General features: G+C 65.8%; 47 protein-coding genes and 4 pseudogenes (2 of these 51 cut by a window edge). 19 read left to right on the top strand and 32 right to left on the bottom strand.

The window, feature by feature from the left end:
* Together B7G54_RS25950 and B7G54_RS25945 are read left to right on the top strand one after the other, a co-directional pair.
* Positions 1–389: the end of an efflux RND transporter permease subunit gene (locus tag B7G54_RS25950; protein ID WP_085041665.1), read on the top strand. It extends 2,011 nt beyond the left edge of the window; only the last 389 of its 2,400 coding nucleotides appear in the window; its start codon lies off the left edge, out of view; its stop codon occupies positions 387–389.
* A 16-nt stretch (positions 390–405) separates the two neighbouring features.
* Positions 406–1,380 carry a WD40/YVTN/BNR-like repeat-containing protein gene (locus B7G54_RS25945; RefSeq protein WP_175130504.1) on the top strand — a complete coding sequence of 325 codons (975 nt, stop codon included), beginning with the start codon at positions 406–408 and terminating at the stop codon, positions 1,378–1,380.
* A gap of 108 nt (positions 1,381–1,488) precedes the next feature.
* Here B7G54_RS25945 and B7G54_RS25940 read toward each other — a convergent pair whose 3' ends face one another.
* The 9 genes from B7G54_RS25940 to B7G54_RS25900 all read right to left on the bottom strand — a co-directional run bounded on the left by B7G54_RS25940 (position 1,489) and on the right by B7G54_RS25900 (position 14,505).
* Positions 1,489–2,178 carry a response regulator transcription factor gene (locus B7G54_RS25940; RefSeq protein WP_085041664.1) on the bottom strand — a complete coding sequence of 230 codons (690 nt, stop codon included), beginning with the start codon at positions 2,176–2,178 and terminating at the stop codon, positions 1,489–1,491.
* A 555-nt stretch (positions 2,179–2,733) separates the two neighbouring features.
* Positions 2,734–4,353: a GMC family oxidoreductase gene (locus B7G54_RS25935; RefSeq protein ID WP_085041663.1), complete on the bottom strand. Its 1,620-nt coding sequence runs from the start codon at positions 4,351–4,353 to the stop codon at positions 2,734–2,736.
* Between the two features lie 222 nt (positions 4,354–4,575).
* Positions 4,576–5,526, bottom strand: a complete 951-nt coding sequence (locus tag B7G54_RS25930) for an alpha/beta hydrolase (protein WP_085041662.1) — start codon at positions 5,524–5,526, stop codon at positions 4,576–4,578.
* A 33-nt stretch (positions 5,527–5,559) separates the two neighbouring features.
* Positions 5,560–7,050, bottom strand: a complete 1,491-nt coding sequence (locus tag B7G54_RS25925) for a flavin-containing monooxygenase (protein ID WP_085041661.1) — start codon at positions 7,048–7,050, stop codon at positions 5,560–5,562.
* 475 nt (positions 7,051–7,525) lie between these two features.
* Complete coding sequence (locus B7G54_RS25920; protein WP_085041660.1) at positions 7,526–9,148, bottom strand: AMP-binding protein; 1,623 nt, start codon at positions 9,146–9,148, stop codon at positions 7,526–7,528.
* Between the two features lie 167 nt (positions 9,149–9,315).
* On the bottom strand, positions 9,316–10,299 hold the full coding sequence (locus tag B7G54_RS25915; RefSeq protein WP_085041717.1) for an alpha/beta hydrolase: 984 nt from the start codon (positions 10,297–10,299) through the stop codon (positions 9,316–9,318).
* 12 nt (positions 10,300–10,311) lie between these two features.
* Positions 10,312–11,775, bottom strand: a complete 1,464-nt coding sequence (locus tag B7G54_RS25910) for a flavin-containing monooxygenase (protein WP_085041659.1) — start codon at positions 11,773–11,775, stop codon at positions 10,312–10,314.
* Positions 11,776–11,827: 52 nt separating this feature from the next.
* Positions 11,828–12,994, bottom strand: a complete 1,167-nt coding sequence (locus B7G54_RS25905) for an iron-containing alcohol dehydrogenase (RefSeq protein WP_085041658.1) — start codon at positions 12,992–12,994, stop codon at positions 11,828–11,830.
* A 29-nt stretch (positions 12,995–13,023) separates the two neighbouring features.
* Positions 13,024–14,505, bottom strand: a complete 1,482-nt coding sequence (locus B7G54_RS25900) for an NAD-dependent succinate-semialdehyde dehydrogenase (RefSeq protein WP_085041716.1) — start codon at positions 14,503–14,505, stop codon at positions 13,024–13,026.
* A 1,072-nt stretch (positions 14,506–15,577) separates the two neighbouring features.
* Here B7G54_RS25900 and B7G54_RS25895 point away from each other — a divergent pair.
* The 4 genes from B7G54_RS25895 to B7G54_RS38275 are packed head-to-tail and all read left to right on the top strand — an operon-like array spanning position 15,578 to position 19,262.
* Positions 15,578–17,059: a double zinc ribbon domain-containing protein gene (locus B7G54_RS25895; protein ID WP_085041657.1), complete on the top strand. Its 1,482-nt coding sequence runs from the start codon at positions 15,578–15,580 to the stop codon at positions 17,057–17,059.
* Positions 17,060–17,078: 19 nt separating this feature from the next.
* Complete coding sequence (locus tag B7G54_RS25890; RefSeq protein WP_244289428.1) at positions 17,079–17,762, top strand: hypothetical protein; 684 nt, start codon at positions 17,079–17,081, stop codon at positions 17,760–17,762.
* Between the two features lie 29 nt (positions 17,763–17,791).
* The gene (locus B7G54_RS25885) at positions 17,792–18,997 is read left to right on the top strand and encodes a hypothetical protein (RefSeq protein WP_085041655.1); all 1,206 of its coding nucleotides are present in this window, start codon (positions 17,792–17,794) and stop codon (positions 18,995–18,997) included.
* 7 nt (positions 18,998–19,004) lie between these two features.
* Positions 19,005–19,262 (top strand): aldehyde dehydrogenase family protein, encoded by a 258-nt coding sequence (locus tag B7G54_RS38275; protein ID WP_244289427.1) that lies wholly within the window; start codon positions 19,005–19,007, stop codon positions 19,260–19,262.
* A 240-nt stretch (positions 19,263–19,502) separates the two neighbouring features.
* Here B7G54_RS38275 and B7G54_RS25880 read toward each other — a convergent pair whose 3' ends face one another.
* The 6 genes and pseudogenes from B7G54_RS25880 to B7G54_RS25860 all read right to left on the bottom strand — a co-directional run.
* The gene (locus B7G54_RS25880) at positions 19,503–20,639 is read right to left on the bottom strand and encodes a TIGR03364 family FAD-dependent oxidoreductase (protein ID WP_425266522.1); all 1,137 of its coding nucleotides are present in this window, start codon (positions 20,637–20,639) and stop codon (positions 19,503–19,505) included.
* Between the two features lie 291 nt (positions 20,640–20,930).
* On the bottom strand, positions 20,931–21,812 hold the full coding sequence (locus tag B7G54_RS25875) for an endo alpha-1,4 polygalactosaminidase (RefSeq protein ID WP_165765622.1): 882 nt from the start codon (positions 21,810–21,812) through the stop codon (positions 20,931–20,933).
* A gap of 355 nt (positions 21,813–22,167) precedes the next feature.
* Entirely contained in the window at positions 22,168–23,271 is a 1,104-nt protein-coding gene (locus B7G54_RS25870; RefSeq protein WP_244289426.1) for a chitinase, read from the bottom strand.
* A 157-nt stretch (positions 23,272–23,428) separates the two neighbouring features.
* Positions 23,429–23,731: a hypothetical protein gene (locus B7G54_RS38760; protein WP_133059216.1), complete on the bottom strand. Its 303-nt coding sequence runs from the start codon at positions 23,729–23,731 to the stop codon at positions 23,429–23,431.
* A 387-nt stretch (positions 23,732–24,118) separates the two neighbouring features.
* A complete protein-coding gene (locus B7G54_RS25865) occupies positions 24,119–24,793 on the bottom strand; it encodes a lytic polysaccharide monooxygenase (RefSeq protein WP_085041713.1) in 675 nt (224 codons plus the stop codon).
* 617 nt (positions 24,794–25,410) lie between these two features.
* Positions 25,411–25,740: pseudogene (locus tag B7G54_RS25860) on the bottom strand (LysR substrate-binding domain-containing protein); the annotation flags it as partial.
* Between B7G54_RS25860 and B7G54_RS25855 the strand changes: the two are divergent.
* Positions 25,735–26,106: pseudogene (locus tag B7G54_RS25855) on the top strand (bestrophin family protein); the annotation flags it as partial. The pseudogenes B7G54_RS25860 and B7G54_RS25855 overlap by 6 nt on opposite strands.
* 41 nt (positions 26,107–26,147) lie before the next feature.
* Here B7G54_RS25855 and B7G54_RS25850 read toward each other — a convergent pair.
* Positions 26,148–26,699, bottom strand: a pseudogene (locus B7G54_RS25850) (substrate binding domain-containing protein); the annotation flags it as partial.
* Here B7G54_RS25850 and B7G54_RS25845 point away from each other — a divergent pair.
* Both B7G54_RS25845 and B7G54_RS25840 read left to right on the top strand, forming a co-directional pair.
* Positions 26,682–26,822: pseudogene (locus B7G54_RS25845) on the top strand (carboxymuconolactone decarboxylase family protein); the annotation flags it as partial. The pseudogenes B7G54_RS25850 and B7G54_RS25845 overlap by 18 nt on opposite strands.
* Positions 26,823–26,826: 4 nt before the next feature.
* The gene (locus tag B7G54_RS25840) at positions 26,827–27,231 is read left to right on the top strand and encodes a cupin domain-containing protein (RefSeq protein WP_085041652.1); all 405 of its coding nucleotides are present in this window, start codon (positions 26,827–26,829) and stop codon (positions 27,229–27,231) included.
* A 192-nt stretch (positions 27,232–27,423) separates the two neighbouring features.
* Here the strand turns inward: B7G54_RS25840 and B7G54_RS25835 are convergent, their stop codons facing one another.
* From B7G54_RS25835 to B7G54_RS25775, 13 genes are all read right to left on the bottom strand, one after another.
* Positions 27,424–28,326, bottom strand: a complete 903-nt coding sequence (locus tag B7G54_RS25835; protein ID WP_085041651.1) for a GNAT family N-acetyltransferase — start codon at positions 28,324–28,326, stop codon at positions 27,424–27,426.
* 63 nt (positions 28,327–28,389) lie between these two features.
* Entirely contained in the window at positions 28,390–29,577 is a 1,188-nt protein-coding gene (locus tag B7G54_RS25830; RefSeq protein WP_085041650.1) for a M20 aminoacylase family protein, read from the bottom strand.
* 68 nt (positions 29,578–29,645) lie between these two features.
* A complete protein-coding gene (locus B7G54_RS25825) occupies positions 29,646–31,103 on the bottom strand; it encodes an aldehyde dehydrogenase family protein (protein ID WP_085041649.1) in 1,458 nt (485 codons plus the stop codon).
* The gene (locus tag B7G54_RS25820) at positions 31,100–32,377 is read right to left on the bottom strand and encodes an NAD(P)/FAD-dependent oxidoreductase (RefSeq protein ID WP_085041648.1); all 1,278 of its coding nucleotides are present in this window, start codon (positions 32,375–32,377) and stop codon (positions 31,100–31,102) included. Before B7G54_RS25820 ends, B7G54_RS25825 begins: the two co-directional genes overlap by 4 nt.
* Positions 32,378–32,510: 133 nt before the next feature.
* Positions 32,511–33,836, bottom strand: a complete 1,326-nt coding sequence (locus B7G54_RS25815; RefSeq protein WP_085041647.1) for an NAD(P)/FAD-dependent oxidoreductase — start codon at positions 33,834–33,836, stop codon at positions 32,511–32,513.
* A gap of 2 nt (positions 33,837–33,838) precedes the next feature.
* The gene (locus tag B7G54_RS25810; protein ID WP_085041646.1) at positions 33,839–34,573 is read right to left on the bottom strand and encodes a cupin domain-containing protein; all 735 of its coding nucleotides are present in this window, start codon (positions 34,571–34,573) and stop codon (positions 33,839–33,841) included.
* A 120-nt stretch (positions 34,574–34,693) separates the two neighbouring features.
* Positions 34,694–35,134 carry a helix-turn-helix domain-containing protein gene (locus tag B7G54_RS25805; protein ID WP_085041645.1) on the bottom strand — a complete coding sequence of 147 codons (441 nt, stop codon included), beginning with the start codon at positions 35,132–35,134 and terminating at the stop codon, positions 34,694–34,696.
* Positions 35,135–35,158: 24 nt separating this feature from the next.
* Positions 35,159–36,436, bottom strand: coding sequence for an NAD(P)/FAD-dependent oxidoreductase (locus tag B7G54_RS25800; RefSeq protein ID WP_165765621.1), 1,278 nt, complete (start codon positions 36,434–36,436; stop codon positions 35,159–35,161).
* Positions 36,437–36,636: 200 nt separating this feature from the next.
* Positions 36,637–38,514: an ABC transporter ATP-binding protein gene (locus B7G54_RS25795; RefSeq protein WP_085041643.1), complete on the bottom strand. Its 1,878-nt coding sequence runs from the start codon at positions 38,512–38,514 to the stop codon at positions 36,637–36,639.
* Complete coding sequence (locus B7G54_RS25790; RefSeq protein ID WP_085041642.1) at positions 38,514–39,470, bottom strand: ABC transporter permease; 957 nt, start codon at positions 39,468–39,470, stop codon at positions 38,514–38,516. The genes B7G54_RS25795 and B7G54_RS25790 overlap by 1 nt, the downstream gene beginning before the upstream one ends.
* A 30-nt stretch (positions 39,471–39,500) precedes the next feature.
* Positions 39,501–40,454 carry an ABC transporter permease gene (locus B7G54_RS25785; protein WP_085041641.1) on the bottom strand — a complete coding sequence of 318 codons (954 nt, stop codon included), beginning with the start codon at positions 40,452–40,454 and terminating at the stop codon, positions 39,501–39,503.
* 79 nt (positions 40,455–40,533) lie between these two features.
* A complete protein-coding gene (locus B7G54_RS25780) occupies positions 40,534–42,117 on the bottom strand; it encodes an ABC transporter substrate-binding protein (protein WP_085041640.1) in 1,584 nt (527 codons plus the stop codon).
* A gap of 522 nt (positions 42,118–42,639) precedes the next feature.
* On the bottom strand, positions 42,640–43,308 hold the full coding sequence (locus B7G54_RS25775) for a haloacid dehalogenase type II (protein ID WP_085041639.1): 669 nt from the start codon (positions 43,306–43,308) through the stop codon (positions 42,640–42,642).
* A 439-nt stretch (positions 43,309–43,747) separates the two neighbouring features.
* Here B7G54_RS25775 and B7G54_RS25765 point away from each other — a divergent pair, with 439 nt between their 5' ends.
* From B7G54_RS25765 to B7G54_RS25730, 8 genes are all read left to right on the top strand, one after another.
* Positions 43,748–44,608: a GNAT family N-acetyltransferase gene (locus B7G54_RS25765; protein ID WP_085041637.1), complete on the top strand. Its 861-nt coding sequence runs from the start codon at positions 43,748–43,750 to the stop codon at positions 44,606–44,608.
* Between the two features lie 12 nt (positions 44,609–44,620).
* The gene (locus B7G54_RS25760) at positions 44,621–45,547 is read left to right on the top strand and encodes a 2-hydroxyacid dehydrogenase (protein WP_085041636.1); all 927 of its coding nucleotides are present in this window, start codon (positions 44,621–44,623) and stop codon (positions 45,545–45,547) included.
* A 160-nt stretch (positions 45,548–45,707) separates the two neighbouring features.
* Positions 45,708–47,108 (top strand): aspartate aminotransferase family protein, encoded by a 1,401-nt coding sequence (locus B7G54_RS25755; RefSeq protein ID WP_085041635.1) that lies wholly within the window; start codon positions 45,708–45,710, stop codon positions 47,106–47,108.
* A gap of 86 nt (positions 47,109–47,194) precedes the next feature.
* Positions 47,195–47,686: an Lrp/AsnC family transcriptional regulator gene (locus tag B7G54_RS25750; protein WP_006749694.1), complete on the top strand. Its 492-nt coding sequence runs from the start codon at positions 47,195–47,197 to the stop codon at positions 47,684–47,686.
* A 109-nt stretch (positions 47,687–47,795) separates the two neighbouring features.
* Positions 47,796–49,268 carry an NAD-dependent succinate-semialdehyde dehydrogenase gene (locus B7G54_RS25745; protein ID WP_085041634.1) on the top strand — a complete coding sequence of 491 codons (1,473 nt, stop codon included), beginning with the start codon at positions 47,796–47,798 and terminating at the stop codon, positions 49,266–49,268.
* A gap of 132 nt (positions 49,269–49,400) precedes the next feature.
* Positions 49,401–49,997 carry a TetR/AcrR family transcriptional regulator gene (locus B7G54_RS25740; RefSeq protein WP_085041633.1) on the top strand — a complete coding sequence of 199 codons (597 nt, stop codon included), beginning with the start codon at positions 49,401–49,403 and terminating at the stop codon, positions 49,995–49,997.
* 48 nt (positions 49,998–50,045) lie between these two features.
* Complete coding sequence (locus B7G54_RS25735) at positions 50,046–51,527, top strand: MFS transporter (RefSeq protein ID WP_085041632.1); 1,482 nt, start codon at positions 50,046–50,048, stop codon at positions 51,525–51,527.
* 60 nt (positions 51,528–51,587) lie between these two features.
* The gene (locus B7G54_RS25730; protein WP_085041631.1) at positions 51,588–51,896 is read left to right on the top strand and encodes an EthD family reductase; all 309 of its coding nucleotides are present in this window, start codon (positions 51,588–51,590) and stop codon (positions 51,894–51,896) included.
* Positions 51,897–52,067: 171 nt separating this feature from the next.
* On the opposite strand, the gene B7G54_RS25725 is transcribed toward B7G54_RS25730, so the two are convergent.
* Positions 52,068–53,543 carry an HD domain-containing phosphohydrolase gene (locus B7G54_RS25725; RefSeq protein ID WP_085041630.1) on the bottom strand — a complete coding sequence of 492 codons (1,476 nt, stop codon included), beginning with the start codon at positions 53,541–53,543 and terminating at the stop codon, positions 52,068–52,070.
* Positions 53,544–53,829: 286 nt separating this feature from the next.
* Between B7G54_RS25725 and B7G54_RS25720 the strand changes: the two genes are divergently transcribed.
* Positions 53,830–54,405, top strand: a complete 576-nt coding sequence (locus B7G54_RS25720; RefSeq protein WP_085041712.1) for a DUF308 domain-containing protein — start codon at positions 53,830–53,832, stop codon at positions 54,403–54,405.
* Positions 54,406–54,727: 322 nt separating this feature from the next.
* Here B7G54_RS25720 and B7G54_RS25715 read toward each other — a convergent pair whose 3' ends face one another.
* On the bottom strand, positions 54,728–55,378 hold the full coding sequence (locus tag B7G54_RS25715; protein ID WP_244289425.1) for a GntR family transcriptional regulator: 651 nt from the start codon (positions 55,376–55,378) through the stop codon (positions 54,728–54,730).
* 53 nt (positions 55,379–55,431) lie between these two features.
* On the opposite strand from B7G54_RS25715, the gene B7G54_RS25710 reads away from it, so the two are divergent.
* Entirely contained in the window at positions 55,432–56,598 is a 1,167-nt protein-coding gene (locus B7G54_RS25710) for a pyridoxal phosphate-dependent aminotransferase (protein WP_047852929.1), read from the top strand.
* Between the two features lie 203 nt (positions 56,599–56,801).
* Here the strand turns inward: B7G54_RS25710 and B7G54_RS25705 are convergent, their stop codons facing one another.
* On the bottom strand, positions 56,802–57,671 hold the 3' portion of the coding sequence (locus B7G54_RS25705) for an MFS transporter (protein WP_085041628.1). Its footprint extends 477 nt past the window's final position; only the last 870 of its 1,347 coding nucleotides appear in the window; its start codon lies beyond the right edge, outside the window; the stop codon is at positions 56,802–56,804.

Genomic DNA, 57,671 nt, shown 5'->3' with positions numbered 1-57,671 from the left:
TCATGAAGGAGCTGCAGATCGGCCTGACCGTCGCCACGCTGCCCGTGATGGTGCTGGCAGTGGGCATCGGCGTCGACTATGCGTTCTACATCTACAACCGCCTGCAGCTGCATCTCGCCAACGGTGTCGGAATCGTCAAGGCGCTCGAACAATCGATCCTCGAGATCGGGACGGCGACCATCTTTACCGCGATCACGCTCGCGATCGGCGTCGCCACCTGGTCATTCTCCGAGCTCAAGTTCCAGGCCGATATGGGCAAGCTCCTGGCATTCATGTTCATCGTCAACATGGTCATGGCCATGACCGTGCTGCCCGCCTTCGCCGTCTGGCTCGAGCGCATCTTCCCGAGACGTCGGCCCGCGCGCGCACCCGGCCTGCTCGCCCATTGAAGAAGAAGAGGATTCCATGACCATGTATCGTAAGGTTCTCTCCCTGTCGGCCGGTATCGTCGTCTTTGGAACGCTGCTGGGCGGCATGCAAAGCGCGATATCCGCACCGGCACTCAAGCCCGTTCCGGCCGTCCAGTCCAGCATTGCGACCCAGTCGGCCGTGCTGGATGCAACGTGGGCAGGCCAGCGGGTCGTGAGTGTCGGTGCGAACGGCATCGTTCTCCTGTCCGACAACCGCGGTGCGACGTACCGTCAGGCCAAGGCCGTACCCGTGAGTTCGACGCTGACGTCCGTCAGTTTCATCGACGCCAGTACAGGGTGGGCAGTCGGCCACTGGGGCGCGATCCTGAAGACGACCGACGGCGGCGAGACGTGGGAGATTCAACGACTCGCGACGACCGAGGATCGCCCGCTGTTCGGCGTGCACTTCATCGATGCCAACCACGGCGTGGCCGTCGGGCTCTGGTCGCTGATCCTCGTCACCGATGACGGCGGCAAGACCTGGACCAAAAGAGAAGCCGTTCTTCCGAATGGCAAGAAGTCCGACCTGAATCTGTTCGGCCTTTTTTCAAACAAGAACGGCGAAATCTTCGCCACGGCCGAGAAGGGGCAACTCCTTATTTCCAGGGACAAGGGCAACACGTGGGAGAGCGTGGAGACCGGTTACAAGGGGTCGTTCTGGTGCGGCGTGGCACTCCCCGATGGCGTGCTTCTGGTGGGCGGGCTGCGCGGCACGTTGATGCGAAGCGAGGACAACGGCCATACCTGGTCGCGCGCGACGCTCGACACCAGGAATTCCATTACCGCGCTTGCGTCCCGAGGCTCCGCGGTATTGGCGGTGGGTGTCGACGGGCTGCAGGCCCAAAGCGCAGATGATGGAAAGACGTTCCAGCGCCTGCACACCGGAACCGGGGAGACATACACCGCGGCCCTGCCCTCATCCGGCGACAAATGGCTGATTTTTTCTCGCGACGGGGTCGTCGCACAGTAACTGCCTGGTGTCTGATTGGCGCAGCGGGCCGTGATTGCGAAACGCGGCTCGCTGCTTCGAAGCTGTCCTGACCAGAGCGGATTCGGACAACGAGCGACGCCCGCGCCCTCACCCGGGCTTTCGAAGACGATAGCCGACGCCGTGCACGCTTTCCAGGACCCCCGACACCCCTGCGGCCATCAGCTTTCTCCGTAGCCGGCTCATGTGGCTGTCCACGGTGCGTGTCGATGCACTTACGTCCGCCATGCACGCGTTGAGCAATTCGATCCGCGTAAATGCACGGTTCGGCAGCTTGGCCATGTGAGCCAGCAGGCGGAATTCGACGAGTGTGACGGAAACGGGCGCTTCGCCGGAGGACGTCCTCACGCACGCCATGTAGCTTTCCGTATCGATCTCGAGCGAACCCACCCGGAGACGGCGTTCAGGGGCGAGCGCACCGGCGCGGCGAAGCATCGCGAGCAATCGCGCGACGACCACTTCCGGGTTGAAGGGCCTGACAAGATAGTCGTCGGCGCCGGCATGCAGTGCCCGCAACCGCTCCCTGTCCAGATCACACTCCGAGACGACAACGATGGGGGTATCGCTTTGTCGTCGGAGGTCGGCGAGCACTTCCAGGGTATCCGCGCGCAGTTCGCGGATGTCGAGAATGACCAGATCAGGCTTCAGGTTCAGCTGCGTGGCCAGCACCGCCTCGGCGGTGTTGGTCTGAAATGTTCGAAAGCCATGGCGAGTCAGGCAGGTGTCGAGCGTTGACGACCTTTCCGGCGCGTCGTCCGCAATGAGTATGAGCGAGTGCATGATGGCATTTCCGCGTCGTTGACCTTCGAGCGCATGAATCCCTTCCGGACAGTGTTCCAGGTTCACGGGCATGACTCGACGAATTGAAGTGGGCGCTCGGCATGACACACGCCGAACGCCATCGGGGAGAGAGGCTGATGATGAACGTTTCCCGCACCCGGCCTGGGCCGGACGCCGAGCGATGGTTCGTCGGGTGCTGCAGCGCGCTGCCGCGTAGCAAGCACGGGGCTTTCTCCGGTCGCTATTCGCGCACCTAGATCGCCACCCTGGCGCTCAGCCGCCGGTGGCGACATGTCTCGCCTCCTGCTCGCATTGCCCGCCAATGAGCGACGATGCTTTCATGATCGGCGGCTGGCTGCGTCACCGGGCCGCGCCGCTCACGTGCTTGATGCGAGAACGCTCGCAATACCCCGGGAGCATCCCGCCCTGACTCAACCGGCGGCGAGCCCTGGCCTTCGGGCTGCGGACGTCGCCGCGCATACCCTGCACGCTTGATGCATTCGTGCCGGCGAATGCCGGCACGTGAAAGGCCCCGTCAAACCGCGTCTCCGACCGTCACGTCGGCGTCGCGCCCGGGAATCGGGAGATCTTCCGAATCAGATCCGAGGCTTTCTCTCCAATCATGATCGTGGGTGCGTTCGTGTTTGCACCAATCAGCGTCGGCATGATCGAGGCGTCAACGACCCGCAAGCCCTCCGTTCCCCGTACCCGCAATTGAGCGTCGACGACGGCGAGCGCGTCGTTGCCCATGCGACACGTCCCTACCGGGTGGTACACGGTGTCGGTCCGCTCGCGCAGCAACGCACGAATGTCTTCGTCCGATCGCGACCGGGACGCGAACACATCCTCCGTCACGAACGCCGACATGGCGGGCGCCGCCATCAACCGCCGGGTCAGCTTGTATCCCTCGACCAGGACATCGAGATCATCCGCGTGCTCGAGGAATGCCGGGTCGATCAACGGTGCATCAAGCGGATCCGCGCTTCGCAGCTTGACCGATCCACGGCTTTTCGGCCTCAACAGGCACACATGACAGGAAATACCATGTCCAAGCTTCAACTTTCTTCCGTGATCGCTGACCGGCCCAACGACAAAGTGCATCTGAACGTCCGGCCGGTCCAGATCGGGGCGCGTCTTCAGGAAGGCGCCGCCTTCGGCAAAATTGGTGGTCAGGGTACCGGTTCGCGAATTCCGGTATTGCCGGATATCGCTCAGCGTCTTGACGCCGCCGCGTACCGATACGCCGAGCGCGTCCAGGCTATTCGTCTTGTAGCTGACAACGATATCCGGGTGATCCTGCAAGTTCTCTCCAACGCCCGGGAGATCGGCTACGACCTTGATCCCGTGACGCTCGAGTTCGCCCTTCGGCCCGACGCCGGACAACATGAGCAACTGAGGCGATTGAAGCGCGCCCGCGGAAAGGATCACCTCTTTTTTGGCCCAGACCGTCTCGACCGTCCCTGCACGCGTGACTTCGATGCCAACGGCCCTGTTACCGTCGAACACAATGCGCCTGACCTGCGCGCCGGTTTCCACCGTCAGGTTGGCGCGCGCTTTCATGTGCGGAAAAAGATAGGCACGTGCCGCACTCCAGCGCTCGCCATTCTTCTGGGTCACCTGGTAAATGCCGACGCCCTCCTGCTCCGCACCGTTGAAATCGTCCGTGATGGGCAGGCCGCACTGTCGTCCGGCCTCCAGCCAACGCGCCTGAAACGGATTGTCTGTCCTGAGATCGCTGACCCAAAGCGGGCCGCCACGGCCGTGCCATTCATTGCCGAGACGCTCGTTATGCTCGCTTCGCTTGAAATAGGGGAACACGTCGTTCCAGGCCCAGCCTTCGTTGCCGAGCGCAGCCCAGTCGTCGTAGTCGGCATGATGGCCGCGCGTGTACACCATCGCATTGATCGCGGACGATCCGCCCAACGCCTTGCCGCGCGGCTGGTAGCCGCGTCGCCCCAGCAGCCCTTTCTGGGGAATGGTTTCGAACGCCCAGTTGTTCAATCGGGACGGGATCATCAGCACCAACGCGGCCGGCACGTTGACCGGCCATCCGTCACCGGTGCCGCCGGCTTCGAAAAGGCACAGCGTCACATCAGGGTCTTCGGTCAAACGCGAAGCCAGCACACTGCCTGCCGAGCCGCCGCCTACAACAAGATAATCGAATGAATTCTTCACGGGTCCGTGTCCTGGATAGGTGCTTGAACGCTTCACAAGCAACTACCTGATGCATCGATTCCACCACTCGCGTCACGGCCCCAACGAGCCATTGCGCAATCGGCTTCATTCCGCCATGCATCAGAACTGCGCGGCCGCATCGGCAACGTTGGAGGTCATCCATCGAACCGCGTGCGGCCACGAAATGGCGAACAGCGAAATCAGGTCGCTACCGCCAACGTATCAATGGTGCTGCGCGCTGCCGAGCACCTTTCGAAAACTCGCAATACCCTTCTCGATCCACGCCTGCGCGCCCGGGGAGATCGCCCCCATGTCGAAGAACCCGTGAAGCATGCCGTCGCACCGGATCGTTTCGACCTTGACGCCGCTTGCGTGAAGCAAGCGACCGTAGGCCTCGCCCTCGTCGCGCAACGGATCGAATTCCGCGGTGAGGATGACCGCAGGCGGCAACCCGGCAAGGTCCTTCGCATGGATCGGGGCCAGTCGCGCATCCTGCCTGTCCGTACCGTCGAGCACGTAATGTCGATCGAACCAGGCGATCGTCTCGAGGTCGAGCAGATAGCCTTCACCGTTTTCCTTGAACGAAGGAAAGGCGGAGCGGTCTTGCGCGACCGCGGGGTAGATCAGGAACTGGGCGGACAGCGAAATTCCCTCGGCGTGCAGTTGCTGGGTCACGACCGCCGCAAGATTGCCGCCAGCGCTATCTCCAGCCACCGCCACGATGTCGTTTCCGCCCAACTCACCGGCGTTCGCGATCACCCACCTGGTTGCGGCAATCGCGTCGTCCGCCGCGGCCGGATACCGATGCTCGGGAGCCAGCCGGTAATCCACCGAGACAACGACCGCGTTCGCGCCACGAGCCAGCTCTCGACACATGTTGTCGTGGGTATCCAGGTCGCCGATGACAAACCCGCCCCCGTGGAGATAAACGACCGTCGGCAGATGACGGTCCCGGGTCGGACGATAGAGCCGCGCGCGCAGCGGTCCGGCCGCGCCGGGAACGGTCAGGTCTTCCACGCTGTGAACGCCGACAACGGATTCCGGTGCGCGAACGGCGCGAGCCAGATGCTGCATCATTACGCGCGCCTCTTCCGGGGTTGACTGCGGCAGCGGTTTCGCGCCGGACCCGGCAAAGGATTCGAGAAAACCAGCGAGGTGCAAATCGAGTGCCATAACATCACCTTGTAATCGGACGTTGCTCAGGGATCAGCGATACACGAGGACTTCGGAATCCGGGCTCAATTCCGGAATGGTCTTGCGCTCTTCCTCATACTCGAAGTGGTGCTGCCACGGCATGCGGTCCCCTCGCAAATGCATGTGGTGTTGCGACCGCATGACGTATCCGGCGTTGAAATTGTTCGGGTCCGTCCAGGGCAGCCGCTGCATGTCGGCGTCTTCGGCGCGCAGGCACGGCACCACCGTCTTCGCACCCACCTTGTCCATGTGCGCAAGTACGCGGCAGGTGAATTCGCAGACGAGATCGGCGCGGAGCGTCCAGCTCGACCGGTAGTAGCCGTAGATGAACGCCATGTTCGGGATACCTTCGATCATCATTCCCCGATACGAGACCCGCTTGGTCATGTCGACCGGATCCCCATCGATATGAAAGGCGATCTGGCCGAAAGCGCTCATGTCGAAGCCGGTCGCCGTCACGACGATGTCCGCCTGCAGGCGCTCGCCCGACGCCAACGTCATGCCGCTTTCGTCGAACGATTCGATGGTGTCCGTCACGACGGAGGCTTTCCCGTCCCGGATGGCCGCGAACAGGTCGCCCTCCGGAACCGCAGCCACGCGCTGCTGCCACGGGCGATAGCTGGGATTGAAGTGCTTGTCGACGTCAAACCCTTCCGGCAGCTGTTGCCGGATCTCGTTGATCAGCCAGTCGCGAACGGCGTCCGGGTTCGCTGCAGACAGATTGATCAGGTCGAACGTCTGCTTCAGGTGCGCACGCCGCAAAATCTCGGCCCGCCATTCTTCGGGAAGGTTCAGTTCGCGCAGCGTGGCGTCCAGCTGGTGGGTCCAGGGAACGGCCGTGAAGAACGTGGGCGACCGTTGAAGCATCGTCACATGCGCCGCGGTGCCGGCCAACGCCGGAATCAGCGTCGCGGCGGTGGCGCCCGAGCCGATCACGACCACCCGCTTGCCGGCATAGTCGAGGTCTTCCGGCCAGTGCTGCGGATGAACGACCGTTCCCTTGTATCGATCGAAGCCGTTCCACTTGGGCGTGAAGCCCCGACGATGATCGTAGTACCCGGCCCCCAGCCACAGGAAGTCGGTGGTCATCGAGAAGTGTTCGCCCGTATCGTTGCGCGATACCTCGACCGTCCAGCGCTGCTGTTCGCTCGACCAGCTCACCGTTAGGACACGATGCCCGTAACGGATCCTCGAGCCGAGGTCATATTCCTTGATGACCTCTCCCAGGTAGCCGTGGATCTCCTCCGCCGTGGCGATCGAACGGCCCTGCCACGGGCGGAATCCGAACGCATACGTGTACAGGTCGCTGTCGGACCGCGCCCCGGGGTAGCGATGGGTCCACCACGTACCGCCGAATCCGTCCATGGCTTCCAGGATGGCGAACGAGCGACCCGGCAACTGCATGCGGAGATGACAGGCGGCGTCGATCCCCGAGATTCCGGCCCCGATGATTAGTACTTCTACGTGCTCAGGCGAACACGAATCCGTTTGTTTCTTAGTCATGAGATCCCTCCGATGACCCGTTATTGAAAATATCCGCAAAGTCTCACGACAAGATCACCCGACTTGGTCATTTGACTATGCAGCAAAGAGCCGCCCGAACGTGTACGCCAGCGACAACACGTCAAACCGGCACGAGACAACGCCAGGGAAGATCGCCTACTCACCCGACCTGACATGCACGCAGGTCATTGGCACGCGCCTCCCGGTTTGACCGGGCACCTCGAACATGATCAATTGACCAAGTTACACGGTTCCCAGTCTTATGCAGTCGAGGGACAATTTAAATCAGGGGTTTCCATTACATGATCGGCTGCGCGGATTGCAGGGTCTTGTGCCGGCCGCACGGCGCCCCTGATGCACCGTCGCGCCAGGCGCCGGCGCGCGACGGACTTTTCCTGTCTCGCCATTCCCGTGCAGGTTCGCAGACGTGCGATGCGGGCCGCTCACCCTTCCGGCATCGCCCCTGTCGATGCCGTCAATCGTTCGGCACCCGCAACTCGCGCCGAAGGATCTTCCCGACGTTGCTCTTGGGCAGGCTGTCGCGAAACTCGATGCTTTTCGGGCGCTTGTAGCCCGTCAGCTGGCCTTTACAGAACACCATCAGGTCTTCGAACGTCAGCTCGGGATCTTTCCTGACCACGAACAGCTTGACGGCCTCTCCGGAATGCTCGTCGGGCACGCCGATAGCCGCGACCTCGTATACGCCAGGGTGTTTGGCAACGACCTCTTCGATCTCGTTCGGGTAGACGTTGAAACCGGACACGAGAATCATGTCCTTCTTGCGGTCGACGATTCGCACGAATCCATCCTCGGAGATCGACGCAATGTCACCCGACCTGAAGAAGCCGTCTGCGGTCATCACCTTCGCGGTCTCGTCCGGTCGCTGCCAGTAACCCGCCATCACCTGCGGACCGCGAATGCACAGCTCTCCGGCTTCGCCAGGCGGCAATTCCTTGCCGTCGTCGTCCCGGATCGAGATTTCGGTGGACGGCAACGGCAGGCCAACCGTGCCATTGAACTCGCCGCGCGCCACGGGATTGGTCGTGACGCAGGGTGATGTCTCGGACAGCCCGTACCCTTCGATGATCGGCGCGCCGGTCATCTCCTTCCAGCGCCTTGCGACGGCTTCTTGCGTGGCCATCCCGCCGCCGTTGGCCAGCAGCAGATTGGAGAAATCGAGGCGCGAGAATTCGGGATGATGGAGCATCGCGTTGTAGAGCGTGTTCACGCCCGGGAAGGTCGTGACTTTGTATCCGGCGAGCGACTTGATCATCCCGCCGATGTCACGCGGATTCGGAACCAGCACGCAAAGCCCGCCCATGTGCATCGTCAACAGACAGCAAACGCTGAGCGCAAAGATGTGATAGATCGGCAGTGCCGCCACCGTGACGAACTGCGTCACGTCAGGGCGCCAACCGCGAGCGGGCTCGAACCAGGCGTCCATCTGCAATATGTTCGCGACGATATTCCGATGCAACAGCGTCGCGCCTTTCGACACCCCGGTCGTCCCCCCCGTATATTGGAGAAAGGCGACGTCATCCGGTGACCGGGTAGCCGGTACGAATTTGCCCCGATGTCCCGCCGCAATCGCATCGTCAAATGTCGTATGCGGGCTCGAGGTCTGCTCCGTGGCGCAAGCATTGTCCTGCGTGGCAATCAGAACATGCTTCACCTGCGTGTGCACGATGACGGCGTCCAGCGTTGCAATGCAGCTGTCGAGAATGACGATCGCCTCCGCGCCGCTGTCGTTCAGCTGATGTTGCAGTTCGCGGGGCGTATACAGGGGGTTGACGTTGACGACTACGTAGCCGGCGCGCAGGACTGCACAAATCGAGACCGGGTAATGCAACACATTCGGCATCATGATGGCGACGCGCGCACCATGCTCGAGCCCCCGCGATTGCAGCCATGCGGCCAGCGATCGAGACATGGCGTCGAGCTCGCCATACGTGATCTGCTTTCCGTCGCACGCGAACGCCGGATTCGCGTGAAACTTGCCGAAGCTTTCTTCAATCAAGGCACTGACGTTTCGATACGCGCTGGAATCAATCTCTGCCGGAACCTCCGGCGGATAGGCACCAATCCAGATCTTTTCCATACCCACTCTCCTCTGTCCCATTTGAATAGTGGCGCGACGCCCATCCCCTCATCGCGCTCGTGAACCAGCCGCGGCGCCTCGAACCACGCGAGCGTCATCCCCGGCGAACTCGTCGCAGGCCGGCCGCGGCACACGTCGATGCGCCAGCCCGCTCGAAGGTCAAAGCGTCAAACCTCGAAACCGTCTTTTCCGGCAAGCCGCCGAACAAAGGAAGCTGCACGATCCAGCAGATATCTCGCTGCCGCGATATTGCGGGCCGCGGTGACGATGCCGTGGTGATGCCCGGGCAGATGGTGATGCTCGACCTTGCTCCCGGCGCGTGCCGCGCATGACGCGTAGGCAATGCCTTCGTCGCATAGCGGATCCAGCCCCACCGTTGCCATGAACATCGGCGGCTGCCGCCGGCCTTCCGCATGCAGCAGCGGGGACAGGCGTGGCAGATCGAATGGCGTGCCGGCCGGCACGTAGTGATCCCGGAACCAAAGCATCGATTCGGCGACAAGCGGAAATCCCCCTTGAATGCGCCGATAAGACGGGAGCGACGCCGTCAGGTCCGTCACCGGATAAAACAGGATCTGCCCGATGATCGCGGAACCCGCTGCCGATTCCGCATTGGCGATGATGGTCGCCATGTTGCCGCCAGCGCTGTCACCCGCCAGGATCACGCGAGACGCGTCGATGGAGAGCGCAGGCGCGTGGGCGATCAGGTAGCCCAGTGCCCGCTCGCAGTCTTCGAGCGGGCCCGGCCACCGGTGCTCCGGCGATAGCCGGTACTCCACCGAAGCGACAGCACAGCCGCCATGCCGTGCGAGATGACGGCAGATGCCGTCATGCGTGTCCACGCTCCCGATCACCCATCCGCCGCCGTGAATGAAGACGACCAGTGGTTTGCCCTCGACGCGATCCCCGCCGGGCGGCCGATAGAGCCGTACCCGAATGCTGCCGTCCGCTACGGGAACCGCTATGTCGTCATGGGCAACGGCCTCGTTGCCCGTGATGCCGTTCAATTCACAGGCACGCACGAAGTTCACGCGCGACTGGTCGACGGAAAAGCTGCCGTAGTGCCGCCCGCCCAGCTCGCGGAACGCCCGAACGGCGTCCCGGGCATCTTCGGCAACTTCCGTCAGCGGCAACCAATGCACTGAGGTCATGTGCATCCCCGCTCAGATCGCGGCGAACACGCTTTGATCCCATTGCGTCGCCGCGCGGTATTCGTCCACCGTGCCGGGCCAGTTGTTGATCACCTTGCCTTGCGCGTTCTTGTACCAACTCGAACAGCCCGCCGAAAACGCCGAACCGGCCATCGCCGACTGCAGCTTGCCGTTGTATTCGTCAAACACGGCCCTGTCGACGTCCACCGCCTTCACGCCAGCCGCAGCCATGCCACCGATCGCGTCGATGATGTAGTTCTGCTGGATCTCGAGCATCGAAACGATGGAGTTGTGGTTCAGGTTCGTGTTCGGCCCATACAACATGAACATGTTCGGAAAGCCCGGCACGGTCATGCCCAGGTAGGCTTCCGGGCCGTCTGCCCATGCCTGTGCCAACGTGCCGTCCGTCCCGCGAACCTGCAGGCTGCCCTGGAATGCCTGACTCTCGAATCCCGTTCCGAATACGATCACGTCGAACGGAAGAACACGGCCGTCCCGGGTCACGATACCGTCCTCGACGAACGCCTCTACGCCCGCCGTTTCCAGCGCGACGTTGTCGCGCATGAGCGCCGGATAGTAGTCGTCGGATCGCAGGATCCGCTTGCACGCGTATTCATAGTCCGGCGTCAGTTGCTCGCGGAGCACCGGATCGGACACCTGGCGATGCAGATGCGCCAACGCCAGGCTCTTGCCCTCCGTCTGCGCATTGGAACCCATCCGTGTACGCTCGAACCCCGCTTCACGGAAAGCGTGCAGCGATTTCCGGCTTTCTTCGAAAAGATGAGGCTCACGCTCGTACGCATCGAGCTGCTCGATCGGGAAGACGATCTGATTGCGCGGCATGATCCAGTTTGCGCTTCGCTGGAACACCGTAAGGTGCGCGACCTTCGGCGCGATGGCCGGCACATACTGCACGGCGCTTGCCGCGTTTCCGATGCTTGCCACACGCTTGCCGCCCAGGTCCACATCATGACGCCACGCTGCCGAGTGGAAATAGTCTCCCTTGAAACTCGTCAGGCCGCGCACCGGCGGAATCATCGGGCGGTTCAGTTGGCCCCACGCCGGCACGAAGAAGCGAGCGGTCAACCGCGAACCGTCGTTGAGCTCGAACCGCCAGAGGCTTGCACCTGCGTCCCACTCGGCACTGCGGATCTCGCAGTTGAACCGCAGGTGTTCTGTCAGCGCGAACCGCGTGGCAAGCGACTTCAGATAATTGAGCAGTTCATTCCTGCCGGCATACATGGCGCTGACGCGCAAATGCGGGTGGAAGCTGTAGCAATACAGGTGCGATTCGGTATCGCATGCTGCACCGGGATACGAATTGTCCAGCCAGACGCCACCGAGATCGGGGCGCTTCTCCAGCACGACAAAGTCGTCGATGCCCGCGATTTTCATGCGGGCAGCCATTCCGAGGCCTCCGAAGCCTGCACCCAGAATGACGACCTCGTGGTGCTCAATCCTTTCTACATTGTTCACGGTGCACTCTCTATATTTACGTGACTGCGACTACGGATTTGCCTGCCTCGGTTCAAAAGGCCTGTTCATACAGGCGCAATGCGTCTGAAGCCGTGACGACGACGGGATTGTTCAACAGCAAGCGTTGCTGCTTCATCGCATCTGCTGCCAGGGTGGGCAGGCTCGAATGCGTGACCCCAACGTCGCGGAGACGACGCGGTGCGCCGGACCGGTCCATCAGGTTGTCCATGAATTCGATGAACACCGCCGTACGCTCGGTGGCATCGCCTTTTCCACCCGCGCCTACGACGTCTGCCAGTTCCGAATATTGCGCAGCGGCCGCCACTGCGTTGAAACGCAGCACGGGTGCAAGCATCAACGCGTTGGACAAGCCGTGCGGGATATGGAAATGGCCACCCAACGGATACGCCAGCGCATGGACCGCAGCCACCGGGGCATTGGCGAAGGCTTGTCCCGCCAGCGTGGCGCCCAGCAGCATTGCCTCTCGTGCACGCCGGTCCTCGCCATTTTCGCAAGCCGGGATCAGGTTGCTCACCAGCAATCGCAGCGCCTCACGAGCGAGGGCATCGGAGATGGCGTTCTTCTTGTGCTTGCTGGTATAGGCCTCGATCGCGTGGACCATCGCGTCGATGCCTGTTGCCGCGGTATGGCTGCGCGGCAGACCGACCGTCAGTTCGGCGTCCAGGATCACCCGGTCGGCATACAGTTGACGGGCGACGATCCCCATCTTGTTTGTTTCGTTAACCGAAACGATTGAAATGTTCGTGACTTCCGACCCGGTACCCGCCGTGGTAGGGATCTGCACCAATGGCAGGCGCGCCCCCTGAACGTTGCCGATTCCGTACATGTCCGCGAGCGATTGCTGCGAGACGGTGAGCACGGCAGCCAGTTTTGCGATGTCCATCGACGAGCCGCCACCCAGGCCGATGACGACGTCTGCCTCGGCACTGCGCGCGAACTCGACGCAGCGCGAGACCACGATCTCCGGCGGGTCGGCCACGACCTCGTCAAAAACCGCCACGCGGAATCCCTCGGCCGCCAACGACGCTTTCGCCGGCTCCAGCATGCCGGCCTTGTGCAGCCCTGCGTCGGTAACAATCAGGACATGACGGCGATCCGTCCATGCCGCCATCACCTGACCCAGGCGGCGCACACAGCCCCATTCCTGGAGAATGGACGGAACAGTTTCGAAGAGCATCGACTGCGGGGACATTTCCATTGACGTTTCCTTGATGCAGACGTTGGCAGTTAGACCTGGGTACACATGTACTTGATTTCCAGGTATTCCTCGATCCCATAACGAGAACCCTCACGGCCAAGGCCCGATTGCTTTACCCCGCCGAACGGGGCGACCTCGTTGGAAATCACGCCGGTATTCAGGCCGACCATGCCGTACTCGAGTGCCTCGCCGACACGCCAGATGCGGCCGTGGTCGCGTGTATAGAGATAGGCGGCCAGTCCGTACTCGGTGTCGTTGGCCATCGCGATCGCCTCTGCCTCATCGTCGAAGCGGAACACCGGGCCGACGGGCCCGAAGAGTTCCTCGCGCGCGAGACGCATGGCCGGCGTCGCATCGGCAATCACGGTCGGTTCGAAAAACGTGCCCCCTAGGTGATGGCCTTTCCCGCCGGTGACGATTCGTGCGCCCTTGCCTACTGCATCGTCAATCAGCTGATTCAGGTGGTCACAGGCGGACTTCTGGATCAGCGGCCCCTGCTGCACCCCGGGCTCCAGTCCGTTGCCCACCTCGAGCGCCTGGACTCGCCGCGCGAGTGCGTCGACGAAGCGGTCGTAAATGCCTGCCTGGACAAGAAAGCGATTGGCACAAACACAGGTCTGGCCGCTATTCCGGTACTTCGACGCCATCGCGCCTTCGATCGCTGCGTCGAGATCCGCATCGTCGAACACGATGAAAGGGGCGTTGCCGCCGAGCTCGAGAGAAAGCCGCTTGATCGTTCCGGACGACTGGCTCATGAGTACGCGGCCGACTTCGGTCGAACCGGTAAACGAAAGCTTGCGCACAATCGGGCTGGCCGTAAGGGCCGCGCCAATCTCGCGCGACGGGCCGCACACTACTTGAAGCACACCCGCCGGAATTCCGGCTCGCTCGGCCAGCACGGCAAGCGCAAGCGCCGTCAGCGGCGTCAGGTCTGCCGGGCGCACGATGATGGAACAGCCCGCAGCCAGTGCTGGCGCGACCTTGCGCGTGATCATCGCGGCAGGAAAATTCCACGGCGTGATCGCGGCACACACGCCGATCGGCTGACGAATGACAAGGATGCGCTTGTCGCCTTGCGGGTGAGGAATGACGTCGCCGTAGACACGCTTCGCTTCTTCGGCGAACCACTCCACGAAAGATGCGGCATACATGATTTCGCCGCGGGCCTCTGCCAGCGGCTTGCCCTGCTCCGACGTCATGATGAATGCGAGATCGTCCGCATTCGCAATGATCAAGTCGAACCACGCGCGCAAGATCTTCGCGCGCTCGTGGCTGGTTCGTTTCTGCCAGCCTCGTTGTGCAAGCGCCGACGATGCAATGGCTTGCTCCACCTCTGCCGCGCCGAGGCTGGCCACGCGGGCCAGGATTTCACCCGTGGCCGGATTCGTTACGGGAAACGAACGGCCATCCGTGCCCGCCTCCCATCCCGACGCAAGCCACGCGCGCGTCTCCAGCAAGGCGCCGTCTCGCAGCCGGGCGCGTAGCGCCGAGGGGTCAATCGCTTGGTTCATCCTGCTGTGCATTTCATCCACGAGCACCGTCTCCAGAAATTCTTGTTTTTCAACCGAAGCGCGTTCAGCCGGCAGGCGAAAACTGCCCAGGCGGCAATACGCGTACGCCTGCTCCATCTCCCAAGATTTCGCCTGACTTCAAGTGGCCGGTGTACGCCAATTGCCGCGCCACCCGGAAGCCTTCGCAAAATGTTGCCCACTCCGGGAAAGTCCGCGCTCGAGCGGTGACTTCCAATTGGGGATGAAACAAACATGCAGATCATTTGACATGGTCATTTGACCATAAACCATTTTTTACGGCAACTTGGTAGTTCCACGGGCTGCCGGTGCCTCGTTGGGCGATGGGCGATGGGCGCGGCAGGTTGCGACAGCCGGACTGTCGGATCGCTCGGGCCTGCGCTGGCAACGAGAATCCGACGGATCGTTTCGGCGGCGACCCGAGCGAAGGTGACGCTACCTGCCTTGAAAGGCGGGCGGACATTTGCCCGGCCAGTGCAGCCGTTCGATCGACATGTGAATCCCATCACGGGATGGCAACTGCAGTTGCTCGAGCAAGCGTCGAAACTTCAAGGGATTGGAGCGCGCGCGTGGCATGCCGCCCGCCGCAATCGGGTGAGAGCGCGTGTTAACGCGACCTATGTGCATCACGGCAAGCAGGGCAACCGTGTGATCCGGCGATGAATACGGCATCAGGCTGATGACCGTGCGCGCGGCGCATCCGGTCAGGTTTGCACGCGACGACACGCGCCGTCACGCGATTCGCGGATGGCAAAACCTCGTAATTTCAGTGTAATATCCGCTGCAGAAGACCATTTGTATTATCAATCCAAATAATGAAAACAGTCAGCCGGACTCAATCCGGCGACTGAAACGGGGAAAGCTTGAACTCGCCATTCAATACCGGGGCATCCGGATCCGTTGGGCCGTACGTGCCGATCACGTCGGCCGGATCGCTTCTTCTCTACGCCGGCACTTCCCGCGCGGCCGCCTCAATTCCGACTGATATCCCGCGCTGAGCGATCCGTTCCGCGTCGCTCGCCTTCGTAGCGCGCGGCCGGTACGCCGCCATCCCGTGATTCCGACCAACGTGCGCATGCTCGCACGGCGCCGTCGCGTCGATCGATCAAAAGAAGAGGATTACTTAATTATGACTGCGTGCACCCACTGCGGAACCGATCTGCCCGGCGGGCTCAAGTTCTGCAAGCAATGCGGAACACCGGTTGCGGCCATCCGGACCGAAGCGGCCGGCACGCCGTGCCGGCGCTGCCACGCCGCCCTGACGCCGAGCCAGCGTTTCTGCAACAAGTGCGGGACGCCCGTCGCATCGGCAAATCACGCCGGCGCGATCGAGGTCGAGGTGCCTGCGCCGCCAGACGAGTCGGCACAGCAACCCGCATGCGTTGCCGCGGAATCGGCTCACGAGCCTGCGCGCGACACCGCCGACGCACAAGGTCGGCGGACGGACATCGACGTCGAATCACCGGCAGCGAACACCCCGCTGGAAGACATCTCGCACGTCGCGGGCATTGCCGATACGGTATCGGGTCGCGCGAGCGCGCCGCTGCAATCGCAAGATGAGGCAGCAACCGCCGCGCACATGGCGGCAGCAGACCATCGCGGCGATGCAGTCGCTGCGTCGCATGTCCGGCCCATCGTCACGGATGTGCGGTCCGTGCGTGCGGGCGCATCGGCACACACCGAAGGGGCGCTTGCCAACGACGAAACGAACGCCGTCGATGCGGCTGCCGAGCCTCACGACGCACCGGATGCCGATACCCCGTCGGCTTCGGCAGCATCCATGCGTCCGGAATCCGGCGCGGTGCCCCCGCCGATACCGCAGCCCGCCACGACGAACGACGATACGCCGGCAAAACTCAAGATCATTGCAGCCGGCGTCGCAGTCATCGTCGCCTGCGCGGGCGGCGCATTCTGGTGGCACGGCCGCCTGGCGAGCGCACCTGCGACGCCCGAACCGGTCGCCGCATCCACGGTTCCGGCCGCCACGGCCAGCGCCGCATCGGACATCGCGGGACCCGGTTCCGTCACCGCCAGCGCGGTCGTTGCAACGACGCCGGCCGACGCACCGGCGTCCGCGCCGATCGATACGGCCACCGCCGCCGCAGCCATGACCTCACCCGCCTCGGGCCCGGCAGTCGTGACGAATGTCGCGACGACTTCGGTGCCCGCGACACCGCCAACGTCGAACGCGCCGCCGGCATCTGCAAGCGCGCAGCAGCCGTCGCCCTTCGCGAAACTGCAGGACGACACGCCCGCGCCAACCGCACCTGCCGCCGTTGCGGAGGCACCGCGCAGCAAACCGCATCCGATACCGCCCGTCCGCCCGCCCATGGCGGCCAACTCAGCCGCGCCCGCGGTCGACGGCCTGCTGAAACGCGCGCAGGGCGACCTGTCGCGCGGCCAGTACGACAAGGCCATCGCGACAGCGGAAAGCGTCCTGGCGATCGAGCCCGGCAACCGCCCGGCGAAGACGCTCATCGACAAGGCGAAGGCGCGGCAGATGGATGCACTGCGCAACAACAGCACACTTGAATGAAGCGCCGGAGAAGACCGACATGACAATCCAGAAAACCCTCGCCGCGGCCTGCGCGGCCACCTTGCTCGCCAGCGGCTGCGCTACCCAGAATGGAAGCGGCGGGATCTCGTCCGAATCCGTGCTGCGCTGTACGGCGCTCGGCGCCGGCGGCGCGCTGGTCGGCGCGCTGATCGGCGGCACCAAGGGCGCAATCGGCGGCGCGGTTGCCGGGCTCGCCGCATGCGCCGTGATCGAAGTGGCGACGCGGCAGACGAAGACGGCGGCCGAAGTCGATCGCGACTACCGCGCGAACAACCGCAACAACCTGCCGCCCTACGCGAAGATCGATGCGTACAGTACCGTCGTGACGCCGCGCTCGGCCGTCAAGACCGGCGAGCCGATCAGGCTGGCCTCGCAGATTCGCGCGGTGTCCGGCACGAACGAGCCCGTCCAGGAAGTCAAGGAAGTCGTGACCGTTTACGCGCCGTCGGGCGAGCAGTTCAAGCGCGGCGAGAAGATCGTCAACGCGACGCCGGGCAGCGGCGAATTCGACAACAGCTTCACGCTGAAACTGCCGTCGGGTGCGCCGCAAGGCACGTACACGCTGAAAAGCCAGGTCTACCTGAACGGCAAGCCGGGCTCGATCCGGCAATCCAGCATCCAGCTCGCGCAGGTCGACGGCGTCACCGTCGTCGCGCTGCTCGACGCCCCCACCACATACTGACCGGCCCGCACCAGCAAGGAGATTCAACGATGTCAACGCTCGATCAAGCCCCCGTGTCGGGGAAGTTCGGATTGCTGCGCGCCGCCGAGGCGGTCACGAACTGGCGCGCACTCGCGATGTGCGCTTTCGCGATCGTCGCCAGCATGCTGATGGGCATGCTCACGATCCAGGTGCTCCGTCACAGCCCCGTGCTCGGCCTGCTGTTCATCATCGCAACCTTTGCAATCTCGCTGATCGGCTATTCCGCGGTCGGTATCGTGCTGATGCGCGATGCGCAGGGCGAGTCGGTCGGGTTCGTCGATGCGCTGCTGCAGGCGACCTTCAGCGTTCACCGCCTCCTCGGGATCGGCGTGCTGCTCGCGCTCGGCTGGATACTGCTGCTGCTCGCGCTGCTGATCGTGTTCCTGGTCTGCAAGATCCCCGGCCTCGGCCCGCTGCTGTATGCGATCGCGTATCCGCTCGCGGCGATCGTCGCGGGCGCGATCTTCGCCGGCATGTGGTACGTCGGCTATCCGCTCGCCGCGCCCGCCATCTGGCAGGGCAACTCGACGCTGCAGACCGCCGCGCGCCTGCTGCAGATCGGCCGCCGCCAGTTGCTCGGCGTGATCGTCAGGATGTTCGGGTTGCTGCTGCTCGTCGGCGTCCTGTCCGCGATCGTGTTCGGCATTCTCGGCACAGGCGCCGCGATCGCGTCGTCGATCTCGGCGGCAACCGGTACCAGCCCGTTGGGCGGCCTGATGGGCACGCTTGGCGGCCTGGGCGGCTTCGGCCGGCACGCCGGCGCATACGGGATGGGCGCCTACGGCCTCGGCGCGGGTGCGGCGGAGGGGGGATTCGACTACCGCAGCATGGCCTACCTGGGTGCGTACGGCTTCGGCAACGGCCTGCTGTTCGCGATCGGCCTCGTGATTCCGTTCCTGACGTTCGTCAACGGCACGTGCCTCATCTATCTGCAGACGATCAGCGGCGTCGATTTCTCCGCGACGGAAGAGAAACTGAGCCAGCACGTCGCGGACGCGAAACGCCACGCCGAACAGGCACGCGAGCGCGCCGCCGATCGCCTCGCGAAAGCACGCGACTCGCACGCCGCCGGCGCGGCGGGCACGGCTTCGCTGCCGGCGTCGGATACGGCCTCGCCCGCCGCGGACGAGGCCGCAGCATGCGCGCAGTGCCACAAGCCGATGGCCGCCGACGACCTGTTCTGCGGCGAATGCGGTGCCCGCCGTCACGCGTGACGGCTGCATGACCACGGGCCGCTGGACGCGCGATGTCGGACGCGCGCATCGCGTGTCGAACCGCATCGGCACCGCCATGGCCCGGGTCAACACCTGCTCGTGCCTGCGCGAGCCGACGCCGTCCGGCGGTTTCAAGGCCGGCGGCCGGGGGCGCGAAATCGGCTTCGACGCGCGGGCCCCGTATCTGGAAACGCGGCCCCCCCGTGATCAGCACGACGGGCCAGTTTCTAAACCTGCACGAGCGTTGAACAGGCTCATGCGATGAAGGCATGCCCCGCCGCCGAGCGGCGGGGGCAATCGCCGCAATATCGCGACGGCCGCAGTCGGCTTGTGCGCCGTGTCGCGGATGACCGCCACGCAGACAGGCCTGCCTGTCAGGGACGTGCGTTATCGACAAGCCCAACCAGCACGGCGCGGGCGGCCCCGTCGATCATCTGCCGCACGAATCTCCCAATCCCCCAAATCCCGCGAACCCGGCGACTGCGCGACGCGCTTGCTCACGCCATCACCACGCGGCAAACACGTCCTGCGCGATCCCGAAGCCCGTGCTCATCCCGGCACCGCTCGTCACGACGACCACGCGCGTGGCGTCGTCCGGCGCCTCGATCACGCAATCGGCATCGGCTGCCGACGGGTAGCTGCCGGTCCAGCGCTCGATGACATCCAGCTCCGGCACATCGAGCGTCTCGCGCAGCAGGCGCAGGATCTGCGCATCGATCTCCTGCGTCGCGAACGGCAGCGGTGCGGCGCCGTATTCGTGCGAATCGCCCACCACCAGACTGCCGTCGGCACTCTGAACCGCGATCAGGTGGATGCCGTAACCGAGGCACACGGGCTCCTCCGCGTTCAGGCGCGTGCGCAATGCGCCGGCGGCGGGCAATGCCGCGAAACCCGCGTACCGCAGCAGGCTCAGGTCGCTCATCACCGCGGCGCGCAGCGCCAGCGGGCGGCGCGGCCGCACGCGCAGCATCTGCAACTGGCACAGCCGCACTTCGTGCCGCGCGAACCAGCCGCCATACAAGTGGCGGCTGTCCGCATTGCCGCAGACGATCACGCGCTCCGCGTGCAACACGCCGCGCGACGTTCGCACCGACGGCGTGCGTACCTCGTGCACCAGCTCGCCGTAGCGAAACCGCACGCCGAAGCGTTCCGCCAGCCACGACGCCAGCAACCCGATCGCGGTACGCGGTTCGATGCGCAGTTCATGCGGGCTGTGCAGCACGCCTTGCGCGCCGTCCAGCCGCAGCGCCGGCGCCACGGCCGCCGCTTCGCCGGGCGTCATGACCCGGCAGCCGTCGGCCATGCCGGTCTGCATGAAGGCATCGATCAGGTGCATCGCCTCGGGGCGACGCGCGATCAGGTGCAGGCCCTGGTGAAGCACGTCGATGCCGGCTTGCGGCGCGACGGCCGCCCAGACTTCGCGGCTCGCCCGCGCACGCCGCCAGCTGTGTTCGGCGTGCTGCCCGGTGACGGTGACGAAGCCGAAATTGCGGATCGACGCGCCCACGCATGCGGCATCGCGTTCGATCACGCAGACGCGCAGCCCCGCGCGTGCCGCCGTATAGGCATGTGCGAGGCCGACGATGCCGGCGCCGACGACGATCACGTCATAAGAAGCCGCCGCTGCGATGGCGTTCACGATTGCACGTTCCTTCTGTCGAGATGAGGCACGCCGCCGCGTCGGCAGCCGTGCGCATGGGTTGCCGCTCGTTGTATCCCATGGACGCCTCCCCGGGAGCGTTGCGAACGGACGCGGCTCGCGCCGCTCGCTCCCGGACTGTCGCCCGATCCCGCACTATCGCGACGCGAAATGACATCCGCGTGAAAAACCACAAAACAGCATGAATTGGCATATTTTGCCATTTCGACAAGCGAGGATGGCACGCGTCGACCGGGCGGCCCGCCGCGTTCGCACGCGCGGCATTCGCGCCGCTCACTCGAACCGGCAGGCCGCGCGCGGCAGCGCCGAGAGCGTATCGCTCGACAGTTTCAGAATGCCATCGAAGTTGGCCCGGTTGTCCGCCGGACAGAAATCCGCGAGCGTCATGCCGTCCGGACGCGTGTACTCGACATTGAACACGGCCTTGTTCAGCGCGATGAAACTCGCGTAGTCGTCGCACTCGTGGAATCGGTTGCATTGCTCGTTGAGCGCCCAGTCGGCCACTTTCGCCATCGCAGTTGCGATACCCGAGCCGTTCTTGAGGCCCATCGACATCCCCCGATCGTGCGCGGCGGCGATCAGCGCCGTGTTGTAGCGCAACTGATCGTCGCGCGTCAGCGGAAAGCCCGTTTCCTGGCGATAGCTGTCGTCGAGGTCCGGCTCGATGCCGTCGCAGCCCTTTTTCTTCGCCTGGTCGAGACGCGCCAGCATCAGCGGCATCAGGATCGCGGTCTGGCGGATGTCCAGCCAGCGTTCGTGATCCTCGTATCCTTCGACGGGGTTGCCGAGCACGCTGTCCGGAAACTTGCCGGCGTCGCCGCGGGTGTCTTCCCGTCCGCCCACCTCCATGTAGCAGACGACATAGATGCCCTTTGCCTTCAGGCGCTGGATCGTGCCGGCATCGGTCAGCTCCATGTCGACATCGAACATCTTGCGCGGGTTGTTCACGCCGTCCAGCACCTTCTCGTTGATCGGGTTGCCGTCAATCTGCCATTGCCAGCTCGTGCCGGGCACGAGCGGTTTCCACGCGGCGGCTTGCGACGCGCGCGCCGAGGCCGCCGCGACGGCGCTGCCGGGCACGGACGAATCCGAGTCGCCGCCGCACGCGGCAAGCAGCAGCATCAGCACGAATGAAGCGAACGATCTGGCGGACACGGCGAATCCTTTGCCTGTTGGGCGGCGGGTCAGGATGCGAGGAAGCGTGGAGGACACGTGCAGCGGGATGCGGGCGGTGTATCTGCCGACGCTGCGGTGGAGCAATGGTGCGGGAATGCACGAGGCATGTCCGGATGGTAGGCGTGAACACCACGCCCATCTGTTCCGATTTGTCGATTTTTGTCGGCACGGCGGCTGCGATCCTGCAGATCGGCTCGCATTCGAGTGGCAGTTGCCGTTCAACGCATGCACTCGGCGATTCCTCCGGTTGCCGGTCGCGGAGGTCGGAGACCATGGGAAATCTCGTCGCGATGATACGGGCGACCCGCATGGCCTCCGCCCTGCCCATCCACGTTCATTTGCCGGGCGCCAGGTCGTTGGAAAACCGGTTCGCATAACCGAGCGTCCCGACACCGCCGATCGAATTGCACGTCGACGATGCGGCGCCGGGCGGACAATCGACGTCACGGTCGAACGACCAGAAGTGGACACCCGCGAGACCATTCTGTTTCACGAACTGCGCAACGGTGTCTGCATCCGCCGGCGTAAAGGTTTCGCCGCTCACATCGTTGCCGCCGATCATCGGCGTCAGCTCGATCTGGCTGTACGGTACGCCCCAGTGATCGTGCAGGTTCATCGCCGCCTGGATTGCCGACTGTCCCATCTGGCAGGTGCCATTCGCGACCACGCAGTTCCCCGCCCCGGCCGACCCGTAGTCCATCGTCATCAGGTCGATGGTGTAGTTCTTCAGGCCGGCCGCCTGAATCGCCTGCATGACCCAGTCGCCATACACGTTGAAGCTGTCGGGAGCGCTGGCGCCCCAGGAGCTGGCCGTGGTCGCGCCCTGCTGGGAAGGGGCCAGCGTCGCCAGCGTAAAGCTGAAGCGCAGGCCGGGATAATTCTGCTGGGCAACTGCCACGCGCTGGACGAGATCGTTGATCACCTGTTGCGTCTGCCCGCCCTCGATATCGAAATCGATCCCGATCAGGTTGCTCGATGCATAACGATTGATGAAGGCCGCCATGCCCGAATCCGTCCCGCACGTGAACATGCCGGCCGCGCCGCCGGTGGAAATCACGTAATTCACATTGGCCGCGGTGAACAACGGCACATTGGCGGCCGCCATTGCGCCGCCGTCGACGCCCGCCCAGTTCTCGCTGCCGCATTCACCGGTCGCAAACGCGAGCGTCAGCGTACGTACACCGGTTGGCAGCACCGACAGCACCGGGCTCATCTGACCCGTGACGTTCGACGAGATGACGTTCGTGTTCCAGTTCATCGAAATCGTCGCATCCTTGTACGGGCTATAAACGAATGCCGGCGCAGTGCCGGTGCCGGTGGCCGTCCCGCCCGCCGCAGCAGCGCCGGTGCCGAAAGACGACCATGCCAGCAGAAGCGCCAGCGCGCCCCTCAAGGTCGGTCGCCGCATGATTCCGGATAGGTTGCTCTTCATGTTCATGCCCTCATCGCGTTTTACGCATTACCGGCACCTGTCTTTCACGCAAACCATGCCGGGAAATATTTCAGGAAGACGGGCTCCACCCGCGCGGGCGTGGCGGAAATCCGCCATGTGACATCGACAGCAAGTGCCTGCATAATTGATACGGACTACCAAATCAATATCGTGATCTTTCGATTGACAAAGCTCCGCCCGGGTCGAATTCAATGGCAATCAACCTTACAAATTGTCGATTGAAGACAAATTTCGATATTGATTCTGTCTTTACATCAACAACGGAAAACACCACGACTTCGTTAAATGCTGGTGAAGCATGTCGTCCATCATTTTCGCGCAAGACCGGATGGGTGGAACTACGCGATGCAAGCGGTATCGTCGAGTCGTCATGCCGGCCTGGGATGGCGCCCGCCACACGGCGGCGAACATCGACATTTCGACAGCCGATGTAGTGATGCTTCAATTCGGCATCCGTTCTTCGATTGGTTATACTACATAATCATCCGGCATCAACCCTGGAATCGACTATTTTCACCCATGTCGAAATCCGAAATACTCATGCGATCGCATTGCCATATTGAAATTGTCGCCATTCGACAGCCGGCATCGGCGAACCGATCAAGGTCACCGTGCGCGTCGGCGCCTCCGCATTCGGCCGGGACGGCGAGACGATCGATGCGATCCTGCGCAAGGCGGACTAACGCCTGTACCGCGCGAAGCATCAAGGCCGCCACCAGGTGGCCGCCGGGTAGCCGGTTGCCGTATCAGTGCCGTCCGCCCCGCGCCCGGCGGGCGCTCTTCGATTCATGACGCCCCGGCCATCGCCGGGGCGCGTCATGTCGCAGCAGTATCAGAACGGGCTGCGTATCGTATCGCCATTGGTGAACGTCGCATCGACGACCTGATAGAACGCCATCGCCGTATCCGCGACTTCCCAGACCGCCAGGATGACGTGGTAACCGCTACGCACCGGCAACCGGCATTGATGAATGGTCGGCTGCTGTGGTACCAGGTTCGCGTTCGGATCCCAGTATGGCTGGCCGGGATTCTGGATCGTGCAGAACGGCGTGGGCTCGAACTGCGCGCGCGTCAGCTTTTCCGACGGGTTCCAGTCGGCGCGAGTAATGAAGTAGTTCCAGCGACGCGTCTTGTGCACGGCGCTGAATTCCCATTTGAAATTCTGCAACGCGCCCGGCCGCAGCGGGATCTTCTGCCAGCGGTTCGGCGACTGCTCGTTCAGCACGGGCAGCGGGCCATTCGTGCTGGCGCCGGCGATTTCACCGTCCATCGGTGGTGCGGCATTCTTCGCGTCGTCCGGCGCAAACGGATCGGACAGGCCGCTTTGCGTCGCGGGGAAGAACTTGCCGTTCTCCATCGCGTTCGCGTGCCAGGCGTCGACATGACAGTTCGGATTCTGGCCTTGCGTGCACAGCACGATGCGCGAAGGCGGTTCGGTCAAACGGCCGTGCGCGTGAGCACCGGCCGCCGCGACCAGCAGTGCCGCGCCGGCCAACGAGCATGGCATCACGGAAGCAACGTATCTGCGGATGATCTTTTTCATGAGCCCTCATGGCATTGATGTCGGAACGGATATGCGCACATCGAGCCAGCCGCAAGATCCCTGGCAGGGACTCCTGTCGACGTGTCGTCGCGCACACTGATCGGCAAAAGCGGCGGCCAAATGAAACCGCGGCAAGCGATGATTAATCGCCACGATTTCTGACAAATCACTTTCACCGAACCGAACCTTATCCGCAAAAATCGGAAAAATAAACGTCCCGCATTGATAGTTTTTTAATTTTAATCAAACGCCTGAATCGTTTTTCATTCCAGCCTGTTTTGGATCGACTTCAATTTCTACATTGAATAAACTGCCAATTCATTTAAAAGATCGTTACCGATCGTTCGGCCGGCGGCTTTGCCCTTCGGGGCTCGTTGTCGAAGATTGCGACGGGGCGTGGACGAATTGCAGAGGGTCGGGGCGAACCACGCCGCCAGCCTTTACTTCAGGCGCGGCATTTCTCTCTCCCAGCCTCGTCATTGCGTTCGCGCGCCGAACGCTTACGGATTTTCACCTGATCCCGCGAGCGCGATGCCCGACAGATTCACCGCCGGCCCTCAACGTCTTCGTTCACGAATGCTTCAAGCAGCCCATCCCGTCGATGAAGCAACCGTGAGATCCTGGTTGAACCGGGTCATGCAATTCAGGTCAAGTGCGCGTATCTGCTCGGTCATGAAATCGACGAAGATGCGAATGCGCGTCGGAAGATGTTGCCGGCTCAGATAGCAGATATAGTGGCCGCGATCTTCCGGCACATGCTTCGCCAGCGCGACGACGAGTTCGTTCGACGCGAGATGGTCGCGAACCTGGTAGCCCGCCATCTGCGCAATGCCCGCCCCATTTGGAACCGCCTGCAACACCAGGTCAGCATCATTGAACGTGAGGCGTGAGGTCGGCAGGTACTTTTGTACTCCCGCTCGGAACGCTTCAATAATTTTCCGTATCCGCGTCAATACGCGACCGTCAGCGCCCTGTTCGTCCGATTCTTCTGCCTGTCGCTTCCGTTCGGTCTTCTAAACGAATTCAACAAGCTGAACGATAGCGTGAGCGGCTTCATGCACGGCAACATGGTCTGGCTGGTCGTGCCATGCAGTGTCGCCGTGTCATGGATGTATACCTCGCTCGACCAGGTTGGAGAAAGCACGGAAAACCCTTTCGAAGGCGGGGCGAACGACGTTCCCATCTCGACCCTGTGCGGCACGATCGAGCGAAACCTGAAAGCGATGCTCGGAGAGCATGCCGTCGCATCGTCGAGCCACACCGTCATCGCGCTATAGCGAATCCAGCACCTCCCCGGCGGGTATCGAGCCGCAGTCGTTCATGGCATCTGACTGACAGGTGCGCGGCAAACGGGGCCGGCGGCGGCTGACGCGATCAGCATGTCGATCAGCGCACGGGAAGCGGCAGACTGGCGGCGATGCGGCGCATAGATGACCGAGAACGGCCGTGTGCGACCGCGCAGGTGGGGCAGCACTTCGACGAGATGTCCGGCCCGGACCTGTTCCTGGACGACGAAGTCATACGTCTGGCAGATGCCGGCGCCGTTCTGCGCCATCGAGACCACGCCGAGCACGTCGTCGGACACCGCCACGTTCGATGGCGGCAGCCAATCGATGTCCTGCCCGCCGTCGCGGAACACCCAGGGCGCGATACGGCCGCTGCTGGGCAGCATGAACGGCAAGCACAGATGCTGCTCGAGGTCGGCCACGTTTTCCGGCATGCCGGCCGCGGCCACGTACCCGGGCGACGCGACGAGGCACAGCGCCGCGTCCTCGAGCTTGCGTGCGATCAGGCCGCTGTCCGGCAATTCACCGAGCCGGATCGCCAGATCGAACCCTTCGGCCACCAGATCCACGTTCCGGTTCGCGAGCTGTCGGATCTCACCTTCCTCGTGGGCGCCATCAACTGCTGGAACCGGCTGAACGTCGCGCTCCGCATCGTGCCCGGCTCGTTCGACAAGATGTTCGGGCTCGACCAGGCCAACCTGGAGTAGCGACATGAAACGCATCATGCTGGCGCTCGCCCCGCTCGCGCTGTCGCTCCTGATCCCCGTTCAGCCGGCGGCCGCCGCCCCGCAAGCCAGGGTGGCGCAGCTGACCACGGAGCCGTTGCCCGAATATCCGGGCAAGGAAGTCGAAATGATCGTCGTGGACTATCCGCCCGGCAGCGTCGATCCCGTGCATCGTCACGATGCACACGCATTCGTCTACGTGCTCGACGGCAGCATTGTGATGGGCCTGAACGGCGGGAAAACGGTCACGCTCCATGCCGGCGACACCTATCATGAAGGGCCGGACGACGTGCACACGGTCGGACGAAACGCCAGCAGCACGAAGCCGGCAAAATTCGTCGTGTTCCTGATCAAGAACAAGGGCGCGCCGATCCTTACACCGGTGAAGTAGCGCGTTCGCTGCCGCGGCCCGGCCATGCCGGGCCGCCGTCCCGTGTCAGCCAGGGCAACGAATCGGGGCGCTTGCGCCAGTCGTATGGGCCGGAATCCGGTCGCCCCCCACGCTTCGAACGAACGGCACGCAGCAACGCAGGATTCAAGACGGCACGATCACGCCATGCAATTGCGGGGGCGGACCCGAGGTCTACAACATGGCCTGACTGACGAGCGCGTACAGTCCGTATATCGCGTCGGCCGCGCCGTCGTGAGCTGCGGCCGGCGCGTTGCGAACCATCTTCGAACAGGTATCCACCCGTTTCAGTCCCTGTTCGTCCAGCCAGTCCGGCAAATGGGTCCCGGAAGGTACGTCGATACGGACGAATTCGTTTTGTCGTTTCGTCAGCCAATAGCCGATCAGCGCCTTCGCATACACATCGTCGCTCGAGCGCGGTGCGACCACCGGACCGACCACGTAACCGCGACCGAAGCGCCGCAGCACCGAAAACCCGACGACCTCGCCGTCGCGTTCGAGCACGATGCTTTCCCCCCGCTTCAGCAAGGCTGACAACAGCGCATCGCGCTGGAGACCGGAAGCACGCGCATCCAGCTCGACCAGGCGCGGCCAGTCGGCCGGCGATCCGGCACGCAGCCGCTCGCCATCGGGCAGGGCGACCGCGGCAGGACGATCGACGTTGCCCTGATACTGGCTCAACGATCCGCACACGTTGAATCCCAGTTTCTCGTAGAGCGGCTGGCCGGCCGGCGTCGCATGCAGAAACGTGACGCGCGGCCCCAGTTCGTCGATAAGCATCTCCATCAGTGTGCGGCCGATTCCTCGGCCCTGATGCTCGTCGGACACGATCACATGTCCGATCGCGGCGCGATCCGCACCGTACTTCCAGCACATCGCCGTGCCGATGACCACCCCGTTTTCCTCGGCCGCGAACGCGATCGATGTGTCTGCGGAAAACTGCCAGTCTTCCGCCCTGAACGGCCAGCGAAGCGCCATGGAAAGGGCATGGGCCGCGGGGACGTCTGCCGCGGTGAACCGCCGGTAGCCAAGCGCCGGCATCGCGCTGCGCTCCTTCGTATCGGATTCGTTTTTCATCAAGCAATCCTCAAAAATTGGTTGTTATGCAACGCCGCATGGCGTCAACGCCGATTTGACGCATCACGGCGATCGCGTGAAGTAATGCTGCGCCAATGCCACCCAGTACCGGACCCCGACCGGAATGATGTCGTCGTTGAAATCGTATTTCGGGTGATGCAGCGCCGGTGCGGTCGCGCCGTCCTGCGCATTGCCGATCAGCACGTAAGCGCCCGGCCGCTCCTCCAGCATGAAGCCGAAGTCTTCGGACGTCATGTTCGGCGGTACGTCGCGGGACAGGTGTTCGCCGCCGAACGTGTCGCGAATCACCGTCTCGCACAGCGCGGTCTCGGCCGGTGTGTTCACCGTCGCCGGGTAATACTGAAAGAATTCCACGTCGACCTGCGCGCCATAGGCGCGCGCCAGCCCCTCGCACGTGAGCTGGACGTCGCGCTGCAGCTGCTGCTGCAATGCCGACGACAGCGTGCGAATCGTGCCGCGCAGCTCGGCGCTGTCCGGAATGACGTTGTCCGTCGTTCCCGCATGAATCATGCAGACGGAAATGACGGCGGGATCCACCGGGTCCTTGTGCCGCGCAGCGATGGTCTGACACTGCAGCACCATCGAGCACGCGAGCGGGACGGGATCGATGCCCAGATGCGGCTGCGCCGCATGCGCACCCTTGCCCGTCACCGTGATCCTGAAGCGGGAGCCCGCGGCCATGATCGGGCCGGTGCGCAACCCGAAATGCCCGGCCGGCAAGCCGGGCCAGTTGTGCATGCCGAATACCGCTTCCGTCGGGTAATGCTCGAACAGTCCGTCGTCGATCATCCTGCGCGCGCCCGCGCCGCCCTCTTCCCCCGGTTGAAACACGAAATGGACGGTACCGGGCAACTGCGGCAGAGCCTTCAGCATGCGCGCGGCGCCGAGCAACATCACGGTATGGCCGTCGTGGCCGCATGCGTGCATGATCCCGTGCGTGCACGACGCATGCGCGAAGTCGTTGGCTTCGCGGATCGGCAATGCGTCCAGATCCGCGCGCAGTACGATGCCGCGGCCAGGGTCTGCGCCGGGCAGGCTCGCGACGACGCCCGTGCCGCCCAGCCCGCGCGACACCGCATAGCCGAGCGCTTCAAGCTCGCTCGCGACGACGTCGGCCGTCCGGTGTTCTTCGAATCGCAACTCGGGATGCGCATGCAGGTCGCGGCGAAGCTTCGCCCAGTGCGCGTGATGCGCTTGCAGCGATGTATCGGGGATGACGGGGTTGTCCAATTTCGGCACCTTCGGAAAGTAGAGGGCTTCCGGCTGTACTGCCGGCGCGATCGCGCGCAGCGGCCGTGTCAGTCGTAAAAGCCGATGATCGACTTGATCTCCATATACTCCTCCATGCCTTCGATCCCGTACTCGCGGCCGTTGCCCGACTGCTTGTAGCCGCCGAACGGCGCCTGCGGGTCCCATGCTGGGTAGTTCAGATGCACCTGCCCCGCCCGGATGCGGGCGGCCACCGCGCGTGCCTGTGCCTTGTCGGTGCCCTGCACGTGGGCGCCGAGCCCGTAGACCGTGTCGTTCGCAATGGCGACCGCTTCGTCGACGGTGTCGTACGGAAGGATCGCGAGCACCGGGCCGAAGATCTCCTGCTGCGCGATCGTCATGTCGGTGCGCACATCGGAGAAAATCGTCGGCCGGGCGTAAAAGCCCCGGTCCAAACCCGCAGGCCGGCCCGGGCCGCCGGCGATCAGCTTCGCGCGTTCGTCGATGCCCGCATCGATCATCTGCGCAACCCGCCCGAACTGCGCGCGATTGGCAAGCGGCCCATGCGTCGTGGCCTCGGCGAACGGATCGCCGACAACGAGCGCTTGCACCGCCGCGACGGCCAGTGCCTCGACCGCGCCGAGCACGTTGCGCGGCACGATCATCCGGGTGGGCGCGCTGCACGATTGCCCCATGTTGCGGAATGCGGCGGCCACGCCCGGCGCAATCGCTCGCTGCAGGTCCGCATCCGGCAACACGATGTTCGGCGACTTGCCGCCCAGCTCCTGCGCGACGCGCTTGACGGTCGTCGCCGCCGCCTGCGCGACCAGCACGCCGGCACGGGTCGATCCGGTGATCGACACCATGTCGACCTCCGGGTGCGACGAAAGCGCCGCGCCCACTGCTTCGCCGCTGCCGCTCACGAGGTTGAATACGCCGGGGGGCACGCCCGCATCGGCGATCACTTCCGCGAACAGCAGCGCGCTGAGCGGCGACAGCTCGCTGGGCTTCAGCACGACCGTACAGCCTGCCGCGAGTGCAGGCCCGACCTTCGCGGTGATCTGGTAGATCGGCCAGTTCCACGGCGTGATCAGCGCGCATACGCCGATCGGCTCGCGTACGACCGCGGTCGTGCCGCGCTGCCTGACGAACGCGTAGCTCGCCAGGTTGTCGCGTGCGACGCGAATATGTTCGGCGGCGAGCGGTACGTGCGCGCCGCGTGCATAGCCGATCGGCGCACCCATTTCCAGCGCGAGCGCCGTGGCGAACAATTCGGCGCGCTCCAGCATCAACGCGTGCACGCGATCGAGCAGCGCGGCACGCGCCTGCGGCGACGTGGCCGACCATCGTTCGAACGCGCGGCGCGCGGCGCTGACGGCCCGGTCGGCGTCGCGTGCGCTGCCGAGCGGAATCTCGCACAACGTGTCTTCAGTGGACGGACAGACGACCGCGAACCGGTCGCCGCCGTCGGGCAGCACCCAGTCGCCGTCGATGAAGAAACGATCCAGCCGGCCGGCTTGCATCAGGTGAACAACAGGTGAATTCATTGCAACGTGTCCTTGAGTCGATACCAGGCGCCGACGAACGGCAGGAACCACGGCTTGCCGAAGTGCCCGGGAATGGCCGGCCAGTCGAAGCCTTGCCACGGGTTGAGCTCCGCGCGCCCGTCCATGATTTCCGCCATCAGCGTGCCCATCAGCGTCGCCATGTGCGTGCCGTGGCCGCTGTAGCCCATCGAGTAGTAAACGCCGTCCCGCTCGCCCGCGCGCGGCAGCCGGTTGGCCGTCATGTCGACCATCCCGCCCCAGCAATAGTCGATGCGCACGCTGACCAGTTCGGGAAACACGGCGGCGAGTTGACACCGCAGGATCGCGCCGCTCTTTTCGTCCGAACGCGGGTTCGACGTGGCGAACCGCGCACGCCCGCCGAACAGCAGACGGCCGTCGGGCGTCGTACGGAAGAAGTTGACGAAGTTCTTCGTGTCGGTGGCCATCCGGCGCGTCGGCAGCAGGCGATCGAGCAGCTCGCGCGGCAACGGCTCGGTGACGATGATGAAGGCGCCCACGGGCACGACCCTGCGGCGAATCCAGCCGAACGGCCCGACGTGCGAAATGCCGCTCGCGAGCAGGACCTGGCGCGCACGGATCTCGCCGAGCGGGGTCCGCGCCGCATAGGTGCCGCGCGTGTCCCGCTTCAATTCCAGCACCGGCGCCTGCTCGACGATGTGCGCGCCGCGCGCCTGCGCAGCGCGCGCCAGGCCACGTACGTAACGGCCGACATGCATCCCCGCGCTCTTGCCGAACAGCAGCCCGCCGTGATAACGATCCGAGCCGATCTCGTCGCGCAGCTCGGCCTTCGTCACCAGACGCGTGTCGGGGTCCACGCTCGCTGCGAGCAATGCCTGGCTGCGCGCGAGCTTGTCGTAGTGCTCGGGCTTCGCGGCGAGCTTCAGCTTGCCGGTGCGGGCGAAATTGCAATCGATCGACTCTTCCTTGACGAGCCGCTCGACCATGTCGACGCCCGCGTCGAACGCCAGATACAGCCGGTTCGCCAGTTCCGTGCCGAGGCGTTGCGACAGCGACGCGTAGTCCTGCGCGAAGCCGTTGTTGCACATGCCGCCGTTGCGACCCGATGCCGCCTGGCCGACGGTGCCCGCCTCGCAGACGATCACGCGCGCGCCCTTCTTGGCCAGCGCCAGCGCGGCGGCCGATCCCGTGATCCCGCCGCCCACCACCAGCACGTCGCAACGGCCGTCGTGCAATTCCGGCGCGTTGCTCACGAATGGCTCCGACGTATCGAGCCAGTACGAACTGAAACGCATCAGGCACTCCCAAACTGTCGCATCGCGCTATCGGACCGGCGAACGCTCACCGCACCGATCCGGCCGCTCGCGGGCGGTCCGGCTCGATGCGCATCGTATGCAGGCGGCCTCTCATCCATGTGACGGCGTTGCATCAGAAATCCGCGACCTTGCCCCATGCGGACTCGCTGAACCGGCCGGGCCGGTACGGCGCCGGGTCCACGAAAGGTTGCGCACCAGACGCGAGATCGGCGATCAGGTGCCCGGCGCCCGGGCCAATCCCGAAGCCGTGACCCGAAAACCCCGCCGCGAGAATCAGCCCCGGCACGCCCGGCACTTCGCCGATGCCCGGCACGCCGTCCGGCGTGCTGTCGACGAACCCGGCCCACGCGTGCGTGATCTTTGCGTCGCGCAGTTCGGGCAACAGTTCGGACGCGCGGCGGTACGTTTCGGTGACGGTCGGCATGTCGGGCTTCGGATCGAGAATGCGCACGGCTTCCATCGGCGTCGGCGCGTCGAGGCGCCAGCGCTTCAACGTTTCATGGCCGCCGCGCACGCCTTCGAGGCCGCCCGGCAGCAGGTTGCGCCAGCGTTTCGCGAACATCGGCACGAATTGCGGCGCGAAGCGCAGGAACTGCGGCGTCAGGTCCACGCGCGCACGGCCGCTGATCGCCAATGCGTAGCGTCCGTCGCTGCGGCGCGTGATGGACACGCCGGACGTGTACATCGCATCCGGCAGCGGCGTCTCGACCGGCGACACGCTCAGGATCGACTGACGGATCGACGCCTGCGGAAACCGGATGCCGAGCTGGCGGCAGAACGACGACGCCCATGCACCGCCGGCCATCACGACCGTTCGGGTCTTGATGACGCCCGCCTCGGTGACGACGCCGGCGACGCGGCCGCCTTCGAGTTCGAGGCCGCGCGCCGCGCAGTGCTGATGGACACTGCCGCCCAGCTTCATCAGTGCGGCGGCCACGGCCGGCGCGGCCTTGCCTGGATCCGCCGTGCCGTCGGTCGGCGAGAAGACGCCGCCCTTCCACTGCCGCCCGGTCGCGCGCCCGCGCTCGGCGGCCTGCTTGCTGTCGAGCATGTACGTGGTCACGCCCGCGGTCTTCGCGAATTCGCCCCAGCTGGCCCAGCGGGACAGCTCGGCCTCGTCATTGCTGAGATACAGCAGCCCGCAGCGATGAAAGCCGGTGTCTTCTCCGGATTCGGCGGCGAATCGTTCCCACAGATCGATGCTCTTGCTCGCCATCGGCAACTCGCGCGCATCGCGGTTCTGCTGCCGGCACCAGCCCCAGTTTCGGCTCGACTGTTCGGCGCCGATGCGCCCCTTCTCGACGAGCGCGACCGATATGCCGCGGCGGGCCAGATAGTAGGCGGTGAAGACGCCGATGATGCCGCCGCCGATCACGACGACGTCGGCCGCGGCCGGCGGCGTGGACAAGGTTTCGATATGGCGCAGCGGAGGGGACATGCTCAGTCTCGTTCGGTGGAGGGTTTGACGTTCTGCATCACGTAGAACTTCGCCACGCGTTCGCTGCTTTCCCACCCGATCGACGCGCCGCGCGGCACGAACAGCGCATCGCCGGTACCGAGCGACTGCACGCTGCCGTCGGGCGCCGCGAACCGGACGCCGCCGTCCAGCAGGAACATGAACTCGTTCGCACGATGCGGCCGGACGATCCGGTGATACGGCGTCGAATCCCATGTGCCCGCGCAGTACCCGGCGCCGTCGTCGGTGAACACGTTGTCGCTGCGGCATTGCGGTGCCGGGCCGAGCAGTACCTCGGCCGGCAGCGTGGCGGACGGTTTGAAGTCCGCGTCGGCGCGCAGCTCGAAGACGCCGCGTTTCGTCGGCTGCGCGCACGCTGCCGCGCAGAACGTCAGCCGCACCGGCGATTGCGCGGCGATGCGCAGCGCCGTGCCGCCGCCGATGACGGCGCCCTGCCCCGGGCCGACCACCAGCGGCGCGGCCCCGGCCGCTTCGAGCGTCAGCTCGCCTTGGACGACGACGAGGGTTTCGATGTGCGGAAAGTTCGGCACGTCCAGTTCGCCCATGAAGCCGATGCGCCCCGCGGCCATCGAGTCGGGGCCTTCCCACGCGATCTCGCGATGCGACGCGAACGGATCGCTCGCGCCGAACGCCTGCTTGCGGAACGGGGTGGAAGAAGGTGCGCCGTCGGCACGGTGCAACACGAAAACTGCGCTCATTTCTGCTCCTGTGCGGTGCGTGACGGATTCGTTCGAAAGCTGTCACGCGATATCGGAAATCGTCGTTCGCCGGCTCTCCTGCCGGACATCCTCAGCGGGGCATGTCGTCCATGCCTGTGCTTACACCGCGTGACACGACGTATCGCGGCAGTCGGCGCGCGGGCGGATCGATGGCGTTCGCGCCGGCGCGCCGCTCCCGCGTGCGGCCACGTAATCGCGCGGCGTGATCCCGAGTGCGCGCCGGAAATGCCGGCACAGATGGCTCTGGTCGAAGAAGCCGACGTCGGTCGCGACGATCGACGGCGCGAGGCCGGCGCGCAGCAGGTCCTGCGCCCGCCGTACCCGCACGAGACACAGGTACCGGTGCGGCGACAGCCCCGTTTCGCTGCGAAAGCGCGCGGTGAATCGCGACACGCTCAGCCCGGCCACCGCCGCGAGCGTGTCGAGGTTCAGCGACTGGGCGAACGATGCGTCGATCGTGCGCAGCACGTCGCCGATCGCGGGCGACACGGGCTGCGCGACGCGCGGCGAGCCAACCGAGCCAATGAATTGCACTGTCATATCGAATTCTCCCGGGCGCTCGCTTCAATGCAGGAAATCCTGCATGCGGTAATACGCGCCGACGACCGGCAGGAACCACGCATGCCCGAAATGGCCCGGCATCGCCGGCCAGTCGAGCTCGCGCCACGGGTTCGATGCGGCCGCTCCATACAGCACGTCGGCCATCACGCGGCCCATGTGAACCGACATCTGCACACCGTGGCCGCTGTATCCCATCGAGTAATAGAGCCCGTCATGCTGGCCCGCGCGCGGCAGCCGGTCGGCGGTGATGTCGACCAGCCCGCCCCAGCAGTAGTCGAGCCGCACGTCGGCCAGTTCCGGGAAATAGCCGGCCATGCCCGCACGCAGGATGTCGCCGCTTTTCGCGTCCGAGTTCGGGCTCGACATCGCGAAACGCGCGCGGCCGCCGAACAGCAGCCGGTTGTCGGGCGTCACGCGGAAGTAGTTGCCGATCTGCCGCGACGTGACGTACGCGCGGCGATGCGGGAACAGCCGGTTCAACTGCGCATCGGGCAGCGGCTCGGTCACGACGATGAAGCTGCCGACCGGCGCGATGCGCCGCCGGAACCACGCGAACGGCCCGTGCTGCGATGCGCCGGTCGCGACCAGCACGCGATCGGCCACGATCGTGCCGCGCGTGCTGCTGACCGTGTGGCGCTCGCCGTCGAGCCGTTCGAGCTGCGTGACGGCCGCGTGCTCGTAGATGCGGGCGCCAGCGCGCACGGCCGCTTGCGCGAGCCCGACGCCGAACTTGCCCATGTGCATCTGCGCGCCGTTGCGCTGCAACAGCCCGCCATAGAAGCCGTCGGAGCCGATTTCGTCGCGGATGCGCGATGGCTCGATCAGTTCGATGTCGGGATCGACGTCGCGCCGCAACGCGTCGAAGGTCTTTTCGAGCCCCGCGAAATGCTGCGGCTTCGCGGCGAGCTTGAGCTTGCCGGCACGCCGGAAATCGCAGTCGATCGCCTGTTCGGCGACGATCGTCTCGACGCTCTTCACCGCGCTAGCGTATGCGCGATAGAACTGCTTCGCCTGCGCGGCGCCGATGCGCGCGGCAAGCGACGCATAGTCCTGCGCGACGCCGGTATTGCACTGGCCGCCGTTGCGGCCCGACGCTTCGCCCGCGACCTGCGCGGCGTCGAGCACGACCACCGACACACCGCGCTGCGCGAGCGCGAGCGCCGCCGACAATCCGGTGAAGCCGCCGCCGATCACGACCACGTCCGCGCGCCCTTCGACCGGCCCTTCGCTACCGGCGCGAAACGCGGGACGGGTATCCAGCCAGTACGATTCCAGTTTCATCGAATTCTTCTCGAGCATTCCGGCGACGACGATCGGCGACCGTCCAATGAGAATCATTTAACCACCAGCAAAAAGCGCAGTTGCCGCGTATTCGCACACGCGACGCGTGTCATTTGCCGTTTTGCGCGCCTGCCGCAGCACACTATGCGCAACGTCGATCGCCGGCGCGGTCGGGCGCGATGAACGAACGATGGCGCGCATTACAGCCGGACCGGCTGCGCCGTCGTGCCGCCCGCCGGCACCGGCTCCGCCTGGAAGCGCGCGAGATCCTCCTCGCTGCGATGGCACAGCACCTGCGCGCCGTTCCCGAGCGTGCGCAGCGACGGGGCCGTCCGGTTGCACACGCCGTCCACGCGCATCGTGCAGCGCGACAGGAACGGACACAGCTCGGCCTCGTTCTCGCGCTCGCCGATCGGCACCAGCGGCCGATGGCAACGCTCGGTCGCATCGTCGAGCCAGCCCGCGCGCAACTCCGGCGCAGACGACACGAGCAGATGCGAATACGGGTGATACGGCGGCGCACACAGCGCGTCGCGGCTGCCGGTCTCGACGCGATGGCCCGCGTACAGCACGACGATGTCGTCGCTGATCGCGCGCACCTTCGCGATGTCGTGCGTGATGAACACGTACGACACGCCGAGCTTCGCCTGCAGGTCGCGCAGCAACTCGATGATCGCGGCGCCGACCACGGTGTCGAGCGCCGACGTGACCTCGTCGCACAGGATCAGGTCGGGCTCGGCCGCGAGCGCACGCGCGAGGTTCACGCGCTGCTTCTGCCCGCCCGACAGCTCGCCGGTGCGCCGCGAGGCCACCGCCGGCGGCAGCCGCACGAGTTCGAGCAGTTCCGCGACGCGCTGCCGTGCCCGCGCACCGCGGATCCCGTGATAGAACGCGAGCGGCCGCGCGAGCGTGCGCTCGACCGTATGCACCGGGTTGAGCGCAGTATCGGCGTTCTGGAACACGATCTGCACGCGGCGGTGCTGCTCCTTCGTCCGTTTGACGATATCTCGCGCGAGCGGCTCGCCGTCGAGCAGGATCGCGCCGCCGGTCGCCGGCACGAGGCCCGCGATCACCTTCGCGAGCGTCGTCTTGCCGGAGCCCGATTCGCCGATCACGCCGACCGTCTGCCCGCGCCCGATGCGCAGGTCGACTTCGTGCAGGATCACCTTCGCGGGCCAGCCCTTCGCGGTACGGCCGCCGTAACCGGCGACCACGCCGCGCACGTCGAGCAGCGGCGCAGGCGCGGCCGGTCGTTGTGCTTCTCCGTCGCGTTCGGCATCGTTCGGCGTGACCGCCGCGATCAGGCTCTGCGTGTACGGATGCGCCGGCGCATGCAGGATCTGTTCGGTCGCGCCCGCCTCGCGGATCACGCCGTCGCTCAGCACGACGATCCGGTCGGCCATCTGCGCGACCACGGCCAGATCGTGCGACACGTACACCGCACTCATCCCGTAGCGCCGGATCACGCTCTTGAACGCCTGCAGCACGTCGATCTGCGTGGTCACGTCGAGCGCGGTGGTCGGCTCGTCGAGGATCACCAGCTCCGGGTCGGTGATCAGCGCCATCGCGGCCATCAGCCGCTGCAGCTGACCGCCCGATACCTGGTGCGGATAGCGCTTGCCGATCGTCTCCGGCTCCGGCAGCGCGAGCGCGCGAAACAGCTCGATCGCCTTCGCCTGCGCGTCGCGCTTCGTCATCGTCTTGTGGATCAGCGCGCTCTCGATCACCTGGTCGAGAATCGTGCGCGACGGGTTGAACGCGGCGGCCGCGCTCTGCGCGATGTACGCGACCTTGCGGCCGCGCAGCGCGGTCAACGCTTGCGCGGACAGCGTGCAGACATCCGTGCCGTCAATCTTCACCGAGCCGCCGGCGATCCGGCAGCCGGTGCGCGCATGGCCCATCAGCGACAGCGCGATCGTCGTCTTGCCGGAGCCCGATTCGCCGATCAGCGCGAGCACCTCGCCGCGCCCGATCTCGAAGTCGACGCCGTGGACGATCGTCGTTTCCTCGCCGCCCGGCCGGCCGCCGACCACGCGCAGCCCGCGCACCTCGACGAGCGGATTCGATTCGTGTCGCATCAGTGTCCTCCGGCGGCGCCGGCCGCGCCCTTGCGGCGGCCGCGATGCGGCAAACCGTCGATCATCAGGTTGACGCCCACCGTCAGGATCGCGATCGCGACCGCGGGCATGATCGCGACGGCCGAACCGTCGCCGAGGCTCGCGATGTTCTCGCGCACGAGCGAACCGAGGTCCGCATACGGCGGCTGCACGCCGAGCCCGAGAAAGCTCAGGCCGCTCAGCAGCAGCACGACGAACGTGAAGCGCAGCCCGGTGTCCGCCAGCATCGGGTGGATCATGTTCGGCAGCATCTCGACGCACGCGATGTACAGCGCGCTTTCGCCGCGCGCCTTCGCCACCTGCACGAATTCGAGCGTGCTGATGTTGACCGCCAGCGCGCGCGCGATCCGGTACGAGCCGGGCATGTAGCTGACCGCGGCGGTGAGCACCAGCAGCGGCAGCGATGAGCCGAACGCGGCGACGAACATCAGCGCGAACATCTTCGACGGAATCGACGTGAGCGCATCGAGCAGCCGGCTCATCGTCTCGTCGACCGCGCGGCCCGACACGGTCGCGAGCAGCCCGAGCGTCGTGCCGGTCACCGCGGCCAGCAGCACCGCGGCCAGCGCGAGCAGCACGGTGAGCCGCGTGCCGTACAGGATCCGGCTCAGCATGTCGCGGCCGAGGAAGTCGGAGCCGAACGGCAGCTTCGCGCTGAACGGCGCGAACACATCGGGCGTGACGATCGCGCCGACGTCATGCGGCGCGATCAGCGGCCCGAACACGGCGACGAACAGCATCAGGCCGACCATCGACAGGCCGACGCGGCCGCCGGTCGTCAAGGCAATGCGCACGGCGCGGCGCTTGCGCGGCTGTTCGGGGGCAGGCGCGGCAGGCGGCACGCTGCCCCGCCCGAGGGGCGGATCGCCGGATGGCGGCAGCGCGCTGCTGCGTTGTACGGGTTCGATCGGTTGCATGGGCGGCATCTCGGAAGAAAGGCGAAACACTCAGGTGCGCAGTCGCGGGTTCGACACGATCGAGCACAGGTCGGCGAACAGCACGAGCGTCAGGTAAGCGACGCAGAAGATCAGCGTGCACGCCTGGACCAGCGGGAAATCGCGGTTGCTGACGGCGTCGACCATCAGGCTCGCCAAGCCCGGATAGTTGAAGATCGTCTCGACGACGATCACGCCGCCGAGCAGATACGACAGGCTCAGCGCGATCGCATTGGCGATCGGGCCGATCGCGTTCGGCAACGCATGGCGCAGCACGACGCGTGCGGGGCTCGCGCCCTTCAACACGGCCATCTCGACATACGACGCGCTCAATTGCTCGATCACCGCGGCGCGCGTCATCCGCGCCATCTGCGCGATCACGACCGCGCACAGCGTCAGCACGGGCATCGCGTACGCACGCAGGAAATCGTGCAGGCTTTCGATCGGGCCGCTGTACGACAGCGCGGACAACCAGCGCAGCTTCACCGCGAACACGAGCACGGCGACCGTCGCGATCAGAAACTCCGGCGTCGCGACGAGCGACAGCGTGCCGAGGCTGATCACGCGGTCGACCACCGTCTCGCGCTTGACCGCCGCGAGGATCCCGAGCAGCAGCGCGATCGGCACCGACACGGCGGTGGTGATCGCCGCCAGCGCGAGCGACTTCGGCAGGCGCCCGCCGATCAGCTCCGACACCGGCATGTCGCCGGAAAACGACCGGCCGAAGTCGCCGTGCAGCAGCCCGCCGAGCCAGTGCAGGTAACGCACGTGCGCCGGCATGTCGAGACCGAACTGCTGGCGCAGCGCGGCGACCGTCTCCGGCGTCGCCGACTGGCCGAGCGCGGCCTGCGCGGCGTCGCCCGGCAGCAGGTTCGTGATCGTGAAGATGATCGCGGACACGATCAGCAGCGTCAGCGCGGTGACCGCGATGCGCCGGCCGATCAGCCCGATGAGAATTCGGTTCATGGTGCGGCACTCCCGAAAAAACCGCGCGTGGCCGGCGCGGTGGTCCGCACCGGCCGCGCGACGGCGGCCAGCCACAACGTCATGCGTTCCACCACACGTTCTCGGCGAACGTGAAGCCCATCATCGGCCCGGTGGGGATCGAGCCGAGGCCCGCGAGCCGCTTGTCGTAGCCGTCGAGGAAGCTGATGAACGCCGGAATGCCGACCCGGCCCTGCTGCGCCACGATCACCTGCATGTCGCCGTACATCTGCTTGCGCTTCGCGTCGTCGGTTTCCGAACGCGCGGCGAGCAGCAACTGGTCGAACTTCGCGTTCTTCCAGCCCGACTCGTTCCACGGCGCATCCGACTTGAAGAACTGCGTGAACAGCACGTCGGCGCTCGAGCGCGGGTTGATGTTGCCGAAGGTGAGCGGGTGCTTCATCCAGTGGTTCGACCAGTAGCCGTCGGGCGACGCGCGGTTGACCTGCAGGTTCAGCCCGATCTTCTGGCCGGCCTGCTGCAGCAGCACGGCCATTTCGATCGACCCGTTCGCGTCGGACGTCGCATAGATCGGCGGCAACGTGGCGCCGAGCGCGCCCGCCTTCTGGAACAGGAACTTCGCCTTGTCCGGATCGTGCGCCCGCTGCGGCAGCGACGCGTTGAAGTAGCGGTGCCCCGGCGGAATCGGCTGGTCGTTGCCGATCACCGAGTAGCCGCGGAACACCGCCGTGCGGAGCTGCTCGCGATCGAACAGGTACTTCATCCCTTCGACGAAATCGGGACTCGAGACGATCGGGTTGTCGCTGCGCATGATCAGGTCGGTATAGAGGCCCGACTTGGTTTCCTTCAGCGCGTAGCCCGGCGTCGACGAGACCCGCTGCGTCGAGCGCGGATCGATCGCGTTGATCAGGTGCACGTCGCCCGACAGCAGCGCGTTCAGGCGCGCGGCGCTGTCGCTGATGCCGATCAGCTCGATCTCGTCGAGATACGGCTTGCCCGGCTTGAAGTAGCTGTCGTTGCGCACGCCGACGGTCGACACGCCCGGCTTGAACGACTTCAGCTTGTACGGGCCGCAGCCGATGCCGGCCGAGAAGTCGGTCGTGCCGTCCTTGACGATCACGAGCTGCGGCGTCGCGAGGATCACCGGCAGATCGGCGTTCGCGCTGGCGAGCGTCAACGTGACTTCGTCGGGGCCGGTCGCCTTCGCGTCCGTGAACTGTTCGGCAAGCGTCTTGACCTTCGACGCGGTGGCCGCGTTCTTGTGGCGCATCAGCGAAAACACCACGTCGGCCGGGCCGACCGGCTTGCCGTCGTGGAACGTGACGCCCTTGCGCAGCTTGATGATCCACGTCTTCGCGTCGGTCGTCTGCAGCGACTCGGCGAGGTTCATCTGCGGCGTCAGGCTCGCATCGAGCTGCGTGAGGCCGCTGTAGAACATGAAGAAGCGCGTGTAGTCCGCGCCCGTCGAGCCCTTGGCCGGGTCGAGCGTATCGGCCGTCGAGCCGGCTTCGTTCGCGACCCGGATCTTGCCGCCGCGCTTGGGCGCGGGCGCGGCGAACGCAGAGCCGGGGGTCATCAGCAGTCCGCCGGCGCCGGCGGCCATCATGCCGCCCGCCGCCATGACCTTCATCATGTCGCGGCGCGTCAAGCCGCCCTTGCCGCCATTGTCGATTTCGTCGCTCATCCGAACTGCTCCTGACTGTGGAAAGTGGGTCCAAGGGTCCAGCGTGGTTGTTCAATCCCGCCGCGCCCGCTTGCTGGTGGCGGGCGTGACGTCGTGCACATGCAATTCATTTAAGCACCGCCAAAATGCCGGTTGTCCCGATTCGACGCGCCCTCACGATACGAATCGACCGTTTTGGGTAGCCTGCGCAGCATGATTTGCTGCGTGCACCGCCGTCGGTTTCGCCGTGCGCCTCCCGCACGCATGCGGTGCATCGGGGCACGATGTCGACTGATGTCGCCCCGTACCGGCTGCGTGCCGATGTGCGGCTGCCCGCCTCGCCCGGCACACCTGCGTGAAAGTTCAGAGGATTGGTCGCGGCATCGACGCGTCGAAGCGTGCATCCCGACGGCGCGGCGCGGTGCGCGCACGCGTGTGCGCCGGTGCGGCGCCGGCGGCCTGCCGCAGGCACGGGTTTTCCCCCGTCGGCGCGGCCGCCCGGCAGCCGGCCGCGCGACGAACGCCGCGCAGCCGACGTGCCGCTTACAGCCCGAGCTGCGTCGCGAGGTGCCCGATGTCCGACACTTCGTAATAGTTGTAGAACGGCGTGCCGGGCTCGTGGCCGCGGTTCACGAACGCCTTGTGCTTGATGCCGAGATCCTCGGCCGTCATCAGGTCGTAGCGCAGGCTCGACGACACGTGCAGCACGTCCTCGGGCTTGCAGCCGAGCTTGTCGAACATGTACTCGAAGCCTTGCATGCGCGGCTTGTACGACTGCGCCTGCTGGGCGGTGAATACCGCGTGGAACGGCGCGCCGAGCTTGTCGACGTTGCTCATGATCTGCTCGTCCATCGCGTTCGACAGGATCACCAGCTTGTATTTGCTCGCGAGCCGCGACAACCCGGCCGGCACGTCCGGATGCGGGCCCCACGTCGGCACCGCCAGATAGAAGCGTTCGGCCTCGGCTTCGTCGAACTTCACGCCGATCCGCGCGCAGGTGCGACGGATCGCATTGACGACGACGTCGCGGTACGGCTTCCATGCGCCGAGCACCTCGTCGAGGCGATAGGCGGCGAAGGCGCGCACAAACGCCTCCATCGCGACCGGCGACAGCCGGTCCGCATAGACTTCACGCGCCGTCTCGGCCATCCGGAAATGGGTCAGCGTGCCATAGCAGTCGAAAGTGATGTACTTCGGTTCAAACTGGATCATGGTGGTGTCCTGTCGGTGTGAAGCCCCGGCAAGGCCGGGGACGGGCTGGGTTGTACGAAATTGAATCAAGGCAAAAAATCCCGTGCGCGTCGTTTGGCGCCGCCCGAAACGCAGAATCGCCGCGTGTTGCACGACGCTGGCGGCACGATATGCGGCGCGCCCCGCGGGCCCGGCCGCCGCGGCCCGTCGGCACGTGTCTGCACTCGTCTGCACGCGTCGGCGCACCGTGCTTTCATCGTAGTGGCGTTTCGACGGCAGGAACGGCCGGGGCGCCGGCCCGCGTCGGCACGACCGGCGCATTCACGCGCGCCGATCGAGCCTGCCGGCGTCGATCCCGCGCAAGCGGCCCAAGCCGCCCGAAAACAGGCGAATCGTCCTATCCGCGCCGCAACCGCGCTGGCAGAGTGAATATGTCATTTCCACCCATCCGGAGTCCGGCGTGTCCGACCTCAACCCTTCCCGCACGCTCACCTATCGCCCGTTCGCCGAAACCGACCTGCCCGCCGCCCATCGGCTGTCGGAGGCGGTCAAGTGGCCGCACCGGCTCGAGGACTGGCGCTTCGTGTTCCAGCTCGGCGGCGGCATCGTGGCCGAAGACGAAGCCGGCGTCGTGGGGACCGCGCTCGGCTGGCGCCTCGGCGAATCGCACGCGGCGCTCGGCATGTTGATCGTGTCGCCCGAGCGTGCGGGCGGCGGCATCGAGCGCGAACTGCTCGCACGCGCGCTCGACAGCTTCGGCACACGAACCGTCTTTCTGCATGCGACGCCGGGACGCGAGCCGCTGTACGCGGCGTTCGGCTTCGAGCCGATCGATACGATCGACCAGCATCAGGGCGCGGCATTCCGGCCGCCGCTGATCTCGCTGCCGCCCGGCGAGCGCCTGCGCCCGCTCGGCACCAACGACGGGCCGCGCCTCGCCGCGCTCGCGTCGCGCGCGGCGGGCTACGAACGGAGCGCGGTGACCGATGCGCTGCTCGACGTCGCGAACGGCATCGCGCTCGATCGCGACGGCGAGCTGCTCGGCTTCGCGCTGTTCCGCCGTTTCGGCCCCGGCCACGTGATCGGCCCGGTGCTCGCGCCGGATGCGCTGCGCGCGCAGGCGCTGATCAGCCACTGGCTCGCATTGAACGAGGGAATGTTCGTGCGGCTCGACTTGCCCAGCGACAGCGGGCTGTCCGACTGGCTGGAGGGGCTCGGGCTGCCGCGCGTCGATACCGTCGTCGCGATGGCGCGCGGCGCCACGCCAGCGCGCGACCCGGCGCTGCGTGCGTTCGCGATCGTGAACCAGGCACTCGGCTGAAGGGCACCGACGATGAGCTTCCTGTACAAGGCCGACCCGGTACGCGGCGCGCAGTGGGCGGCACGCTTCGCGCAACTGGCGCCCGACCTGCCGTTCCGGATCTGGCCGGACATCGGCGACGCCGCGGCCGTCCGCTATCTCGCCGCATGGCAGCCGCCCGACGACCCGGCCGCCCTGCTGCCGAATCTCGAAGTCGTGTTCTCGGTCGGCGCCGGCATCGATCAGTTCGACCTGTCGCGCGTGCCCGCGCACATTCCGGTCGTACGGATGATCGAGCCCGGCATCGTCGAAGGAATGGTCGAATATGTAACGCAGGCCGTGCTGACGATTCATCGCGACGTGTTCGACTATGCGGCGCAGCAACGCGAACAGGTGTGGCACGAGAAGCCCGTACGGGCGGCAGCATCGCGGCGCATCGGCGTGCTCGGGCTCGGCACGCTCGGCCAGGCCGTGCTCGACACGCTGCGGCGCTTCGGCTTCCCGTGCGCCGGCTGGAGCCGCACGCCGCGCACACTCGACGGCATCGATTGCTACGCGGGCGACTCGGCACTCGACGCGTTCCTGGCCCGCACCGACATCCTGATTTGCCTGCTGCCGCTCACCGACGGCACGCGCGGCCTGCTTGGCGCGCGCGTATTCGATGCGCTACCGGCCGGCGCGTCGCTCGTGCAGGTCGGGCGCGGGCCGCAACTGGATTCGGCCGCGCTGCTCGCAGCACTTGCGAGCGGCCGCGTCGACAGCGCGATCCTCGATGTGACGGACCCCGAACCGTTGCCGGCCGGCCATCCGTTCTGGACGCATCCGCGCATTCGCATCACGCCGCACATCGCCAGCGCGACGCGGCCCGACACCGCGGTCGACGCGGTGCTCGCGAACCTCGCCCGTCATCGCGCGGGACAGCCGATGATCGGCGTCGTCGATCGCGCTCGCGGCTACTGACATGCATGTCCGGCCTCGCGGGGCGCGCAGCAGAAAATGCCGAAGCGCCCCGTGCAAACGCCGCATTCATACGTTTCGGGCCGCAATTTGAAAACGCATGCGGACGGGTCGCCCGGTAGCATGAACTCACCGCTGACACCTCACGAGAGTCCTGCCTGCCATGAACCAAGCCGCGCTGATCGAAGCCGATCGTCAACACCTGATCCACCCCGTCGTCAACTACCGTACGCACGAGGCGCGCGGCGTCACCGTGCTCGAATCCGCGGACGGCGTATTCCTGCGCGACGCCGCCGGCCATACGCTGCTCGACGCGTTCTCGGGCCTGTGGTGCGTGAACGTCGGCTACGGCCGCGACAGCATCGTGAAAGCCGCCGCCGATCAGATGGCGAAGCTGCCGTACGCGACCGGCTACTTCCATTTCGGCTCGCAGCCGGCGATCGAGCTTGCCGAGCGGCTCGCCGCACTCGCGCCGCCGTCGCTGAATCGGGTGTACTTCACGCTCGGCGGCTCGGATGCGGTCGACTCCGCGGTGCGCTTCATCACGCACTATTTCAACGCGACCGGCCGCCCGTCGAAAAAGCACATGATCGCGCTGGAACGCGGCTATCACGGCTCGTCGTCGATCGGCGCCGGCCTCACCGCGCTGCCGGCGTTCCATCGCCATTTCGACCTGCCGCGCGCCGATCAGCACCATATCCCGTCGCCGTACCCGTACCGCCACCCGCTCGGCGATGACCCGCAGGCGCTGATCGCCGCGTCGGTCGCCGCGCTCGAAGCGAAGGTGGCCGAACTGGGCGCGGACAACGTCGCCGCGTTCTTCTGCGAGCCCGTGCAGGGTTCCGGCGGCGTGATCGTGCCGCCGGCCGGCTGGCTGAAGGCGATGCGCGACGCGTGCCGGCGCCTCGGCATCCTGTTCGTCGCCGACGAGGTGATCACCGGCTTCGGCCGCACGGGCCCGCTGTTCGCGTGCGAGGCCGAGCAGGTCGATCCGGACCTGATGACCGTTGCGAAGGGCTTGACCGCGGGCTATGCGCCGATGGGCGCGGTGCTGATGTCCGACGAAATCTACGAAGGCCTCGCAGGCAGCCGCGCGGAGTCGGCCGTGGTCGGTCATGGGCATACGTATTCCGCGCACCCGGTGAGCGCGGCGATCGGCCTCGAGGTGCTGAAGCTCTATCACGAAGGCGGGCTGCTCGCGAACGGCCAGGCGATGGCGCCGCGCTTCGCGGCGGGGCTCGATGCGCTGCGCGCGCATCCGCTCGTCGGCGACGCGCGTTCGGCCGGCTTGCTCGGCGCGCTCGAACTGGTGTCCGACAAGGCGCGCAAGACGCGCTTCGACGCGTCGCTGAACGTTCCGGACAAGATCGCGGCGGCCGCGTACGCGAACGGCGTGGTGTTCCGCGCATTCGGCGACGGCGTGCTCGGCTTTGCGCCGGCGCTGAGCTTCACCGCGGGCGAGTTCGACCTGATGTTCGAACGCGTGCGCAAGACGCTCGACGACGTGCTGGCCGACGCGGGCGTGCAGCGCGCGCTCGACGCCGCGCACGCGCAGCCGGCCTGAGCCGGCCAAGGGAAAGCCGGGCTTGTGGCGGCCATCGTTCGACTCTAAAGTAACCGGACATTCCATTTTTCCGCTCTCACGTGAACATGACGGACAGCAAGCTGGATCGCATCGACCTGCGCATCCTCTCCCAGTTGCAGAAGCGCGGCCGCATGACCAACGTCGAGCTGGCCGATGCGGTCGGGCTGTCGCCCAGTCCCTGCCTGATCCGCGTGAAGCGGCTCGAGAAGGCCGGCTACATCGGCGGCTACGGCGCGCACATCCAGCTCGAGAAACTCGGCGACGTGCAGGTCGTGTTTACCGAAGTCACGCTGGCCGACCACCGCCGCGAGGATTTCGACCGCTTCGTGGCCGCGATCCGCAACGTCGACGAGATCGTCGAATGCCACCTCGCGAGCGGCGGCTACGACTATCTGCTGAAGTTCATCACGCGCAGCGTGAGCCATTACCAGACGATCGTCGAAGGGCTGCTCGAGCAGAACATCGGCATCGAGAAGTATTTCAGTTACGTGATCATCAAGTCGCCGTTCGTCAAACGGCACTACCCGCTCGAATCGCTGTTCGGCGAGCGTCACTGACACACCGCGTGCGGCACCCGCGAACATGGCAGCTTCGCTGTCCGTGCGGGACAGTCGCGCGCCGGCACCGTCGCCGTCGTCGCCGAACCGCTTCATCCAAGGAACTGCCATGCCGCTTTCGCTGACCCGCACCGAACTCCTGCGCTCCGCCAACCTGATCGACGGCACGTGGCGCGACGCACTCGACGGCCGCCGTTTCGGCGTGACCGATCCGGCGACGCTCGACACCGTTGCCCACGCACCCGACAGCGGCGCCGCCGACGCGCGCGCGGCGACCGATGCGGCGGTGCGCGCGCTGCCCGCGTGGCGCGCGACGCCCGCTCGCGAACGCGCGGCGATCCTGCGTGCATGGCATGCGGCGATCGTCGCCAATACCGACGATCTCGCAAAGCTGATGTCGCGCGAACAGGGCAAGCCGCTCGCGGAGGCGCGCGGCGAAGTCGCGTACGGCGCGTCGTACGTGCTGTGGTTCGCCGAGGAAGCGACGCGCACGTACGGCGACATCATTCCGCAGCAGCAGCGCGGCAAGCGGCTGAGTGCGGTGAAGGAGCCGATCGGCGTCGTCGCCGCGATCACGCCGTGGAACTTCCCGCTCGCGATGATCGCGCGCAAGATCGCGCCGGCGCTCGCGGCCGGCTGTACGGTCGTCGCGAAGCCGGCGGAGGACACGCCGCTCACCGCGCTCGCGCTCGCATTCCTCGCGCACGAAGCCGGCGTGCCGGCGGGCGTGCTGAACCTGATCACGGCGTCACGCGAGCGCGGCATCGACGCGGCCGCCGACTGGCTCGCCGACAGCCGCGTGCGCAAGATCACGTTTACCGGCTCGACGGCCGTCGGCAAGCTGCTCGCGCGCGACTCGGCGGCGACGTTGAAGAAGCTGTCGCTGGAGCTGGGCGGCAATGCACCGTTCATCGTGTTCGACGATGCCGAGCTCGATGCCGCGGTCGACGGGCTGATGGCCGCGAAGTTCCGCAACGGCGGGCAGACGTGCGTGTCGCCGAACCGCGTGTACGTGCAGGCCGGCGTGTACGATGCGTTCGCCGCGAAGCTCGCGGCGCGCGTCGCCGCGCTGAAGGTTGCACCGGCGACCGACCCGGCTGCGCAGATCGGCCCGATGATCAATGCGCGTGCGGTCGACAAGATCGCGCGCCACGTCGGCGATGCGATCGAGCGCGGCGCGCGCGTGCTGACGGGCGGCAAGCGCCTGACCGAGCTGGGACCGAACTTCTACGCACCGACGGTGCTGGCCGATGCAGCCGCCGACATGCAGCTCACGTGCGAGGAAACCTTCGGCCCGGTGGCCGCGCTGTTCCGCTTCGACACCGAGGACGAAGCCGTCGACGCCGCGAACGACACGCCGTTCGGCCTCGCCGCGTATTTCTACACGCAGGACGTGCGCCGCATCGCGCGTGTGTCGGCACGGCTCGAAACGGGCATCGTCGGCATCAACGAAGGCGCGCTCGCGAGCGAGGCCGCACCGTTCGGCGGCGTGAAGGAATCGGGCTACGGCCGCGAAGGCTCGCGCTACGGGCTCGACGATTACCTGTCGATCAAGTATCTGTGCCAGGGCGGCCTGGACTGACCCGACGGACGCGCGCGATCCGTGACGACGGCATCGCGCTGCCCGGCCGAAGAGTGCGCATTGACATAGGAACCGATCAGTCCATATAATCGATGCCATTCCTGGACACCGCATCGTTTGCGAAACCGATCAATGGCAAATCCGGCTGGCGTGGGCCGCCCGCGCGAATTCGAACTTGAAGACGCCGCGCGCGACGCGATGGAAGTCTTCTGGGACCACGGATACGAAGGCGCGTCCCTACCCGACCTGATTGCCGGCACGGGCTTGTCGCGGGGCAGCCTGTACAAGGCCTTCGGCGACAAGAAGGCGCTGCTGCTGGCAGCGCTCGACCTGTATATGGCCGATGGGCTCAAGGCAACTGCGGACATCCTGTCGCAACCCGGCACCGTGAAGGAGGCCATTCGCGACTCGCTGCTGCGCTATGCCCGCCTGTCCGTCGGCGAGGCGGGCCGACGCGGCTGTCTCGCAATCGCGATGACCACTGAATTGGCCGCCCGCGACGCGGATGTCGCGGAGCGTACGGGACGCATGTTCCGCCGCTTGCAGCAGCTCTATGCCGGCGCGATCGTGCGCGGTCAGGCAAGCGGCGAGATCGCCGAGCAGGACGAACAGGTGCTCGCGCGCTTTCTCGTGTGCCAGGTCGAGGGCATGCGCGTGCTGGGCAAAACCGGCGTGCCCGAAGCCGACATGCTCGCGGTGGTCGACCGCACGATGCGCATTCTCGATTGATTTTTTTACCCAATTTGGAACCGATTGGTTCCGTATGGAGAGCCGTCCATGTCACGGAATGACCTCGTATCGCCCGACCCGCGTCGCTGGGCAATGTTTTCGGTCCTGCTCGTCGGCGCGTTCCTGCCGCCGCTGGATTTCTTCATCGTCAATGTCGCGCTGCCGTCGATCCGCGCGGAACTGGGCGCATCGTCGTCCGCCGAGCAACTGGTGATTTCGTCGTATGCGGGCCTGTACGCGGTGACGCTGATCACCGGCGGGCGACTGGGCGATCTGTACGGTCGCGGCCGCGTGTTCTTTCTCGGGTTGATCGGCTTTGCGACGGCCTCGACGCTGTGCGGCCTCGCCGGTTCGCCGGGGATGCTCATCGTCGGGCGTGCATTGCAGGGGGTGACGGCCGCGATCATGGCGCCGCAAGCGCTCGCGTCGATCCAGGCGATCTTCCCGGAATCGGAAAAGCCGCTCGCGCTCAGCTTGTATGGCGCGGTCTTCGGCCTCGCCGCCGTCGTCGGGCAGGCGCTGGGCGGAATCCTGATCTCGTTGAATCTGTTGAACCTGGGCTGGCGGACGATCTTCCTCGTCAACCTGCCGCTGGCGATGCTGGTCGTCGTGTTCGGCATTCCGCTGTTGAAGGAAACGCGTGCGCAGCATGCGCGCAAGCTCGACCTCGGCGGCACCGCGCTGTCGATGCTGACGCTCGGCGCGTTGATCGTGCCGCTGATCGAAGGGCGCGAGGCGGGCTGGCCCGTGTGGGCATGGGTATCGCTGATCGCGGCGCCGGCACTCGCGTGGGGCTTCTGGCGCTACGAGAGCCGGCTGGGCCGCCTCGGCGGCGCACCGCTGCTCGATCCGTCCGCACTGCGCGCACCGGGGCTGGGCCGGGCATTGCTGATCGCGCTGTTGCTGTACTCGATCGGCGCGTTCTTCCTGCTGTTCTCGGTGTATCTGCAGAATGCGTTGCACGTCGATGCGTTGAGCGCGGGCCTCGTGTTCTTGCCGTTCGGCGTCGGGTTTCTGCTCGGCCCGCTGTCGACGCCGTTGTGCACGCGTGCGATCGGCGCTTATGTGAATCCGCTCGGCATGGGCCTCGAGATCGTGGGGCTCGTCGGACTCGCCTGCTTGATCGAGGCAACGCCGATCGGGATGCCGCTCGCTTCCGTGCCGCTCGCCGCCGCGCTCTTCGTGATCGGGTTCGGCCAAGGCCTCGCGCTGCCGACGCTGATGCGCATGGTGACGGGGCGTGTCGCACCCGCGGTGTCGGGGATGATCGCCGGTATCGCCAGCTCGACGCTGCAGGTCAGCACGTCGCTCAGCGTCGCGATCATCGGCGGGGTTTTCTATACGGTTCTGGGCGCGCGCCAGGATCCGGCAGCCATTGCGCACGCGTTCATCGTCGCACTCCTGTCGATCTCGGCGTTTCTCGCCGTCGGCGCCGCGCTGGGCATCTCGCTCGCGCGTGCACCGGCCGCACCGTCGTCGGTGCGCTCCGCCGGCCAGCCGGCCTTCGGCCCCGCGCGCAAACGACCGTGATCGCCCGAGATCGCCCGTATCGACATTCAACGTTGCATCCGTCCAACCCGGAGGTTCCTCATGGTTTTCGTCGTTTCCTATCGCCGCGCAACGGGTACGCGATTCGATGCCCGCTACTACGTCGAGCAGCACATTCCTCTGGTGGAAAAGTCGTGGAAACCGTACGGGCTCGAATCCGTCGACGCGTTCTTCCCCGCACGGCAGGACAGCGAGGTGGCCGTCGTGGCCATGTGCCGCTTCACGGATCGGGCAGCGCTCGACGCCGCGTTCGCGTCCGTGGAGACGGCCGACATCATGGCCGATATCGACGCGTTCACCGATATCGCGCCCGATCGCTACATCACGGACGTGTTCTCGCGCGTCGAATGAATGCCGCTGGTCTCAGGGGACCGACGAGCGACTGGCCGACCTGAATGGCGTAACGTCATTTTCGATTCACGACGTATACGGCTGGACCGGCGAACCTTGAACCTCATGTCGGCCGGGGCGTGCGTCGACACATGCACGGAAGCGTATGCACATCGCGCGTCGTGCGTCGCGTCAGAGCAAGCCCATCGCCGACGCCTTGAGCGTCGCCGCGGCGCGTGTCGAGCATTCGAGCTTGCGAAACGCCTTCTCGACATGGGTGCGCACCGTGCTCGGACTCATCGAGAGCGCCTGCGCGACCTGCTTGTTGCTCGCCCCTCGGGAGATTGCCCGCAGTACGTCGATTTCCCGTGGCGACAGGCGCGGGCCGTCGTGCGACGCGCGTGCGGCCATGCGCCGGGCCGCTGGCGCGCCACCCGTGACGAGCGCCGCGACCACGTCGCCGCATAGCCGGCCGCGCGCCGCTTCTTCCTGCAATTGGCCGGCGGCGGCCGCATCGCTGAGCGCCGCCCGCCACGGGCGCGCCGAGCGCAACGCGACCCACGCCAGCGATGCCGCGAGTACGCGCGCTTCCAGCGTCAGCGCCGCATCGCGCACGCCGCGAAAATAGCCGGAACCGTCCTGCCGCTCGTACGCATACGACGCCAACACCGCGGCTTCACCGAGCGCGCCGGTCTGCCTGCCGGCACGCTCGGTCCAGTACGGCACGAGCCGCACCTTTTCCCACGCGCTCGCCGGCAGCCGCGCCGGAAGATTCCACACGTCGTTCGGCACCGCGGCCCGGCCGATGCCATGAATCAGCCCGGCGCGGTAGACGCGTTCGCGCGCGGCCGCATCCGGCGACAGACGCTCGTAACACGCGGCCGCCGTCGCGGCGACCGAACGCGAGAACCCGGTCATCCACGGGAGTTTCAGATCGATGACGTCCGCGATCAATTCGGCGGAGGTCGCGCCTTGCATGCCGGGCGTGGCCAATGCGGCATCGAGATCGTCGGGCGACAGGTGATCGAGCGCTGCGAGCCAGCGCGCGGCGTCGTGCGCGGCTGCCTCGACGAGCGCGCTCGGATAGCGTGCGCCCGCGCGTTGCCCGATCCATTCGATAGCCTGCTCGATGCCGTACGTGCGGCTGAATACGTCGAGATCGCCCGCGAGCGTGACGATCGACACGGCGGCCGGCACCTGTTCCCGCGCGAGCCGTGCGGGCAGCCCGTTGCCGTCCCAGCTTTCGAAAATGTGCCGCAGCGCGGTTTCCGTGGCGCTGGAGAGGCCTAGTATTCGCGCGACTTCGCCCGACACTTCGCAATGGATTTGCGCGAGCGGGATCATCGCGGCGCCGGCGCGGCCGACCGCTTCGGCGAGGCCGGGCCGGTTCTCGAGCATGGCGGCGCGAATCGCGACATCGTCGCCGAACGCCTGAGCGAAACCCGCGGCGTTCGCGGTACAGCCCGACCAGCGCAACAGCGCCACTTCGCGAGCCGTGTCGCACACCGACGCGTCGAATCCCGCCGCGTGCGCGAGCTGTGCCGCCAGCCAGCCGGTGCGCAACGAATGATCGGTCGGCTGCCCCATGCTGAGATCGCCGATGAAGGCCAGCGCGCGTACGGCGTCGAATATGCGCAGCGGGGCGTGACGGGCTTCGGCGTCGGGCATCGGATGGGGTGCGGGCATTCACGAGAACGGGAAAACGATCATACGCGACGACGTCGCGCCTTGCATGCGCGTGCGGATCGGCCGCGCGCTGCACCGGCCGGAGGCGATTTTGGTGCCTGTCGGTACGCGCGGCCGGCGCGCCTTCGCCATCGGACATCCGACCGATGGCGGGCGGCCGTCACGATGGCGATACTCGGTGCACTGGAGATCCGGTCGGCACGACGTCCGCACGGCGGACGCGCTGCACGCCGGCCGGAACGACGATCCGATAGACGAAGGAATGCAAATGGCTGACCACTCCCCCGAATTCCGTGCCCCCGCCGACGCACAATGGCTGAAACGGTACTACTTTTCCCGGGCGATATTCTCGCTGCTCTGGGTCGCACTGGCGTTTTCCGTCGGCCGGCAGAGCGCGGCCGGCGCAGCGATCCTGCTGATCGTTTATCCGGCCTGGGATGCGCTCGCCAATTTCGCCGACCTCGCCCGCAGCGGCGGAGCGGCGACGAACCGCACCCAGGCGGTCAACGTCGCGATCAGCGCGGCCACGACGCTGGCGGTATTTCCCGCTTTGAATGCCGGCATGCATGCGGTGCTCACGGTGTTCGGCATCTGGGCGATTCTTTCCGGCGGGCTGCAGCTCGGCACGGCGCTGCGCCGCTGGAAGCAGGTCGGCGCGCAGTGGGCGATGATCCTGAGCGGCGCGCAATCCGCGCTGGCGGGCGTGCTGTTCATAGCCCAACGCCACGCGTCCATGCCGCCCGCCATCGTGAAGATCGCGGGCTACGCGGCAGTAGGCGCCGCCTATTTCCTGATATCGGCCCTGTGGCTGCAGCTGCGGCGGGCACGACGCAGCGCGTCGTGAGCCGTCGATCGAGATGAAGATGTCACGCCACGGGGTGCCGTCGCCCTGGTTGCGGTCAAGGGCACACGTCGTGCAACGCATGCGCTCATGCAGATGAGCGCAGTGGTGAAAAAAATGGGGGGTGTTTCGCGATCGCGAATGGCAGGTGTTGGGCGACGTGAACGGGTCTGAACGGCCCGAAGGAGACATTCACTCCTCTACAAAGCGGCCATCCAAATGTTGCCATCGACGTTGTTGCAATACGTAGGCAATTCGAACACTCCGATCCGGATACCCGGAGGAAACGCTATAGCCGCAGGCGGGTATCACCGCCGAAGCGCGCCTACCGGCTACGCAACGCCTGAGCCAGTGCGTCGCCCGCAGCCAGAATGTGCGCGGACAGCGCCGCACACGCTGCGTCCACATCGCCATCGCGTATCGCCCTGACGATGTTCCGATGCTCGTCGTTCGAGCGATCTTGCCAGTCGAGTTGCTGCCACGTCGCGTACAGATGCCGTGAGCTGGCCCGATGCATGTCGCCGATTGCGTCGATGAGCCGCGGCATCCCGCACCGCGCGGTCAATGCGCGATGAAACCTGAGGTTCAGCGTCGCGAGCACGGCGATGCCACGCGCCGCCGACTCCTGATCGAGGATCGCATCGAGTTCCTCCAGCGCACGGGCGTCGAGAGCGGGAATCGCCTCGCGCAGCGCCAGCGCCTCGAAAGCAGCGCGCATCTTTGCCATTTCAAGCACGTCCGCCGGCTCGAGCGGCGCCGCCCGCACGCCCCTTCGCGGCTCCACCACGGCCAGCCCTTGCGCTTCCAGCCGTCTGAACGCCTCGCGTACCGGCACATGGCTCGCGCCAAATTCGGCGGCGATGTGGTCCTGACGCAGCCACTCCCCCGGTGCGATGACGCCCGAGATGATTCGATCCGCCAATGCGCCAGCGATCCGGTCGGCCAGTGAGCGATCTTCCTTGACTTCAAAGTTCATGCCGACCACCATGCATATATTATCTATTAAATTGTAACAAAACCGGAGGCTCGATGCGCCACCACCGTCCTGCGCGTCTGCAGCACATTGCCGGCATCGGGGTCGATCGCATGGGTTCGATTGCCGATCATGCCGACGTCGACCTTTTGCGACTCGAAAATCTCGATACCGACATCCCGCCCACTGCAGAGGCGCTCGCCTTCACCCGAGAGGCAATCGAGCGAGACTCGGCCAACTCCTATTTGCCATTCGTCGGTCAGGATCGGCTGCGCGCGAGCGCCGCCGCCCACGTGTCGGCGCTTTCGGGGCAGCGCTTTACCGCCGACCAGGTGGTGGTGTCGGCGGGCGGGCTCTCCGGCATTCTGAACACGCTGCTTGCCACCGTCGAGACCGGCGACGAAGTGATCGTCACCGATCCGACGTACGCGGGCCTGCTGAACCGCGTCCGCCTGGCGGGCGGCGTGCCGCGGCAAGTCCCGTTCGCCTTCACGCCGGGCGGCGAATGGAAGCTGGACCAGGCCGCGCTGCGGGCGGCAATCGGTCCGAAAACGCGGGTCATGCTGCTGATGTCTCCGTCGATGCCTTCGGGCGGTGTCTTCGACGCGTCCGACTGGCAACTGATCGCGAGCCTGTGTGTACGGAACGATCTGCTGCTGATCCTCGACAGTGCGATGGAGCGGCTGCTGTTCGATGGACGCACGGTCATCCATCCCGCCGGCCTGCCCGGCATGGCCGAGCGGACGGTGACGGTCGGCGCGGCGTCGAAAGAGCTCCGCATGATTGGCTGGCGGGTAGGCTGGATCGTCGCGCCGGAATGGCTGATTCCCGATCTGGTGGCCGTGTCGCTCGCCAATGTCGTGGTACCGGTCGGCATTGCCCAGGAGGCTGCGGCGGTTGCGCTCGAACATTCGGCGTCCGATCTGCCCGGCTACGTGAGCGAACTCGAAAAGCGGCGGGACACGATCGCCGCCGAACTGTCCGGGCTCCCGTTCGGCATGCCGGCGGGCGGCTGGTCGATGCTACTGCGTGTCTCCGACTTCGGCCTGACCGGATCGCAGATGTCGGAGCGGTTGCTGAGCCGCGGCGTATGTGCGACAGCGATGACCGGATGGGGCGTCGCACACGGCGAGCAGTATGTCCGTTTCGTGTTCTCGAACGAACCTGTCGAACGGCTGCGCACGCTTGGAAACAAGGTGCGCCTCGCACTGGAGGACGCATGACGGCCGTCGACGAGACAGCCGAGTATTGCGCCAAGCGTCCGTGGCTCGAGGTACCCGGCATGCCGCGTGTGATGGTCGAACGAACTCACGAGAGATCCTGTTTCTGCCGAAAGTCTCGCTTGTGACGATCCACGTGCCGTGAGACATCCAACGCCGGGCGGCGAGATGCGCAGCCCCGCCGACCGTCACATCGGCCGAGCGCCCTACCGCCCTGCCGGCGGCTGCAGGATGTCGCGTGGAATCGCTGCGATCAGCACGCAGCTGACCAGCAGGCACGCGCCCAGCGCATAGGTACCGTTGTTGATGTCGCCGGTCATCTGCTTGGCGACGCCGGTGATCATCGAGCCCGTGAACCCGGACAGGTTGCCCACCGAATTGATCAGCGCAATGCCGGCCGCCGCGGCCGTGCCGGAAAGTATCTGCCCCGGGAAGGTCCAGTAGATCGGCATCAGCGCGAGGATGCCGCACGTCGCGATGGTCAGGAATACGATCGACAGCGCAACGTTGTGCGCCAACGCCGCGCTCGCGATCAGGCCGACCCCGCCGATCAGCGCGGGAATCGCCGCGTGCAGGCGGCGCTCGCCGGTCTTGCGCGAGTGCGACGCGTTCCACACCATCGCGAAGATTGCCGTCAGGTACGGAATGGCGGTCAGGGCGCCGATATGCAGCGGGCTCTGCACGCCCGACGCGCGAATGATCGACGGCAGCCAGAACGCCAGCCCGTAGAAGCCGGTATTGAATGTGAGCAGGATGAAGGTGAGCAGCCAGACGCGCGGGCTGCGCAGCGCGGCGCCGATGCTGTGCGATTTGTGCGCGGCTTCGGTTTCGAGGTTGCGCGCCAGCCGCGCCTTTTCGTCGCCGGACAGCCACTTCGCCGACTGCGGGCCGTCGCCGAGGCACGCGAGCACGATGAACGCCACCACGATCGACGGCAGCCCTTCGAGCAGCAGCATCCATTGCCAGCCGCTCATGCCCGACAGGCCGTGCGTGTGCTCCATCAGCCAGCCGGACACCACGCTGCCGAGCGTCAGGCTCAGCGGGATCGCGACCAGGAAGCCCGACATGGCCACGCT

Origin of the sequence: Burkholderia puraquae, assembly GCF_002099195.1 — a bacterium.
Lineage (GTDB): Bacteria > Pseudomonadota > Gammaproteobacteria > Burkholderiales > Burkholderiaceae > Burkholderia > Burkholderia puraquae.
Note: the sequence above shows the minus strand (reverse complement) of the source record. Positions and strands in the feature narration are given on the sequence as shown.

Excerpts from the sequence above, each read along its gene's own strand:
- B7G54_RS25715 (WP_244289425.1), bottom strand. The coding sequence starts at position 55,378 with ATGAACTTTGAAGTCAAGGAAGATCGCTCACTGGCCGACCGGATCGCT.
- B7G54_RS25750 (WP_006749694.1), top strand. The coding sequence starts at position 47,195 with ATGACGGACAGCAAGCTGGATCGCATCGACCTGCGCATCCTCTCCCAG.
- B7G54_RS25865 (WP_085041713.1), bottom strand. The coding sequence starts at position 24,793 with ATGCCATGCTCGTTGGCCGGCGCGGCACTGCTGGTCGCGGCGGCCGGT.
- B7G54_RS25945 (WP_175130504.1), top strand. The coding sequence starts at position 406 with ATGACCATGTATCGTAAGGTTCTCTCCCTGTCGGCCGGTATCGTCGTC.
- B7G54_RS25835 (WP_085041651.1), bottom strand. The coding sequence starts at position 28,326 with ATGAAAAACGAATCCGATACGAAGGAGCGCAGCGCGATGCCGGCGCTT.
- B7G54_RS25915 (WP_085041717.1), bottom strand. The coding sequence starts at position 10,299 with ATGACCTCAGTGCATTGGTTGCCGCTGACGGAAGTTGCCGAAGATGCC.
- B7G54_RS25775 (WP_085041639.1), bottom strand. The coding sequence starts at position 43,308 with ATGATCCAGTTTGAACCGAAGTACATCACTTTCGACTGCTATGGCACG.
- B7G54_RS25870 (WP_244289426.1), bottom strand. The coding sequence starts at position 23,271 with ATGAACATGAAGAGCAACCTATCCGGAATCATGCGGCGACCGACCTTG.
- B7G54_RS25820 (WP_085041648.1), bottom strand. The coding sequence starts at position 32,377 with ATGCGTTTCAGTTCGTACTGGCTCGATACGTCGGAGCCATTCGTGAGC.
- B7G54_RS25920 (WP_085041660.1), bottom strand. The coding sequence starts at position 9,148 with ATGGAAAAGATCTGGATTGGTGCCTATCCGCCGGAGGTTCCGGCAGAG.
- B7G54_RS25805 (WP_085041645.1), bottom strand. The coding sequence starts at position 35,134 with ATGACAGTGCAATTCATTGGCTCGGTTGGCTCGCCGCGCGTCGCGCAG.
- B7G54_RS25890 (WP_244289428.1), top strand. The coding sequence starts at position 17,079 with ATGACAATCCAGAAAACCCTCGCCGCGGCCTGCGCGGCCACCTTGCTC.
- B7G54_RS25905 (WP_085041658.1), bottom strand. The coding sequence starts at position 12,994 with ATGGAAATGTCCCCGCAGTCGATGCTCTTCGAAACTGTTCCGTCCATT.
- B7G54_RS25790 (WP_085041642.1), bottom strand. The coding sequence starts at position 39,470 with ATGCAACCGATCGAACCCGTACAACGCAGCAGCGCGCTGCCGCCATCC.
- B7G54_RS25755 (WP_085041635.1), top strand. The coding sequence starts at position 45,708 with ATGAACCAAGCCGCGCTGATCGAAGCCGATCGTCAACACCTGATCCAC.
- B7G54_RS25725 (WP_085041630.1), bottom strand. The coding sequence starts at position 53,543 with ATGCCCGACGCCGAAGCCCGTCACGCCCCGCTGCGCATATTCGACGCC.
- B7G54_RS25760 (WP_085041636.1), top strand. The coding sequence starts at position 44,621 with ATGAGCTTCCTGTACAAGGCCGACCCGGTACGCGGCGCGCAGTGGGCG.
- B7G54_RS25740 (WP_085041633.1), top strand. The coding sequence starts at position 49,401 with ATGGCAAATCCGGCTGGCGTGGGCCGCCCGCGCGAATTCGAACTTGAA.
- B7G54_RS25745 (WP_085041634.1), top strand. The coding sequence starts at position 47,796 with ATGCCGCTTTCGCTGACCCGCACCGAACTCCTGCGCTCCGCCAACCTG.
- B7G54_RS38275 (WP_244289427.1), top strand. The coding sequence starts at position 19,005 with ATGACCACGGGCCGCTGGACGCGCGATGTCGGACGCGCGCATCGCGTG.
- B7G54_RS25780 (WP_085041640.1), bottom strand. The coding sequence starts at position 42,117 with ATGAGCGACGAAATCGACAATGGCGGCAAGGGCGGCTTGACGCGCCGC.
- B7G54_RS25930 (WP_085041662.1), bottom strand. The coding sequence starts at position 5,526 with ATGGCACTCGATTTGCACCTCGCTGGTTTTCTCGAATCCTTTGCCGGG.
- B7G54_RS25795 (WP_085041643.1), bottom strand. The coding sequence starts at position 38,514 with ATGCGACACGAATCGAATCCGCTCGTCGAGGTGCGCGGGCTGCGCGTG.
- B7G54_RS25885 (WP_085041655.1), top strand. The coding sequence starts at position 17,792 with ATGTCAACGCTCGATCAAGCCCCCGTGTCGGGGAAGTTCGGATTGCTG.
- B7G54_RS25810 (WP_085041646.1), bottom strand. The coding sequence starts at position 34,573 with ATGAGCGCAGTTTTCGTGTTGCACCGTGCCGACGGCGCACCTTCTTCC.
- B7G54_RS25825 (WP_085041649.1), bottom strand. The coding sequence starts at position 31,103 with ATGAATTCACCTGTTGTTCACCTGATGCAAGCCGGCCGGCTGGATCGT.
- B7G54_RS25815 (WP_085041647.1), bottom strand. The coding sequence starts at position 33,836 with ATGTCCCCTCCGCTGCGCCATATCGAAACCTTGTCCACGCCGCCGGCC.
- B7G54_RS25840 (WP_085041652.1), top strand. The coding sequence starts at position 26,827 with ATGAAACGCATCATGCTGGCGCTCGCCCCGCTCGCGCTGTCGCTCCTG.
- B7G54_RS25735 (WP_085041632.1), top strand. The coding sequence starts at position 50,046 with ATGTCACGGAATGACCTCGTATCGCCCGACCCGCGTCGCTGGGCAATG.
- B7G54_RS25800 (WP_165765621.1), bottom strand. The coding sequence starts at position 36,436 with ATGAAACTGGAATCGTACTGGCTGGATACCCGTCCCGCGTTTCGCGCC.
- B7G54_RS25900 (WP_085041716.1), bottom strand. The coding sequence starts at position 14,505 with ATGAACCAAGCGATTGACCCCTCGGCGCTACGCGCCCGGCTGCGAGAC.
- B7G54_RS25720 (WP_085041712.1), top strand. The coding sequence starts at position 53,830 with ATGGCTGACCACTCCCCCGAATTCCGTGCCCCCGCCGACGCACAATGG.
- B7G54_RS25785 (WP_085041641.1), bottom strand. The coding sequence starts at position 40,454 with ATGAACCGAATTCTCATCGGGCTGATCGGCCGGCGCATCGCGGTCACC.
- B7G54_RS25710 (WP_047852929.1), top strand. The coding sequence starts at position 55,432 with ATGCGCCACCACCGTCCTGCGCGTCTGCAGCACATTGCCGGCATCGGG.
- B7G54_RS25940 (WP_085041664.1), bottom strand. The coding sequence starts at position 2,178 with ATGCACTCGCTCATACTCATTGCGGACGACGCGCCGGAAAGGTCGTCA.
- B7G54_RS25925 (WP_085041661.1), bottom strand. The coding sequence starts at position 7,050 with ATGACTAAGAAACAAACGGATTCGTGTTCGCCTGAGCACGTAGAAGTA.
- B7G54_RS25730 (WP_085041631.1), top strand. The coding sequence starts at position 51,588 with ATGGTTTTCGTCGTTTCCTATCGCCGCGCAACGGGTACGCGATTCGAT.